The 52,563-nt window shown below is 68.3% G+C and carries 63 protein-coding genes and 1 tRNA gene (2 of these 64 only partly in view); 38 read left to right on the plus strand and 26 right to left on the minus strand.

Going from position 1 to position 52,563, the window contains the following annotated elements; genetic code table 11:
• The 3 genes from KBY86_RS08900 to KBY86_RS08910 form a co-directional block, all read left to right on the plus strand.
• Positions 1–754, plus strand: partial view of a peptidoglycan recognition family protein gene (locus KBY86_RS08900; RefSeq protein ID WP_255140889.1) — the 3' portion only. Its footprint begins 71 nt before the window's first position; only the last 754 of its 825 coding nucleotides appear in the window; its start codon lies beyond the left edge, outside the window; the stop codon is at positions 752–754.
• A 69-nt stretch (positions 755–823) separates the two neighbouring features.
• Positions 824–973: a chlorophyll a/b-binding protein gene (locus KBY86_RS08905; protein WP_094511454.1), complete on the plus strand. Its 150-nt coding sequence runs from the start codon at positions 824–826 to the stop codon at positions 971–973.
• Between the two features lie 121 nt (positions 974–1,094).
• The gene (locus KBY86_RS08910; RefSeq protein WP_255140890.1) at positions 1,095–1,829 is read left to right on the plus strand and encodes a hypothetical protein; all 735 of its coding nucleotides are present in this window, start codon (positions 1,095–1,097) and stop codon (positions 1,827–1,829) included.
• A 126-nt stretch (positions 1,830–1,955) separates the two neighbouring features.
• On the opposite strand, the gene KBY86_RS08915 is transcribed toward KBY86_RS08910, so the two are convergent.
• From KBY86_RS08915 to KBY86_RS08930, 4 genes are all read right to left on the minus strand, one after another.
• Entirely contained in the window at positions 1,956–2,171 is a 216-nt protein-coding gene (locus tag KBY86_RS08915; protein ID WP_094511461.1) for a hypothetical protein, read from the minus strand.
• Between the two features lie 111 nt (positions 2,172–2,282).
• Entirely contained in the window at positions 2,283–2,900 is a 618-nt protein-coding gene (locus KBY86_RS08920) for a hypothetical protein (protein ID WP_255140891.1), read from the minus strand.
• Positions 2,891–3,433: a hypothetical protein gene (locus tag KBY86_RS08925; RefSeq protein WP_255140892.1), complete on the minus strand. Its 543-nt coding sequence runs from the start codon at positions 3,431–3,433 to the stop codon at positions 2,891–2,893. Before KBY86_RS08925 ends, KBY86_RS08920 begins: the two co-directional genes overlap by 10 nt.
• A complete protein-coding gene (locus tag KBY86_RS08930) occupies positions 3,411–4,247 on the minus strand; it encodes a MotA/TolQ/ExbB proton channel family protein (RefSeq protein WP_255140893.1) in 837 nt (278 codons plus the stop codon). The genes KBY86_RS08925 and KBY86_RS08930 overlap by 23 nt, the downstream gene beginning before the upstream one ends.
• Positions 4,248–4,427: 180 nt before the next feature.
• Between KBY86_RS08930 and KBY86_RS08935 the strand changes: the two genes are divergently transcribed.
• The 3 genes from KBY86_RS08935 (at position 4,428) to KBY86_RS08945 (ending at position 5,974) form a co-directional block, all read left to right on the plus strand.
• Complete coding sequence (locus KBY86_RS08935; RefSeq protein ID WP_255140894.1) at positions 4,428–4,826, plus strand: thiol-disulfide oxidoreductase DCC family protein; 399 nt, start codon at positions 4,428–4,430, stop codon at positions 4,824–4,826.
• 70 nt (positions 4,827–4,896) lie between these two features.
• Positions 4,897–5,340, plus strand: coding sequence for a nuclear transport factor 2 family protein (locus KBY86_RS08940; protein WP_255140895.1), 444 nt, complete (start codon positions 4,897–4,899; stop codon positions 5,338–5,340).
• Positions 5,341–5,710: 370 nt separating this feature from the next.
• Positions 5,711–5,974, plus strand: a complete 264-nt coding sequence (locus KBY86_RS08945) for a hypothetical protein (protein ID WP_255140896.1) — start codon at positions 5,711–5,713, stop codon at positions 5,972–5,974.
• Positions 5,975–6,051: 77 nt separating this feature from the next.
• Here KBY86_RS08945 and KBY86_RS08950 read toward each other — a convergent pair whose 3' ends face one another.
• Positions 6,052–6,612, minus strand: coding sequence for a DUF924 family protein (locus tag KBY86_RS08950; RefSeq protein ID WP_094511477.1), 561 nt, complete (start codon positions 6,610–6,612; stop codon positions 6,052–6,054).
• Between the two features lie 130 nt (positions 6,613–6,742).
• Between KBY86_RS08950 and KBY86_RS08955 the strand changes: the two genes are divergently transcribed.
• Positions 6,743–7,540 (plus strand): phosphatase PAP2 family protein, encoded by a 798-nt coding sequence (locus KBY86_RS08955; RefSeq protein ID WP_094511480.1) that lies wholly within the window; start codon positions 6,743–6,745, stop codon positions 7,538–7,540.
• A gap of 14 nt (positions 7,541–7,554) precedes the next feature.
• On the opposite strand, the gene KBY86_RS08960 is transcribed toward KBY86_RS08955, so the two are convergent.
• Both KBY86_RS08960 and KBY86_RS08965 read right to left on the minus strand, forming a co-directional pair.
• Entirely contained in the window at positions 7,555–7,737 is a 183-nt protein-coding gene (locus KBY86_RS08960) for a conjugal transfer protein TrbI (RefSeq protein WP_094511483.1), read from the minus strand.
• Positions 7,738–8,135: 398 nt separating this feature from the next.
• The gene (locus KBY86_RS08965) at positions 8,136–9,656 is read right to left on the minus strand and encodes an MFS transporter (protein WP_255140897.1); all 1,521 of its coding nucleotides are present in this window, start codon (positions 9,654–9,656) and stop codon (positions 8,136–8,138) included.
• Positions 9,657–10,168: 512 nt separating this feature from the next.
• Here KBY86_RS08965 and KBY86_RS08970 point away from each other — a divergent pair.
• Both KBY86_RS08970 and KBY86_RS08975 read left to right on the plus strand, forming a co-directional pair.
• Entirely contained in the window at positions 10,169–11,287 is a 1,119-nt protein-coding gene (locus KBY86_RS08970) for an Acg family FMN-binding oxidoreductase (RefSeq protein ID WP_255140898.1), read from the plus strand.
• Between the two features lie 31 nt (positions 11,288–11,318).
• Positions 11,319–11,741, plus strand: coding sequence for a hypothetical protein (locus KBY86_RS08975; RefSeq protein WP_255140899.1), 423 nt, complete (start codon positions 11,319–11,321; stop codon positions 11,739–11,741).
• A 345-nt stretch (positions 11,742–12,086) separates the two neighbouring features.
• Here the strand turns inward: KBY86_RS08975 and KBY86_RS08980 are convergent, their stop codons facing one another.
• Positions 12,087–12,293 carry a hypothetical protein gene (locus KBY86_RS08980; protein ID WP_255140900.1) on the minus strand — a complete coding sequence of 69 codons (207 nt, stop codon included), beginning with the start codon at positions 12,291–12,293 and terminating at the stop codon, positions 12,087–12,089.
• A gap of 437 nt (positions 12,294–12,730) precedes the next feature.
• Between KBY86_RS08980 and KBY86_RS08985 the strand changes: the two genes are divergently transcribed.
• Positions 12,731–12,940 (plus strand): hypothetical protein, encoded by a 210-nt coding sequence (locus tag KBY86_RS08985; protein WP_255140901.1) that lies wholly within the window; start codon positions 12,731–12,733, stop codon positions 12,938–12,940.
• 121 nt (positions 12,941–13,061) lie between these two features.
• Here KBY86_RS08985 and KBY86_RS08990 read toward each other — a convergent pair.
• Positions 13,062–13,133, minus strand: a tRNA-Val gene (locus KBY86_RS08990).
• A 61-nt stretch (positions 13,134–13,194) separates the two neighbouring features.
• Between KBY86_RS08990 and KBY86_RS08995 the strand changes: the two genes are divergently transcribed.
• Both KBY86_RS08995 and mazG read left to right on the plus strand, forming a co-directional pair.
• Positions 13,195–13,728 carry a metal-binding protein gene (locus KBY86_RS08995; RefSeq protein WP_255140902.1) on the plus strand — a complete coding sequence of 178 codons (534 nt, stop codon included), beginning with the start codon at positions 13,195–13,197 and terminating at the stop codon, positions 13,726–13,728.
• A 35-nt stretch (positions 13,729–13,763) separates the two neighbouring features.
• Positions 13,764–14,678: a nucleoside triphosphate pyrophosphohydrolase gene (mazG, locus tag KBY86_RS09000; RefSeq protein ID WP_255140903.1), complete on the plus strand. Its 915-nt coding sequence runs from the start codon at positions 13,764–13,766 to the stop codon at positions 14,676–14,678.
• A gap of 13 nt (positions 14,679–14,691) precedes the next feature.
• On the opposite strand, the gene arfB is transcribed toward mazG, so the two are convergent.
• Positions 14,692–15,129 (minus strand): alternative ribosome rescue aminoacyl-tRNA hydrolase ArfB, encoded by a 438-nt coding sequence (gene arfB, locus KBY86_RS09005; RefSeq protein ID WP_255140904.1) that lies wholly within the window; start codon positions 15,127–15,129, stop codon positions 14,692–14,694.
• Positions 15,130–15,229: 100 nt separating this feature from the next.
• Here arfB and speE point away from each other — a divergent pair, with 100 nt between their 5' ends.
• Together speE and speB are read left to right on the plus strand one after the other, a co-directional pair.
• Complete coding sequence (speE, locus tag KBY86_RS09010; RefSeq protein WP_094514591.1) at positions 15,230–16,123, plus strand: polyamine aminopropyltransferase; 894 nt, start codon at positions 15,230–15,232, stop codon at positions 16,121–16,123.
• 92 nt (positions 16,124–16,215) lie between these two features.
• A complete protein-coding gene (gene speB / locus KBY86_RS09015; protein ID WP_233133127.1) occupies positions 16,216–17,091 on the plus strand; it encodes an agmatinase in 876 nt (291 codons plus the stop codon).
• Here the strand turns inward: speB and KBY86_RS09020 are convergent.
• Positions 17,085–17,444, minus strand: a complete 360-nt coding sequence (locus KBY86_RS09020; RefSeq protein ID WP_094514594.1) for a Crp/Fnr family transcriptional regulator — start codon at positions 17,442–17,444, stop codon at positions 17,085–17,087. The genes speB and KBY86_RS09020 overlap by 7 nt on opposite strands.
• A gap of 172 nt (positions 17,445–17,616) precedes the next feature.
• Positions 17,617–17,868 carry a hypothetical protein gene (locus KBY86_RS09025; protein ID WP_094514442.1) on the minus strand — a complete coding sequence of 84 codons (252 nt, stop codon included), beginning with the start codon at positions 17,866–17,868 and terminating at the stop codon, positions 17,617–17,619.
• Between the two features lie 143 nt (positions 17,869–18,011).
• On the opposite strand from KBY86_RS09025, the gene gcvT reads away from it, so the two are divergent.
• The 10 genes from gcvT (at position 18,012) to KBY86_RS09075 (ending at position 30,118) form a co-directional block, all read left to right on the plus strand.
• Positions 18,012–19,166, plus strand: coding sequence for a glycine cleavage system aminomethyltransferase GcvT (gcvT, locus tag KBY86_RS09030; RefSeq protein WP_255140905.1), 1,155 nt, complete (start codon positions 18,012–18,014; stop codon positions 19,164–19,166).
• 85 nt (positions 19,167–19,251) lie between these two features.
• On the plus strand, positions 19,252–21,075 hold the full coding sequence (gene aspS / locus KBY86_RS09035) for an aspartate--tRNA ligase (RefSeq protein ID WP_255140906.1): 1,824 nt from the start codon (positions 19,252–19,254) through the stop codon (positions 21,073–21,075).
• A 103-nt stretch (positions 21,076–21,178) separates the two neighbouring features.
• Positions 21,179–21,664: a Dps family protein gene (locus KBY86_RS09040; RefSeq protein ID WP_094514450.1), complete on the plus strand. Its 486-nt coding sequence runs from the start codon at positions 21,179–21,181 to the stop codon at positions 21,662–21,664.
• Between the two features lie 118 nt (positions 21,665–21,782).
• Complete coding sequence (locus tag KBY86_RS09045) at positions 21,783–23,480, plus strand: CTP synthase (RefSeq protein ID WP_255100319.1); 1,698 nt, start codon at positions 21,783–21,785, stop codon at positions 23,478–23,480.
• Between the two features lie 48 nt (positions 23,481–23,528).
• Positions 23,529–24,173, plus strand: coding sequence for a 7-carboxy-7-deazaguanine synthase QueE (locus KBY86_RS09050; RefSeq protein WP_255140935.1), 645 nt, complete (start codon positions 23,529–23,531; stop codon positions 24,171–24,173).
• A 40-nt stretch (positions 24,174–24,213) separates the two neighbouring features.
• Positions 24,214–25,479 (plus strand): histidine--tRNA ligase, encoded by a 1,266-nt coding sequence (gene hisS / locus KBY86_RS09055; protein WP_255140936.1) that lies wholly within the window; start codon positions 24,214–24,216, stop codon positions 25,477–25,479.
• Positions 25,480–25,706: 227 nt separating this feature from the next.
• Positions 25,707–27,083, plus strand: coding sequence for a nucleotide sugar dehydrogenase (locus KBY86_RS09060; protein WP_399221347.1), 1,377 nt, complete (start codon positions 25,707–25,709; stop codon positions 27,081–27,083).
• A 33-nt stretch (positions 27,084–27,116) separates the two neighbouring features.
• Positions 27,117–28,040 carry a UDP-glucuronic acid decarboxylase family protein gene (locus KBY86_RS09065; protein WP_399221329.1) on the plus strand — a complete coding sequence of 308 codons (924 nt, stop codon included), beginning with the start codon at positions 27,117–27,119 and terminating at the stop codon, positions 28,038–28,040.
• Entirely contained in the window at positions 28,037–29,080 is a 1,044-nt protein-coding gene (galE, locus tag KBY86_RS09070; RefSeq protein ID WP_255140908.1) for a UDP-glucose 4-epimerase GalE, read from the plus strand. Before KBY86_RS09065 ends, galE begins: the two co-directional genes overlap by 4 nt.
• A 3-nt stretch (positions 29,081–29,083) precedes the next feature.
• Positions 29,084–30,118 (plus strand): NAD-dependent epimerase, encoded by a 1,035-nt coding sequence (locus KBY86_RS09075; RefSeq protein ID WP_255100315.1) that lies wholly within the window; start codon positions 29,084–29,086, stop codon positions 30,116–30,118.
• 101 nt (positions 30,119–30,219) lie between these two features.
• Here KBY86_RS09075 and KBY86_RS09080 read toward each other — a convergent pair whose 3' ends face one another.
• The 6 genes from KBY86_RS09080 to KBY86_RS09105 all read right to left on the minus strand — a co-directional run bounded on the left by KBY86_RS09080 (position 30,220) and on the right by KBY86_RS09105 (position 32,504).
• Positions 30,220–30,420 (minus strand): photosystem II reaction center protein J, encoded by a 201-nt coding sequence (locus KBY86_RS09080; RefSeq protein WP_094514462.1) that lies wholly within the window; start codon positions 30,418–30,420, stop codon positions 30,220–30,222.
• A gap of 15 nt (positions 30,421–30,435) precedes the next feature.
• On the minus strand, positions 30,436–30,555 hold the full coding sequence (locus KBY86_RS09085) for a photosystem II reaction center protein L (protein ID WP_006173008.1): 120 nt from the start codon (positions 30,553–30,555) through the stop codon (positions 30,436–30,438).
• An 8-nt stretch (positions 30,556–30,563) separates the two neighbouring features.
• Positions 30,564–30,701, minus strand: coding sequence for a cytochrome b559 subunit beta (gene psbF, locus KBY86_RS09090; protein WP_094514464.1), 138 nt, complete (start codon positions 30,699–30,701; stop codon positions 30,564–30,566).
• A 4-nt stretch (positions 30,702–30,705) separates the two neighbouring features.
• A complete protein-coding gene (gene psbE, locus KBY86_RS09095) occupies positions 30,706–30,954 on the minus strand; it encodes a cytochrome b559 subunit alpha (protein ID WP_094514466.1) in 249 nt (82 codons plus the stop codon).
• Positions 30,955–31,056: 102 nt separating this feature from the next.
• Entirely contained in the window at positions 31,057–32,052 is a 996-nt protein-coding gene (locus KBY86_RS09100) for a photosynthesis system II assembly factor Ycf48 (protein WP_094514610.1), read from the minus strand.
• A 5-nt stretch (positions 32,053–32,057) separates the two neighbouring features.
• Positions 32,058–32,504, minus strand: coding sequence for a rubredoxin (locus tag KBY86_RS09105; RefSeq protein ID WP_094514468.1), 447 nt, complete (start codon positions 32,502–32,504; stop codon positions 32,058–32,060).
• A 123-nt stretch (positions 32,505–32,627) separates the two neighbouring features.
• Here KBY86_RS09105 and KBY86_RS09110 point away from each other — a divergent pair, with 123 nt between their 5' ends.
• The 3 genes from KBY86_RS09110 to KBY86_RS09120 are packed head-to-tail and all read left to right on the plus strand — an operon-like array spanning position 32,628 to position 34,345.
• Positions 32,628–32,990 (plus strand): NAD(P)H-quinone oxidoreductase subunit 3, encoded by a 363-nt coding sequence (locus KBY86_RS09110; RefSeq protein ID WP_094514471.1) that lies wholly within the window; start codon positions 32,628–32,630, stop codon positions 32,988–32,990.
• A gap of 13 nt (positions 32,991–33,003) precedes the next feature.
• Positions 33,004–33,777 (plus strand): NADH-quinone oxidoreductase subunit NuoB, encoded by a 774-nt coding sequence (nuoB, locus tag KBY86_RS09115; protein ID WP_255140909.1) that lies wholly within the window; start codon positions 33,004–33,006, stop codon positions 33,775–33,777.
• Positions 33,770–34,345: an NAD(P)H-quinone oxidoreductase subunit J gene (locus KBY86_RS09120; protein ID WP_255140910.1), complete on the plus strand. Its 576-nt coding sequence runs from the start codon at positions 33,770–33,772 to the stop codon at positions 34,343–34,345. Before nuoB ends, KBY86_RS09120 begins: the two co-directional genes overlap by 8 nt.
• 17 nt (positions 34,346–34,362) lie before the next feature.
• On the opposite strand, the gene yvcK is transcribed toward KBY86_RS09120, so the two are convergent.
• Positions 34,363–35,733: a gluconeogenesis factor YvcK family protein gene (gene yvcK, locus KBY86_RS09125; RefSeq protein WP_094514478.1), complete on the minus strand. Its 1,371-nt coding sequence runs from the start codon at positions 35,731–35,733 to the stop codon at positions 34,363–34,365.
• 263 nt (positions 35,734–35,996) lie between these two features.
• Here yvcK and KBY86_RS09130 point away from each other — a divergent pair, with 263 nt between their 5' ends.
• Together KBY86_RS09130 and KBY86_RS09135 are read left to right on the plus strand one after the other, a co-directional pair.
• Positions 35,997–36,740 carry an ABC transporter ATP-binding protein gene (locus KBY86_RS09130; RefSeq protein WP_233133129.1) on the plus strand — a complete coding sequence of 248 codons (744 nt, stop codon included), beginning with the start codon at positions 35,997–35,999 and terminating at the stop codon, positions 36,738–36,740.
• A gap of 6 nt (positions 36,741–36,746) precedes the next feature.
• Entirely contained in the window at positions 36,747–37,808 is a 1,062-nt protein-coding gene (locus KBY86_RS09135; protein ID WP_255140911.1) for an MlaD family protein, read from the plus strand.
• 48 nt (positions 37,809–37,856) lie between these two features.
• Here KBY86_RS09135 and bchD read toward each other — a convergent pair whose 3' ends face one another.
• Positions 37,857–39,971: a magnesium chelatase ATPase subunit D gene (gene bchD, locus KBY86_RS09140; protein ID WP_255140912.1), complete on the minus strand. Its 2,115-nt coding sequence runs from the start codon at positions 39,969–39,971 to the stop codon at positions 37,857–37,859.
• A gap of 178 nt (positions 39,972–40,149) precedes the next feature.
• Between bchD and KBY86_RS09145 the strand changes: the two genes are divergently transcribed.
• The 4 genes from KBY86_RS09145 to KBY86_RS09160 are packed head-to-tail and all read left to right on the plus strand — an operon-like array spanning position 40,150 to position 43,344.
• Complete coding sequence (locus KBY86_RS09145) at positions 40,150–40,590, plus strand: hypothetical protein (protein ID WP_198948321.1); 441 nt, start codon at positions 40,150–40,152, stop codon at positions 40,588–40,590.
• A gap of 8 nt (positions 40,591–40,598) precedes the next feature.
• Positions 40,599–41,285 (plus strand): 2-amino-4-hydroxy-6-hydroxymethyldihydropteridine diphosphokinase, encoded by a 687-nt coding sequence (folK, locus tag KBY86_RS09150; RefSeq protein WP_255140913.1) that lies wholly within the window; start codon positions 40,599–40,601, stop codon positions 41,283–41,285.
• Positions 41,263–41,823, plus strand: coding sequence for an NUDIX domain-containing protein (locus KBY86_RS09155; RefSeq protein ID WP_255100307.1), 561 nt, complete (start codon positions 41,263–41,265; stop codon positions 41,821–41,823). Before folK ends, KBY86_RS09155 begins: the two co-directional genes overlap by 23 nt.
• 21 nt (positions 41,824–41,844) lie before the next feature.
• Complete coding sequence (locus tag KBY86_RS09160) at positions 41,845–43,344, plus strand: FAD-binding domain-containing protein (protein ID WP_255140914.1); 1,500 nt, start codon at positions 41,845–41,847, stop codon at positions 43,342–43,344.
• A gap of 49 nt (positions 43,345–43,393) precedes the next feature.
• Here the strand turns inward: KBY86_RS09160 and KBY86_RS09165 are convergent, their stop codons facing one another.
• Positions 43,394–44,638: a DegT/DnrJ/EryC1/StrS aminotransferase family protein gene (locus tag KBY86_RS09165; RefSeq protein ID WP_255140915.1), complete on the minus strand. Its 1,245-nt coding sequence runs from the start codon at positions 44,636–44,638 to the stop codon at positions 43,394–43,396.
• A 19-nt stretch (positions 44,639–44,657) separates the two neighbouring features.
• Positions 44,658–45,233 carry a thioredoxin family protein gene (locus KBY86_RS09170; protein ID WP_255140937.1) on the minus strand — a complete coding sequence of 192 codons (576 nt, stop codon included), beginning with the start codon at positions 45,231–45,233 and terminating at the stop codon, positions 44,658–44,660.
• 232 nt (positions 45,234–45,465) lie between these two features.
• Between KBY86_RS09170 and KBY86_RS09175 the strand changes: the two genes are divergently transcribed.
• Complete coding sequence (locus tag KBY86_RS09175) at positions 45,466–45,993, plus strand: hypothetical protein (RefSeq protein ID WP_233133121.1); 528 nt, start codon at positions 45,466–45,468, stop codon at positions 45,991–45,993.
• 99 nt (positions 45,994–46,092) lie between these two features.
• Here KBY86_RS09175 and KBY86_RS15240 read toward each other — a convergent pair whose 3' ends face one another.
• On the minus strand, positions 46,093–47,550 hold the full coding sequence (locus tag KBY86_RS15240) for an FAD-binding domain-containing protein (protein ID WP_315855851.1): 1,458 nt from the start codon (positions 47,548–47,550) through the stop codon (positions 46,093–46,095).
• 68 nt (positions 47,551–47,618) lie between these two features.
• Here KBY86_RS15240 and fabI point away from each other — a divergent pair, with 68 nt between their 5' ends.
• Positions 47,619–48,401: an enoyl-ACP reductase FabI gene (fabI, locus tag KBY86_RS09190; protein WP_094514516.1), complete on the plus strand. Its 783-nt coding sequence runs from the start codon at positions 47,619–47,621 to the stop codon at positions 48,399–48,401.
• A gap of 13 nt (positions 48,402–48,414) precedes the next feature.
• Here the strand turns inward: fabI and KBY86_RS09195 are convergent, their stop codons facing one another.
• On the minus strand, positions 48,415–49,035 hold the full coding sequence (locus KBY86_RS09195) for a carbonic anhydrase (protein ID WP_094514519.1): 621 nt from the start codon (positions 49,033–49,035) through the stop codon (positions 48,415–48,417).
• A gap of 85 nt (positions 49,036–49,120) precedes the next feature.
• On the opposite strand from KBY86_RS09195, the gene hisB reads away from it, so the two are divergent.
• The 3 genes from hisB to KBY86_RS09210 are packed head-to-tail and all read left to right on the plus strand — an operon-like array spanning position 49,121 to position 51,992.
• Complete coding sequence (gene hisB / locus KBY86_RS09200) at positions 49,121–49,765, plus strand: imidazoleglycerol-phosphate dehydratase HisB (protein ID WP_255140916.1); 645 nt, start codon at positions 49,121–49,123, stop codon at positions 49,763–49,765.
• 47 nt (positions 49,766–49,812) lie between these two features.
• Entirely contained in the window at positions 49,813–51,435 is a 1,623-nt protein-coding gene (locus KBY86_RS09205) for a carotenoid oxygenase family protein (RefSeq protein WP_255140917.1), read from the plus strand.
• Positions 51,432–51,992 carry a DUF1499 domain-containing protein gene (locus KBY86_RS09210; RefSeq protein ID WP_315855852.1) on the plus strand — a complete coding sequence of 187 codons (561 nt, stop codon included), beginning with the start codon at positions 51,432–51,434 and terminating at the stop codon, positions 51,990–51,992. The genes KBY86_RS09205 and KBY86_RS09210 overlap by 4 nt, the downstream gene beginning before the upstream one ends.
• On the opposite strand, the gene KBY86_RS09215 is transcribed toward KBY86_RS09210, so the two are convergent.
• Together KBY86_RS09215 and KBY86_RS09220 are read right to left on the minus strand one after the other, a co-directional pair.
• Entirely contained in the window at positions 51,970–52,134 is a 165-nt protein-coding gene (locus tag KBY86_RS09215; RefSeq protein WP_094514532.1) for a Nif11-like leader peptide family natural product precursor, read from the minus strand. The genes KBY86_RS09210 and KBY86_RS09215 overlap by 23 nt on opposite strands.
• A 60-nt stretch (positions 52,135–52,194) precedes the next feature.
• A protein-coding gene (locus tag KBY86_RS09220) for a hypothetical protein (protein ID WP_094514535.1) crosses the window boundary here: on the minus strand, positions 52,195–52,563 show its 3' portion. 258 nt of this gene lie beyond the right edge of the window; only the last 369 of its 627 coding nucleotides appear in the window; the start codon falls outside the window, past its right edge — the gene reads right to left on this strand; its stop codon occupies positions 52,195–52,197.

The raw sequence follows: 52,563 nt of genomic DNA on the forward strand, positions 1-52,563 counted from the left end.
GCTCAGCGGCTGCCAGGGGCAAGGGCCCGAGGCGCCCCGATCCGATGGCCCCCGCCCCAGCTGGGAGGTGCAGACCCTCGCGGATCCGGGCCTGCCGCGGCGCTCCGAGCCCGAGCTGGCCCGCTGCGCCGCCGCCATCGGCCTGGCGCCGGAACGCAACCAGCCCGCCGATCCCACCAACTTCGGCGAACGCCAGCCCGCTGATGCCTTCGGTCGTGCGGTGCCGGCCGGGCCGGCCCTGATCGTGCTGCACGAAACCGTGATCGATGAAGCGCAGACCCTGGCCCTGTTCCGCACCCCGCACCCCAACGACAACGACCAGGTCAGTTACCACCTGGTGATCAACCCCGCCGGCGATCGGCTGCGCATCGTTCCCGATGCCAACCGCGCCTATGGCGCCGGCATGTCGGCCTTCGGGGATTTCACGGTGCGGATCCGGCCTACCTCGGTGGGCTCGGTCAACAACGTGGCGCTGCACCTCGCCCTGGTGTCACCCGCCGATGGCCGTGGCGACACCCCCGGCCACTCCGGCTACACCGACGCCCAGTACCGTTCCGCCGCCGCCCAGGTGCTGCTGTGGCAGGCGCGTTTCGGCATCCCGCTCAGCCGCCTCACCACCCACGCCGCCGTCGATCGCAGCCACTCCCGCTACGACCCGCGCAGCTTCCGCTGGGACCAGTTCATGGCCCACTACCGCCTGGCCGCCAAGGCCTGCGGCTTCACCGCCTACGACACCGAGCGGGCCACCTACTGATGGCGGCGGCTTCGTAACGAAGTTCAAAGATTTCTGTTACGCTTTGCGAAGCACCTCGCTACCCACCCCATGACCAACAGCACCACCCCTTCCCGCTTCGGTTTCGTTGCCTTCGCCGAAACCTGGAATGGCCGTCTGGCGATGCTCGGCTTCGTGATCGGCCTCGGCACCGAGCTGCTCACCGGCCAGGGCATCCTCTCCCAGATCGGCCTCGGCTGAACCCAGGCCCACCCACTGCCCACGGCAGGTCGATCGCCTCGGGCGGTCCACCTGCCGTGGGCTTTGCTATTGGGAGCTGAGCCCTGCCTGATCCGGTCGCCCACGCCCCCTTCTCCCTGCCATGGCCCACGCCCTCTGCTTCGTTCTTCACGGCAGCGCCACCGGCGCCTCCAGCGGGCCGCCCCAGTGGTCAGAGCTGCTGACCCAGCAGCACGAGGCGATCACGGAGGCCCAGTCGCTCAGGATTTTTCGCTGCCCCCCCGGCTGGGACGGCTCCCTCGATGAGCTGGTGAGTGCCGGCCGGGCCAACGCCGCCGGCGACGACCCGTTCGTAGCGTTGCCAGACGCTTCCGCCGAAAGCTCGCCGGCCCGGCGGTTGCTCTGCAACGCCACCATTCCTCGCTTCGCGGCGGAGCGTCTCTGGCTCAGCGTCTACGACCTGGAGAGTGAAAACGCCTCGCCGCAGCCGGAACCCCGCCAGCTGCGGCTGCTCGACAGTTTCCCGCTCGCCGCTGCGGCCAACGAAACCTGCTGGTTCTTCCCCACCGACGACGGCCGTTACCTCTCCTGCGCCACCAATGAACAGGTGCGCTGCCTGCCCGGATTCACCCCCGAGCTGCGCTTCAGCGACACCCCCTTCGCCTACGACCGTGCCGGCATCAAGGTGCTGTGGTCGTTGATGGCCGATGAGGAACGCCTGCGCTGCGTTGGCCTCACCTACGAGCGGCGCCGCGTGGATTTCCCGCTGATCGAGCGCCAGCGCTCCGTCGACACCACCTGGATGGCCTTTCAGGTGGACAGCCAGGCCGAACAACCTCTGCAGGTGACCTCCACGATCACCACGTACCAGGGCTGATCCGGGCCCTGCAGTGTTGAGCTCACTGCAGGGTCATGCGCCATCAAAAAACCGGCCGGAGCCGGTTGATGGTTTCAGCTTCGATGCTCTCGATGCGGCGGTTGGGGCCCCGCTCAGCTGGCACGTTCAGCTGGCCTGGTTGTAGAGGCTCTCGAGCCGTTCGCGGCTGAGGTCGACGTACATCACCGAATCGCCTGGTTCCGGGGCTTCGGGATGGGGGCGGGGGGCTGAGGGAGCGGCGCGCCAGTCAGTCTGGCGGAGGTTCTGGCGCATCAACGCAAAGGCGCCGCCAGCGATGGCCGCGAAACAGGCGAAGTAGAAGAAGGCAAACAGTGCGTCCATGGGTACATCCTTTTAACCACTCTAGTGTGACGTTCTGTTAAGCGTGGCTCCATTCAGGCCTTGCTGTGCAGGCCAGCCCTTCTGGCCGCTGGACGCCTTCGCCCTCTGGCCTCACTGCACGCTTTCGCCCTTCCGGCCGCCCTCGCCCACACGCAGCGGACCCCCCTGGTGCTCTAGCCAGCCGGAGCGGAACCCGGCCGCCCGCGCCGCCTCCCGCACCTCCCGGTAGCGCTCGGCGCCATCCGGGCTCACCACCGCCACGATGTGATGGCGGCTGGTGCTGTAGGTGCGGATCCAGTTGCGGAAGGCACCGGCGCTCATCACCGCGGCGGGCCGGGGATCCAGCACCAGCTGGCCCTGCTCCGCTGTCACGAAGAAATAGCGCTGCAGCAGGCCTTCACCACCCAGCCCCAGGGGGCGCAGCCCATCGGCGCTCACGAACACGAACAGCGGCTCGGTGCCTACGTCCCGCACCTGCGGCAGCCGCAACTGCACTGGCGGGCGGCGGGGCGGTTTGGTTGTCTGCGGCAGCGGTGTTGGCAGCGGCGTGGCGGGCGCGGCCGCTGCTGGTTCCCGTTGCTCAGGCGCTGACGAGGGCCCGCCTCGCACTGACAGCGCCATCACCACGGCCGTGAGCATCAGCACCCCCAGCACGTTCATGAACACGTCGATCAGGCTGTCGAACGACAGCTCGGTGTGCCCCTGACGGCCGCTGCGTCTCAGCGCCATGGCGTGCGCGCTCCCTCGCCGATCGGCTCGTAGCCCAGCTGCGCCCCGGTGCTGCGCAGGGCGCCCACCAGCGGTTGCACCGCTGCGAAACAACTGCCGGCGACGGCGAGATAGATGTAATCAGTGCGCACCGCCTCGGCGATCAGCTCCGGCGGCACCAGGTCCAGATCCCAGCGGGCGGTGATGCTGCCGTTGATTGGATCGTGCCGTTCCACCTGGCCGTCGCGGCAGAGCAGGAAGGTGGTGGAGCCGGTGATCGGCACCCCATCGGCGCTGTTGAGCGCCACCAGCGGGGACGACGCGGCGGTGGGCACCTGCATCCACGGATCCGCGATCGGTTTCGCTGCCGCCGCCGCCGGTTTCGCGGTGGGCTTGCTGCGGGGCTCGACCCGGGCCGTGCGGCCGCGGTCCACCCCGAGCGAGAGCGCCAGCTCGGAGATCACCAGCAGCACGATCACCATCACGGCGCTGAGGATGTCGAGGAAGCCGATCAGATCGATCGACGCGTGCCTACGGCGCCGGGCTGGTCTCATCACGGCTCAGGCGGGGGAAGAATCCGTCGTTGAGGGCTGTTTCGATTTCACCGGCCAGCTGGTATTCGCTCCGTTCGCTGATGCTCATGAGCACCATGCACAGCACTGCCGTGATGATGCCCAGCAAGGTGGTGTCGAAGGCGGTGGAGAGCCCGCCGGTCACCGCCGTGAGGCTCGACTTCACCTTGTCGAGATCCTCCACATTGGCCAGCAGACCGGAAAAACCACCGATCGAGATCGAGATGCCCAGCACCGTGCCGAGGAATCCGAGCATCGGCAACACCCAGATCATCGTGCGGGTCACGCCGTAGCCGTCTTCGATGTCGGCCTGGGTGAGGGCGATGTCGTCCTGATGCAGCTCGCGGGTGGCCCCGCGGGAGCGGGAATCCTGGAAGCAGCGCAGCAGCCGGCAGAGGCGATTGGCGATCAGGCTGCGGCGCTGGCCCAGCAGGATCAACATCGTGCGCACATCGGAATCGGCCGGGCGCAGATCCACCAGCCCGCGGGGCACCCAGTCGCGGCCCACCTGGCGCCGCTCCCGGCGGCACACGATCAGGCGCCGCAGGCAGTAATCCACCACCGTGATCGCGATCGCCAGCGTGATCGGCTGGGTCACGCCCCGCTCCAGCAGGAAGGCGCCCACGGCGCTACCGCGGTAGGGGGTGGCGGCGAATACCAGGGCCAGGGTCAGGATCACCCCCACCACGATCGAGAGCAGGGCGGGGCTGCGGATCCAGCGCCGCGGCGGCAGATCCAGCAGGGCAGGCGCGAGATCCTCGAAGTCGCTGGCGGCCGGCCCGGGCGTGTCGATCATCGGCGGGCCATGGGACTCCGAGGCAGCGGCGGGGGCGACGGCGAATGGTGGCGGGCGCTGGTGCCGGCTTCGACGTTAGGGCCGACTCCCCTGGTGGTTGGCAGCGGCAGGCTGCCGCGCACGGGCCCCAAAGCAAGGTCTCGCCCCCGGCCCCTGCACCGGTTTTCTTAGCCTCAGTCCATGACGGCCACCGCTCTCACGCTTCTGTACGACGGAGCCTGCCCGCTCTGCCTGCGCGAGGTGGCGTTACTGCGCCGCCGCGATGCCGGCCGGGGCCGGCTGGCGTTCGTCGATATCGACGCCCCCGGCTACGACCCCGCTGCCTATGCCGGCATCAGTTACCGCGACGCGATGGGCCGCATCCATGGCCTCAGCTCCGATGGCACGGTGCTGCGCGATGTGGCGGTGTTCCGCGAGGCCTACCGGCAGGTGGGTCTGGGCTGGATCTATGCCCCCACCAGCTGGCCTCTGCTGGGCCCGGCCGTCGACGCCATCTACCGGCTTTGGGCCGCTTGGCGGCTGCGCCTCACCGGCCGCCCCGACCTTGACACCCTCTGCGCCCGCCAGGCCGCCCACTGATCTCCGCGCCGGGCCGCCCGCTCAGCGCTGCGATGCTCTGCCTCAGCCCGTACCCCCAACCCGTTGCCCCATGACTGATCCCTCCGTGCCGCCCCTTACCGCCGCCTCGCTGCAGGCCCTGTTCACCAAGCCCTATGGACAGCCGGCCCCCACGCCGGAGCAGTGGCGTGCCGTGTATGCCGAGAACGTGCATTTCAGTGATCCCACGCAGGAGGCCACCGGCATCGATGCTTACCTCGCCGCCCAGGAGGGGCTGATGAAGCGCTGCGACGACGTGATGCTGCGCTCCGAAGCGGTGGTCGTCAGCGACCGGACCGCCTTCGTGGAGTGGGTGATGGGTCTGCGGATCAAGGGCGTGGAGTTTGTCTATCCCGGCACCACCCGCCTGCTGCTGGATGAGGCGGGCAGGATCGTCGACCACCGCGACTACTTCGACTTCGTGGGCCCCACCTTCGCCCCGGTGCCCGTGATCGGCCCCTTCGTGCGCTGGATGTACCGCCGCTTCGTGAGCTGAAGCTGCTCACCGGAGCGGTGCGAGCAGGGGAAGGCGGCACAGACAGGGCTGTGGAGGGGGCCCATTGGTCCTGCCTGATCCTCAGCCTTTCAGCTCACTATGGGCGCTCAGCGGATCTTCAGTTCCTGCCTTGGGATTGGCTGTGTGAGTGATCGAGAGGGCAAAGCAGAATGATCAGGGTCGGAAAAATTGATAGGCAGGCATGAGTGAACTATTAGAGAGAAGTGAGAGGCTCTTGGCTCATTCTGTGCTTGACCCTTATCTACAAATGAGTAAAACTAGCGCTCATATCAAGGTGCTTCAGATTGCAGCCTTGCCTGGCCATTGTTTGTTCTCTCTGATTCCGGTGGACCAGCACCCAGCTTCAGCCATGGGCCAGGGCTTTGGATCCGTCGACCCGGGTTGCGGACCCCTGACCCCACCCCAGGAGAATCCGCAAACAGGCACTGCGGGCATTGATCTTGCGGCCGCCCCTGCGCCTTCTGGGACAAACCCATACATCCCGGCCCATCGCGATCCTGGCTACGAGGCGCTCGTGTATCGCTGCAAACTCGAACTGCAAGCCGAGCGCAAGAAGGCTGATCAGTTCCTTTCGCCAGCCTGTACAGAGATCAGCGGCAACAATCCCGCGTGAACCATCTGCGGGGGTGTGTCGCGCCACTGCCTGCCGGCAACCCCACGGCCTGCCGGCGACCCCACGGCCTGGCCGCCTCAGAACCCTGAGCCGGGGGTCTGCAGGAAGGCGAGTTCTTCGCTGCTGGAAACCCGCGCGAGGGAGTCGTTGCGGTGCGGGAAGCGGCCGAAACGGGCGATCACCTCAAGGTGGCGGCGGGCAAAGGCGGCGGTGCGCGCATCGGTGAACTGCTCGAACAACGGGCCGGCCGCCTCTTGAACGGCCAGGTCTTCCGCATGCATCAGGGGCATCAACCAGAACTGCCGCCGGGCCTGGTCGGTTTCGGCCGCTACCCAGCCGTTCGCCACCGCGCTCTGGCTGAGCGCCAGGGCCGCACCATCGCCGCTGAACGCCATGGCGGAGCCCCGCCAGATCTGGCGGGGAAACTGATCGAGCAGCAGCACCAGCGCCAGGCCGGTGTGCGGCTGCCGGCCCCAGGCCGCCAGCTCTCCGGCCACCGCCTGGCGGGTGAGGCCGATGAACCGCTCCCGCACCTGGTGGTCGAAGGCCGGATCCTTGAGGAACCACTGGCTGGGCGACGCGGCTTCAAACCAGAAGGCCAGTACCTCCGCCCCCAGCTCCTCGGCAGCAGCAGCCATCAGCCTTCAGCAGTTGCCCGCATCCTGATCGGCCGGCTGGGGCTGCAGATCCTGCGGCCCCTCAGATGGTGATAGGTCGTTATTCCCACTCTTTACAGTCGGTTTCCGCGAGCAGCTGAGGATCAAGCTCATGCGCCTTGGACTCTGTCTGTCGGGCCTGTTGCTGCCCTCCTGCCTGGTGCTGCTCAGCGGTGATGCCCTGGCCAGGCCCAGCACCGAGTCCGTCGCCCAGTCTTCGGGCCAGCCGAGCGATCCGGCGGCAGGCCTGCAGCTGGATCCGGCCGCCTTTCGTGCCGTGATCGGCCAGCCGCCCGCTCCCGCCAGCCAGGCGGAACGCGACGATCTGGCGATCCTGCGCTGGAACCAGCGCACCCGCACGGCAGAGGGAGTGTTACTCAGCTGGCACTTCCTCAACCGCAATCTCAGCGTGTTTGATGCCGCCATCGGCACCAACCTGCAGGACGCCTCACCGACGCTTTACCAGGGCCTTCCTGCGTTCCTCAGCCGTGCCGACACCCTCAAGAATCAGCTCAAGAATGCCGTTGCCCGGCCGCGCCCCTTTCTGAGCCACCGGGATCTCAGGCCCTGCCTGCCGCTGGAATCGGGTTGGTCGTTCCCCAGTGGCCATGCCACCTGGTTTGCCACGGCGGCCCTGCTGCTGGCCGATGTCGTGCCGGAACGGCGGGAACGGCTGCTGCTGGTGGGTAGCCAGGGGGGCCATGTCCGTGCCTACTGCGGCGTGCATTACCCCAGTGATGTGCTGGCGAGCCAGCGCCTGGCCAAGGCGATCAGCCAACAGGTGATCGCGTCTCCCCAGTGGCAGGCGTTCCGGCAGCAGGTGGCGCAGGATCGCCAGCGGCTGCTGGTGGCCCCGCCCGCCGGTCTGCCGGTGCTCACCAACGCCTCAACAGATAGCGAGGGGCTCTAGCCCTCCGCCGAGCCTCAGCCGTGACACTCGCAGCCGCAGCCGGCGTGGCAGGGTTCACCGTTGGGGTGGCCACTGGCGCAGGCGTCGCTGCAGAACAGCAGGGCGCCGTTGCGGAAGGGGGTGTCGGCCTTCACGCTGCAGTGGCAGCCGGGGCAGGCGCACTGGGTGGTGGTGGCTTTCTCCAGGGTGGCATTCATAGCCTTTCCGCGAGCAGGTTTCTGCCTCCACTCTGCTGCCGCTGCCGCCCAGCCGCTTCATTCTGAAACCGGATGGAGCGGCGCCATCGCCGTGCAGAGGCTGGCGGCGGGCACACAACTTCATGGACGAGTGTGTCTGTGCTTCTCCGCACCTGGCCATTGCGCGGCCCGCAAGCGGTCGCAGCATGACGAAACCGAAGCACCAGGATGTTCCGACCGTGCTGCATACCATTCCGCTCCTGGCCGCCACCTGTCTGGCGGGATTTGCGATGTTGCAACTGCTATTCAGCGCTGGCAATTGGTAGGGGGTGCTGGATTTTCTGGCAAGAGAACGGACAGATTCAAGCCCAGCCATGAAGGCGTGGTGCGGAAGCTGGAGAGTGCGCTCTGCATCCCCATCACCGGATCCCCTTCCCATCGCTACGGCTGGCGATGGGCCTCTCCGTCACGCGCGTTACCACCGGCACCTCTGCTCCGCGGCCAACGGACACCGCCGCTCCCACCAGCCCGAGTGCTGCCGCCAAACGAAACGCCAACTGCTGCGCCCCCAGAAAGGCCTCCAGCTGGGACCCGCCAAGCCGCGCACCCACCTCCCCCGCCAGTGCTGCTTCTGCCCCTGCTGCGCCGAGGCCGCTGGCGAGCAGTGATGCCGCCAGCGCCGCCCCGATCGCCTGTCCGAAGTTCCGAGCCATCGACAGGAAGCCGTTCGCCACACTGAGGTGCTCGGCAGGAACCGTGTTGAGCGTGGCGCTGTTGTTGGGGGGATGGAAGAGCCCGCCGCCCATGCCCAGCAGCATCAGCGGCCAGATAATGCTGGCGGTGGAGGCGTCGGGACCCAGCCAGGACAGTCCGACCAGGCCTGCACTGATGCAGAGCATCCCTGCTGTGCTGAGGGTTCGCGCACCGATCCGATCGCCCTGGCTGCTGACCGTCAGGCTCGTGGCCGTGAGAACCAAGGAGAGCGGCACGATGAGCACACCCGCCATCACGGGCGAGCGTCCCAGCACAAGTTGCGCATACAACGGCAGCAGGAAATAGCAGGACACCGCGGCAACGAAGTAGAAGGCGGCGGCCACCGAGCCACAGGTGAAGGCACGCCGTCGCAACAGTTCGAGATTCAGCAGCGGTATCGGCAGGCGTCGCTCCACCTGCACGAACAGGGCCAATGCCACCACGCCGCCCAGCAGGATCGCCAGGCTGGCTGGTTTCAGTCCAGCCTCGGAGAGTTGTTCAATCACCAGGAAGGGAGCACTGGTGGCCACGACTGCCAGCACGGCACCCGTCCAGTCCATGGCGGTGCGGTCCAGGCTGCGGGGGCGGGCCTTGAGGATCCGGAGGCTGAGGATCAGTCCGGCCAGGCTCACCGTGAGGATCACCAGAAAGAGGGAGCGCCAGCCGAACTGGCCGATCAGCAGGCCGCCGAGCACCAGCCCCGTGACCTGAGCCAGCGCCAGGATCGAGGCATTGACGGCCATGGCTTTGCGCCGCTCCTGCTTCGGGAAGACGGCGGTGATCTCGGCCATCACGTTGGCCAGCACCAGGCCGCCGCCCACACCCTGGAGAACGCGGAAGGCGATCAGGGTTTCCACCGTGGGGGCCAGCGCACACAGGACCGACGTCACGACGAGGACGCCCATGCCGATCACGACGATGCGGCGGCGTCCCCAGATGTCGGCCAGGCGGCCGGCCGGCAGCAGGGTGACCGTCACGGTAAGCATGTAGGCGACGATCACCCATTTCAGAACCGATAGGCCAACGCCGAACTCACGCGCCATCGCCGGCAGGGCGAGTGTGACGATGAACCCATCCATATAAACAACGAAGTTGCCGCATTCCACGGCGGCCAGGGTCCACCAGCGATCGGGATTAGGCGGGGGCGTCTCTGTTTGTGTGAGGGCAGCTGGGTTGTCTGAGACCATGGCAGTGTGTGCCCTGATAGAGAAGCCTTCGATGCCTGACTCTAAAGGAACGTGCTGGTCGTGGAAGGCAGCGAGCCGCTGCTGAAGCATTCACAGGGATCGATAGCCAGGGCCCGACTGACCCTATGGTCGAACGATCATGCAGGTGGACGGGATTGGCAGGGACCTCTGTCTGCACGTGGTGATGAGAGCCATCGCCCTTTTCTGTCTTGTCGTTGGGTTGGCAGGATGAAGGATTGTGCCGTTGGCGAATGCTTGACCATCACCTTCGCAGGGGTCCATGCGCCCCATTTCCATCCCCATTTCTGCCCTGGCCCATGACCGATACCGGAATCCGCCGGCTGCCACGCTTGCTCACTTCCGTCAGGCGCAGGCGCGGCTGAAGCCTGCGGTAACCGTGCGGCTCCAGTAGACCGTCATCCCAGCAAGCTCTCATTGCGACGGGCTAAGCCTCAGATCTCTTTTTGCCCTCTGAGCTGAACCGTCTGGTTTCATGAGCAGTAGGTTGAATCATGACGACCCGTCGTGAATTTGTGGTCACCGCACTGGCCACCGCAGCCGGCACTGCCACCGCCAGTGCCGGCATCTCTTCATGCTCACCGGAGCCCAGTGCTGACAGCTATGAAGCCTCAGTGGATCGCACCTGGCGTCACAGCAAGGCCGCGTCCGGCGGCATGCCTTCTCTGCTGCATGAGCTTGTGCGCTACGCCACTCTGGCGCCGTCCAGCCATAACACGCAGTGCTGGAAGTTCCGCCTCCTCGATGGCGCCATCTCGCTTGAGCCGGATCTTTCACGACGCTGCCCTGCTGTCGACCCGGAGAACCACCATCTGTTCGTCTCCCTCGGCTGTGCCGCCGAGAACCTGAGCCAGGCGGCTTTGGCCCATGGGTGGATGAGCCACTCCGGCTTTGATGCGGCAGGGGGCACTGTCTTGCGCTTCGCCTTAACGCCGACAACACCCGTCGCGTCAACACTGTTTCAGGCGATTCCCGAGCGCCAGAGCACACGTGGTGAGTATGACGGCCAACCCCTTGCTCGCGATGAACTGGAACTGTTGGTGAAGGCCGGTACGGGCGCCGGTGTTCAGCTGATTGTCCTGACCGAACGCAAGGCCATGGAGACGCTCCTGGAGTCTGTCGTTCAAGGCAACACGATCCAGTTGAATGATGCCGCCTTCGTGGCTGAATTGAAGCAGTGGGTCCGATTCAACGGCCGTGAGGCGGTTCGAACGGGGGATGGACTCTACGCTGCATCGTCTGGCCATCCGTCTGTGCCGACATGGCTGGGACGCCTGCTTTTCAGCCTGCTGCTTTCACCGAAAGGCGAAAACGAGACGTACGCCAAGCATGTGCGCAGTTCTGCCGGTATCGCGATCTTCGCCTCGGAATCCCCAACGCCGCAGCAGTGGGTGGAAGTGGGGCGTTGCTATGAGCGCTTTGCCCTGCAATCGGCAGCCTTGGGTATTCGCACTGCGATGCTCAATCAGCCCGTAGAGGTGTCCACGCTGCGCCCGCAGCTTGCTGATGATCTGGCTCTCGGAGGGTGGCGGCCCGATCTTGTCGTCAGGTTCGGCCGAGGTCCCAAGCTGCCGTCTTCACTGCGACGGCCACTGCAGGAGGTCTTGATTTGATTCGCACGGCTGCGCTACCACTGATGGATTGATGGATCGTCTCCCCTTTCGAGCCATCAAGGCTGGAATCACCTACTTCGTATTGGTGTTCGGTGTGGGCTTTGTGCTGGGTGTGATTCGTGTGACACTGCTTGTGCCGCGCCTTGGTGAACGGACGGCGGAGCTCATTGAAATGCCGTTCATGTTCGTGGCCATTGTGGTGTCGGCCCGTCTGATCATCTGGCGTTTTCGTCTTCCCGCCAGTGCCATGGTGCGCCTAGGGGCTGGATGTCTTGCGCTGGGTCTGTTGGTTGGCGCCGAGGTCTTGGTTGCAGTTGCCATTCAGGAGCGCACGCTTGGCGAGTATGTAGCCAGCCGGGATCCAGTTTCTGGTGGTGTCTATCTGGCCATGCTGGTGCTGTTTGCTGTGATGCCGCTTGTTCTGGCGCGCCTCCCATCGGCTTCCCGTGTGTGAGGCTTCTCCATCATCCAGCCACCTATTGCCTGATGATGCCGCGCCTTGTCGTTGGTTCCCAGCGCCGCACAGACAAGTTGCGAGGAGTGCCCCATCACATCGGCAGCATCGGCAGACAGTGCGCCTTGATTCCATGCACAGAATCTATACACAACATGCATGCACGGATTCCATACACAGCTTCCCTGCATCAGAGCCTTGCCGCTGAACTCAATGTGTGGGGGCCTCCGGTCTTCCGGCATTGTGAGTTGTCGGCACATCAACCCCACGAGCCCAGGCTTTCGCTCAGATCTGTCAATGCCTGTAAGCTACGTTCACCAGCCTCCAATCTGATCAGTGATGGCATCAGCCCGGTTGCTTGCTCTCGCGGCCATCAGCTGCGGCACCCTTGCCTGCTTCCCCTGCGGCGCCCATGCGCAGAATATGGAAGATGATCTGATCATGCACTACTGCACCAATGCCGTCAACGCTGAAGTTGCCCTTTCGGGCAAGCCAGCGCCCGCCGGTCTGGCTACGTACACGTGCACCTGTGTCGTTGATCAGGTGCACCAACGTGTGAGCATCAGCAATGCCAAGACAATCTGCAAGCAGCAGGCTGCCACCAAGTTTGGTCTCTGACTTTATGCTGGGATAGAGAAACAGTGGCGTTGATCATTGTGTAGACACGCTGGCTTTTCCAGTGGACAGCCCTCAAGCGGTTGGTCTTGGGTTTGTTGAGGAACAACGACCCCTCCCCTGTCTCACACCGGGGAAGACTGACTCACCTCCGAGCGATCCTCAGGCTGCAGCTGTTTGATTGCTCGGGGGTCGATACTCGACTCTTCTGATGGCTTCATCGGCATCACCAGCTGCGCCAAGAAGCCAACGCGGATAGAGAGTCACCCTGCCAGCTTGTCATTGTTCCTCACCAGTGCAGACAATCAAACTGTTGATTGTTTTGTGACAGCTAGTTGCTTGTGAATCAGTCCCCATTCAGCCCGCTGCTTCTCTTGTGCGACGTTGTCGCTGACAGCATGATCCCCAAGCTGATCATCAAGAGATTGCCCCTTTTCTTCTTCGACATCCTTGGGATCACTCCTGGGCCGATCAAGTCGAGCTCCACCCATGCGATTGCGATGATGCTGCCAGAGCGTACGGTTGGCTCGAGTCCGATGAATCCTGTCGGCATCGATCAGCAGGCAGGCCTCAGGCACCACTGACAGCTCCCGGCAGTGTGGCCAGGTTGACAGCTCGCCGGTTTGCCACCGACCTGCCAGGGGGCGCCCACGTGCGGCCATGTCTTCGCTGGCTCTTTCCTCTCTGGGATTGGCTTTTCTGGGATGGGCGATGCCGGTTTCGAACCAGCGACATCCTGCTTGTAAGGCAGGCGCTCTACCGCTGAGCTAATCGCCCCAGGTGCGCATTCTGGCCGTGTCACCCCCCATGCTGGCAACCATCCGGCGCCCGCACCTCGATGGCCAGTGGCCGCAGCCACGACCGCGCCATCTGTTGGCTATGCGTGCCCTTCGGGCTGCTGTGGTGGCCGTGGCTCGGTCTGGCCGGGGTGGTGAGCGGCTGCAGCAGCTTCCTGGTGGGGGGCTTGTGGCTGTCCCCCGACCTCGACACTGTCTCGCGGCCGCTGCGCCGCTGGGGGCCGCTGGCGGTGCTCTGGTATCCCTATCGCCGCTGCCTGCGGCACCGCTCGATCGCCTCCCACGGTCCGCTGCTGGGCACCGCCCTGCGCCTGGCCTACTTGGCGGTGTGGCTGCTGGTGCTCAGCCTGCTGCTGCAGCCCTTTGGCGCCCCCTCCCCGCGCACACTCGCCGCTGGACTGCAGACGTTGTGGAGCGTCCACGGCCCGCTGGTGCTGGTGGGCCTGGCCGGGCTGGAAGCCAGCAGCTGGCTGCATCTGCTCCAGGACGGCGACCCCGATGTGCGGCTACCGCGCCGCTGGCGCCCCCGGCGCCGGCGCCCGCGCGGCGTCAGCGCCCGGTCCGTGAGACGGTGAGGGGCAAGGGCGCTGCGCCCCCCTCATGCCTCGCCATGCCAGCTGAATCCGATCCCAGCGCATCGCGTGAAGTCGCGGCTCTGATCGCCGTGGTGGAGCGCCTGCGCGATCCCGTGCAGGGCTGCCCCTGGGACCTGGAGCAGACCCACAGCTCCTTGATCCCCTACGTGCTGGAGGAGGCCCACGAGGTGGCCGACGCCATCCGCCATGGCGACGACGCCCACCTGCAGGAGGAACTGGGCGACCTGCTGCTGCAGGTGCTGCTGCATGCGCAGATCGCCAGCGAGGCCGGGCGCTTCGATCTGGCCGCGATCGCTCGCGACCTGCGCCACAAGCTGGTGCGCCGCCATCCCCATGTGTTCGCCGCCGCGGCTGAGGCCAACCGGGGCCTGGCCGGCGACAGTGCCGCCGTGCGCCGCAGCTGGGAGGCGATCAAGGCCGAGGAGCAGGAACAGGAGCACCACCGGCAACAAGAGCAGGTCGCTGCCGTCAGCAGTGAGCCCAACACTGGTGAGCCGTTCACCGGCCAGCCCGGCTCGGCGCCGCTCAGTGCCCGCCTGGCCCGCAAGCTGCGTGGTCAGCCGGCGCTGGCGGGCGCCATGACCCTCTCGCGCAAGGCCGCCGCCGCCGGCTTCGAGTGGGAAAGCATGGCGGGCGTGTGGGCCAAGGTGGAAGAGGAACTGGCCGAGTTGCGCGAGGCGGTGGCCAGCGGCGATCGCGCCCATGCCGAATCGGAGCTGGGCGATGTGATCTTCACGCTGGTGAATGTGGCCCGCTGGTGCGGGCTCGATCCCGACGAGGGCCTGGCGGGCACCAACCGCCGCTTCCTCGACCGTTTCTCCCGCGTGGAAGCGGCCCTGGGCGGGGACCTCAGTGGCCAGAGCATCGAACGGCTGGAGGGGCTGTGGCAGCAGGCCAAGGCGCAGATCCGCGCCGCCCAGGACAGCTGAAGCCGCTGGCGTCTCAGTCGTCGCTGAGCCCCTGGCGGGAACGGCGCTGGCCCTTGATGGCGCTGCGCAGCCGCTTGGCCGTGAGCCGTCGCTCCACGGCCCCGCGGCCCGGCCGGGTGGGGCGACGGGGCTGCGGCGGTGGGGCGATCGCCTCCGCCAGCAGCCTCACCAGCCGGCGTTCGGCGGCCTGGCGGTTCAGCCACTGCGAGCGGTGTTCGGAGGCGGCAATCACCAGCACCCCATCCACCAGGCGCCCCTCCAGCCGGCGCAGGGCCCGCTGGCGCAGCACGGGCGTCAGCGCGCTCGACGCGGCCAGGGCGAACACCAGCTCCACCCGCGAATCGGTGGTGTTCACGCTCTGCCCCCCCGGGCCGCCCGAGCGCGAGAAGCGCCAGCTCAGTTCAGCGGCCGGAATCCGCACCGACGCTGTCACGGTCAGATCAGAAGCCATGGCCCCAGGCTGCCAGAACCCGGCAGGGGGCGCCGCGCGGCCAGGTGCGCCGCGACACCGCCACGGAACGCTTAGCTGGGAAGCAATGCTCCGCTGTGCGATGCCCGATCCCGTCGTCTTCGATCCCACGCCCAGTTCCAGCGCGGCTGCCGGCCCCGGCTGGGTGGATGAGATCCACCAGGGCGTTCGCTACGGCCTGGAGGCCGAGGTGCTGGTGGAGCGCTCCAGTGCGTTTCAGCGCATCACCGTGATCGACAGCCGCACCTACGGCAAGGCCCTGCTGCTCGACGGCTGCTGGATGACGGCCGAGCGGCAGGAACGGCACTACCACGAACCGCTTGTGCACCCCGCCCTCTGCGCCGCTGAGCGGATCGAGCGGGTGCTGGTGATCGGTGGCGGCGATGGCGGCACGGCCCGCGAATGCCTGCGCCACCCGGGCGTGGTGCAGCTCGACATGGTCGAGATCGACGGGGAGGTGGTGGAGCTCTGCCGGCAGCATCTGCCTGGGTTGGGGGGCGGCGCCTGGAGCGACCCCCGCTTCCGGCTCACCATCGGCGACGGCATCGCCTGGGTGGCCGCCGCCGCCACTGCCAGCTACGACGTGGTGATCGTGGATGGCTCCGACCCGGCCGGCCCTGCCGAGGGTCTGTTCAACCGCGCCTTCTTCGAGCACTGCCGCCGCCTGCTGCGGCCCGGTGGCGTGTTCGCCACCCAGAGCGAATCGCCCGAGGCCTTCCGCGCCGTGCACGTGGCCACGGTGCGGCTGCTGCGGGAGGTGTTCGGCCATGCCGATCCTCTCTATGGCTGGGTGCCCATGTACCCCAGCGGCTGGTGGAGCTGGACCTTCGCTGCCACCGACGGGCCCCGCTACCGCCGGGCCCTGCCGGAGCGCGCCGCGTCCGTGGCCGAGGGCTGCTCGATCTGGAGCCCCCGCTGGCAGGCCGGTGCCTTCGAGGCGGTACCCGCCGCGATCGAACGGGAGCTGCAGGCATGAGCAACGCCTCTCCCATCGAGCTGTCCGCCGCCGACCCTTCCAGCGGCGAGCCTTCCGCTGCCGAGCTCTTCGCCACCGAGGGGGCGATCTTCATGGCGGCCCGGCGGGATCCGGCCGGCTGCCGCGTCGGCCTGTTCGGCGTGCCCTACGACGGCACCACCTCCTTCCGCCCCGGCACCCGCTTCGGGCCGGCGGCGATCCGGGAGGTGAGCAGCGGGCTGGAAACCTATGACCCGCAGCTGGATCTGGATCTGGAGGATCTGGCCTTCGCCGATCTCGGCGCCGTGGACATTCCCTTCGGAGCGCCCGAGCCGGTGGTGGCGGCCGTGCGCCAGGCCACCGAGGCGGTGCTGGCGCACGGACTGCGCCCGCTGATGCTGGGCGGCGAGCATTCGATCAGCAGCGGCGCGGTGGCGGCGGTGGCCAGCCGCCATCCGGATCTGGTGATGGTGCAGCTCGATGCCCACGCCGATCTGCGTGACAGCTGGCTGGGCACGCGCCACAGCCATGCCTGCGCCATGCGCCGCTGTCTGGAGGTGCTTCCCAGCGGCGTGCTGCGCCAGATCGCCATCCGCAGCGGCACACGCGAGGAGTTCAGCGAGCTGCGCCGCACAGGCCGCCTGGTGGGCCGCGCCGGCGGTTGCGGCCTGGCACCGGAGCTGTTGCAAGCGGATCTGGCCGCGGCGCTGCAGCCGCTGCGCGGCCGGCCGCTTTATCTCACCGTCGACCTTGACTGGTTCGATCCGGCCGTGATGGCGGGCACCGGCACACCGGAACCGGGCGGCTTCCTCTGGGGCCACTTCGCCGCCCTGCTGGAGGAGCTGCGCCACCACGATCTGGTGGCGGCCGATGTGGTGGAACTGGCGCCGATGCTTGACCCCAGCGGCTGCAGCGCCGTGCTGGCCGCCAAGGTGACCCGCAGCCTGCTGCTGCTGCTGGGGCGCGAACGCCCCAGTGCGGGTCAGTAGCAATAGGAGCCGCTGGTGCGTTGCTCGCGCAATCGCTCGTGCTGCTGACCGATCAACACCACCGCCAGGGTGGGGTGGTTGTGGAGCAGGTTGAGGAAGCGAAGGCGACCGAGCCGCACCAGCTCCACCGGGGTGCGTGCCAGGGCCTCGTTGCGGAAGAAGCCACCCCGCCAGACGATGTCCTGGTAACTGAACAGTTCGCCGGGGCGGTAACAGAGCCGCTCGCCGCTGGGATCGATCAACTCAACGATCCCTTTGCGGACGGCGTAGATGGCACTGGCGGTGTCACCGCGTTTGAAAATCGAAGATCCGGTGGGGAGCGTGAGGATGTCTCCGTCCACCTGTCGGGCCATCAGGTCAACCGGGGTCGTGCTGGCAAGAGTGAGCAATCATCTACCTCCTGAAATCGGGGGAAAGAGCCACCCTTTCAGCAGCGGCGCAGGCCGTTGCTGGCAGGAGTGACAGCCCAAGATCGTAACGTCAACTCACACGCAATCAAGCTTGAAGCGGCCGGAATGTGCTCGGCTACACCGAAGCGGGGAGCAGGTCGGTGAGGGCCAGTTGGCGGATGGTCGGTGCCGCCCCGGGGTGTGGATGGCTGTAGGGAAGAATTTCTGACACGGGCAGCCGCGGGCTGCGTGCCGTCCAGTGGTGGCACCAGAGATCAGAGGCCAGCTCCTGATGGATCTCCAGGCGGCGCAGATGGCACCAGCCCATGGCCTCAGCGCTGGGGGGGCTGCAGTGACGACAGCTGCGGCAGGAGGAACGCTGGCCCATTGCTGGCCGATTTTTGGTTCCTCAAGGTAATGACTGCTGCAGCGCATTAACAGAGAAAGAACCGAACCAGCGGGAAGTCTTCGGATTTGCAGACGCGTCTCCATAGGATCGCGCCACTTCTTTCCCTGGCGAGGCGACAGCCCATGGCCGATCCCTCCGTGCCCGCCGCTCCCCTCAGGCACACGCCCCTGGCCGACGCCTGCCGCGGGGCCGGTGGGCGCATGGTGCCCTTCGCCGGCTGGGAGATGGCGGTGCAGTTCTCGGGGCTGGTGGCGGAGCACCAGGCCGTGCGCCAGCACTGTGGTGTCTTCGACATCTCCCACATGGGGGTGCTGACCCTGCGGGGGGACGGCGTCAAGGACGCCCTCCAGGCGCTGGTGCCCAGCGACCTGCACCGCATCGGCCCTGGCGAGGCCTGCTACACGGTGCTGCTCAATGCGGCCGGCGGCATCCGCGACGACCTGATCGTCTACGACTGCGGGCGCCAGCCCGGGCCGGAGGGCGACGCCGATGTCCTGGTGCTGGTGATCAACGCCGCCTGCGCCGAGGCAGACACCGCCTGGCTGCGTTCCCAGCTGGAACCACACGGGATCGTCGTGGCCGACCGCAAGGGGGAGGGGGTGCTGCTGGCCCTGCAGGGCCCGGAGGCCGAGGCCCGGCTGGCCGCCCTCAGCGGCGCCGATCTGACCGGCCTGCCCCGTTTCGGTCACCGCACGTTGCCGTTGGCGGGCAGTGCGGCGGGTGCAGCACGTGGCGCCATGGCGTTCGTGGGCCGCACCGGCTACACCGGCGAAGACGGCTTCGAGCTGCTGCTGGCGGCCGGCCCCGGCCAGGCCCTGTGGCAGCAACTGCTGGCCGAAGGGGTGACCCCCTGCGGGCTCGGTGCCCGTGACACCCTGCGCCTGGAGGCGGCCATGCACCTCTACGGCAACGACATGGACGCCACCACCTCCCCCCTGGAGGCCTCGCTGGGCTGGCTGGTGCACCTGGAGATGCCGGCGGCGTTCATCGGCCGCGATGTGCTCGAACGCCAGACCGCCACAGGGGTGAGCCGCCGCCTGGTGGGCCTGAAGTTGCAGGGCCGGGCGATCGCCCGCCATGGCTACCCGGTGCTGCGCGACGGCCAAGTGGTGGGCGAGGTCACCAGCGGCACCTGGTCGCCCACGCTCGCCGAAGCGATCGCCCTTGCCTATGTACCCGCCGACGCGGCCCGGCCCGGCACGGCGCTGACGGTGGAGATCCGCGGCCGCCAGGAGCCGGCGGTGGTGGTGCGACGTCCGTTCTACCGGCGTTCCTGAGCCGCCCGGGCCCTGGCGCGCGAGCCGCTGGGGGCCTGGCGCCTGAGGCCCTGTGGGAAACTCGCCCTTCCCCTCGATTTCCCCCATGCGCAGCCACGGATGCGGCGACCTGCGCAGCGATGCCACGGGCCAGGCCGTGTCGCTGTGCGGTTGGGTGGACCGGCGGCGTGATCACGGCGGTGTGATCTTCATCGATCTGCGCGACCGCAGCGGCACCGTGCAGATCACGGTGGATCCCGATCTTTCCCCCGCCGCGTTCGCCGTGGCCGAGCGGCTGCGCAACGAAACCGTGCTGAAGGTGTCGGGCACAGTGCGCGATCGTCCCGCCGACTCCCGCAACGAGCGGCTCGCCACCGGCGCCGTCGAGGTGCTGGCCAGCGCGATCGAGGTGCTCAACGAGGTGCGGGGCAATCTGCCCTTCCCGGTGTCGGTGCACGACGACACGCCGGTGCGGGAGGAACTGCGCCTGCGCCACCGCTATCTGGATCTGCGCCGCGAGCGCATGAACGGCAACCTGCGCCTGCGCGCCCAGACCATCCAGGCGGCCCGCCGCTTCCTCGAGGCCGAGGGCTTCATCGAGGTGGAAACGCCCGTGCTCACACGCTCCACCCCTGAGGGTGCCCGTGACTACCTGGTGCCGAGCCGGGTGTGCGGCGGGGAGTGGTTCGCCCTGCCCCAGTCGCCCCAGCTGTTCAAGCAGCTGCTGATGGTGGGTGGCATCGAGCGCTACTACCAGGTGGCCCGCTGCTTCCGCGACGAAGACCTGCGCGCCGACCGCCAGCCGGAGTTCACCCAGCTGGACATGGAGATGAGCTTCATGGAGCAGGAGCAGATCCTGCAGCTCAACGAACGGCTGATCGCCACGATCTGGCGCGCCGTCAAGGGCATCGAGCTGCCCAGCCCCTTCCCCCGGCTCACCTGGCAGGAGGCGATGGACCGCTACGGCACCGACCGGCCCGACACCCGCTATGGCCTGGAGCTCACCAACGTGAGCGACATCGTGGCCACCAGCGGCTTCAAGGTGTTCTCCGGCGCCGTGGCCGCCGGTGGAGCGGTGAAATGCATCGCGATCCCCGGCGGCAACGACGCGATCAGCAACGTGCGCATCAAGCCCGGCGGCGACGTGTTCTCTGAAGCCACCACCGCCGGCGCCGGGGGCCTGGCCTTCATCCGCGTGCGGGAGGGGGGCGAGATCGACAGCATCGGCGCCATCAAGGACAACCTGAGCGCCGAGGGCAAGGCCGAGCTGCTGCGCCGCACCGGCGCGGAGCCCGGCACCCTGCTGCTGTTCGGTGCCGGCGACACCGCCACAGTGAACAAGGCGCTCGATCGGGTGCGCCAGTTCCTGGCCCGTGAGCTGGGTCTGGTGCCCGCCAGCGGCGCCGGCGGCGCCTGGAACTTCCTCTGGGTGGTGGATTTCCCGATGTTCGAGTTCAACGCCGAGGAGAACCGGCTTGAGGCTCTGCACCATCCCTTCTGCGCGCCCAATGCCACCGATCTCGGCGCCGATCCGGCCGGCTGGCCCACGGCCCTGCCCACCGCCCGCGCCCAGGCCTACGACCTGGTGCTCAACGGCCTGGAACTGGGGGGTGGTTCGCTGCGCATCCACGACGCCGCCCTGCAGAAACAGGTGCTGCAGACGATCGGCCTGCCGCTGGAAGAGGCCGAGCGGCAGTTCGGCTTCCTGATCGAAGCGCTCGACATGGGCGCCCCGCCCCACGGCGGCATCGCCTTCGGTCTCGATCGCATGGTGATGCTGCTGGCGGGTGAGGAGTCGATCCGCGACACGATCGCCTTCCCCAAGACGCAGCAGGCCCGTTGCCTGCTTACCCAGGCCCCGGCCGACGTGTCCATGAAGCAGCTGGACGAGCTGCATGTGGCCAGCACCTGGGTGGCGGAGGAGGGCTGAGCCCGCAGCGGCCGCCAATGTTTCCCACGGGCTGTGGCGTTGTTGCCGCAGGCCGTATCCCCGCGGCTAGAACGAGATTCCCACCTCTCCCCCGAACGCCCCCATGGCCGTCACCGCTCCTCCGATCGACATCGGCATTCCTGAGAGCCAGCGGCTGCAGATCGCCGCTGGCCTCGGCAACGTGCTGGCCGATTCCTACGTGCTCTACGCCAAGACCCACGGCTTCCACTGGAACGTCACCGGGCCGATGTTCAACACGCTCCACCTGATGTTCATGGACCAGTACACGGAGTTGTGGACGGCCCTCGACCTGATCGCCGAGCGGATCCGTGCCCTCGGTTGCCCGGCCCCCTACGGCGGCGCTACCTATGCGGGCCTCTCATCGATCCCCGAAACCGAAGGTGTGCCCACCGCCCTCGCCATGGTGCGCGAGCTGGTGGAGGGCCACGAAGCGGTGGCTCGCACGATCCGCTCGGTGTTCACCGTGGCTGATGAGGCCAACGACCAACCCACCGCCGACCTGCTGACCCAGCGCCTGCAGATCCACGAGAAAACCGCGTGGATGCTGCGCAGCCTGCTGGAGGGCTGAGTCTCGCGGTGGTGGCGCAGGCCGTGTTGCCCGCGCAGCGGGCCTGGTGGCGGCGGCTTCAGTGCGGGCGGAGGACGCTCGATAGATTGATGTGTCCGCCAGTGCCTGCTCCACCCCCATGGCGAAGTTCGTGTTCGTGACCGGCGGGGTGGTGTCGAGCATCGGCAAGGGCATCGTGGCGGCCAGCCTCGGGCGACTGCTCAAATCCCGTGGCTACAGCGTTTCGATCCTCAAGCTCGACCCCTACCTGAACGTGGATCCGGGCACGATGAGCCCGTACCAGCACGGCGAAGTGTTCGTCACCCAGGACGGCGCTGAGACCGACCTTGACCTGGGCCACTACGAGCGCTTCACCGACACCGCCATGTCACGCCTCAACAGCGTGACCACCGGCTCCATCTACCAGGCGGTGATCAACAAGGAGCGCCGCGGCGACTACGAAGGCGGCACCGTCCAGGTGATTCCGCACATCACCCGGGAGATCCGCGAACGCATCCACCGGCTGGCCGCCGACAGCGGCGTGGATGTGGTGATCACAGAGATCGGCGGCACCGTGGGCGACATCGAATCGCTGCCCTTCCTGGAGGCCATCCGTGAGTTCCGCGGGGATGTGGGCCGCCACGACCTGGCCTACGTGCACGTCACCCTGCTGCCCTACATCGGTACCTCCGGCGAACTCAAGACCAAGCCCACCCAGCACTCGGTGAAGGAGCTGCGCTCGATCGGCATCCAGCCCGATCTGCTGGTGTGCCGCAGCGACCGGCCGATCACCGAGGAGCTCAAGGCCAAGATCGGCGGCTTCTGCGGTGTGTCCACCCACGCGGTGATCGAAGCCCTTGATGCCGACAGCATCTACGCGGTGCCGCTGGCGATGGAGCGAGAGGGGCTCTGCCGCGAAGTGCTCGATGTGCTCGGCCTCGACGACCACAGCAGCGACATGGCCCGCTGGGAGGAGCTGGTGCGCAAGCTGCGCAACCCCGGCCCGCCGGTGAAGGTGGCCCTGGTGGGCAAGTATGTGCAGCTCAACGATGCCTACCTCTCGGTGGTGGAGGCGCTGCGTCACGCCTGCCTGGAGCAGGACGCCTCCCTCGATCTGCACTGGGTGAGCGCCGAGCAGATCGAAACCGAAGGGGCCGATGCGCTGCTGCAGGGCATGGATGCGGTGGTGGTGCCCGGCGGCTTCGGTAACCGCGGCGTCGATGGCAAGGTGGCGGCGATCCGCTGGGCGCGGGAGCAGCGCGTGCCGTTCCTCGGGCTGTGCCTGGGCATGCAGTGCGCCGTGATCGAGTGGGCGCGCCACCTGGCGGGCCTGGAAGGGGCCACCAGCGCCGAGATCGATGCCGATGCAGCCCATCCCGTCATCCACCTGCTGCCCGAACAGCAGGACGTGGTCGACCTGGGCGGCACCATGCGCCTCGGCGTCTATCCATGCCGCCTGCAGCCCGGCACCATGGCCGAACGGCTCTATGGCGAAGCGGTGGTGTACGAGCGGCACCGCCACCGCTACGAGTTCAACAACGCCTACCGCAACCTGTTCCTCGACTCCAACTTCCGCATCAGCGGCACCTCGCCTGATGGCCGCCTCGTGGAGCTGATCGAGCTGGAAGGCCACCCGTTCTTCACCGCCTGCCAGTTCCACCCCGAGTTCCTCTCCCGGCCCGGCCGCCCCCATCCGCTCTTCCGTGGCCTCGTGGAAGCGGCCCAGTTGCGCCATGCCGCCGGCAGCGCCAGTGAGGCCGCGGCCAGCGAGGCGGCTCTTGCCGCCCTGGAGCGTTCCCAGCCCGACCCAGTTGCCGGTCTGCCCGTTTCCCCTTGAGTCTTTTCTCCTGAGCCTTTCCCGTTGAGCCTTGCCCTGCCCGTGGCCATGACTCCGCCGGCGTCCGCTGCCCTGCCGGTGGTGGAAACCTTCCACTCGATCCAGGGGGAAGGAAGCCACGCTGGTCGCAGTGCGTTCTTCCTGCGGCTGGCGGGCTGCACGGTGGGTTGTTCCTGGTGTGACACCAAGGGCTCCTGGCCGCAGCAGGCCCATCCGCTGCGCCCCCTGGCGGCACTGGCCGCGGAGCTGACGGCGGCGGCGGCAGCCGGGGCGGCCTTTGTGGTGATCACCGGCGGAGAACCGCTGCACCACGACCTCACGGCCCTGTGCGCCCAGCTGCGCGGCGCCGTGGATCCGCCGCTGCCCCTGCATCTGGAAACCAGCGGTGTCGATCGCCTCAGCGGCCGTTTCGACTGGATCACCCTCTCGCCCAAACGCCACCGGCCGCCGCTGCAGGAGCTGCTCAGCTGCTGCGACGAGCTCAAGGTTGTGGTGCACGAGCCCGCCGACCTCGCCTTCGCCACCGCCATGGCCGCGGCGGCCCGGCAGGAGCGGCACACGGCTCCGCCCCAGCTGCTGCTGCAACCCGGTTGGCAGAGCAGCCAGGGGCGGGCGCTGGCCTTGGAGTTCGTGCGCGCCAGTCCCGACTGGCGGCTCAGCCTGCAGAGCCACAAGTGGCTGGGGGTGCGCTGAGCGGCGATCCCGCAAACTGTCCCCAGACCTGGACATGGGCGTGGAGAAACTGCAGAGCCTGCGCGGCATGGTGGATCTGCTGCCGGCGCAGCTGCCGGTCTGGCAGCACGTGGAGGCGGTGGCCCGCGATCACTTCCGCCGTGCCGGGCTGAGTGAGATCCGCACGCCGCTGCTGGAGGTCACCGAGCTGTTTGCCCGGGGCATCGGCGAGGCCACCGATGTGGTGGGCAAGGAGATGTACAGCTTCGAAGACCGGGGTCAGCGCCGCTGCACGCTGCGGCCGGAAGGCACCGCCTCGGTGGTGCGGGCGGTGCTGGAGCACGGCCTGCTCAGCCAGGGCCCGCAGCGGCTCTGGTACGGCGGCCCGATGTTCCGCTACGAACGGCCCCAGGCCGGGCGTCAGCGCCAGTTCCACCAGATCGGCCTGGAGTTTCTCGGTGCTGCCGATCCCCGTAGCGATGCCGAAGCGATCGCGATCGCCTGGGATCTGCTCACCGCCCTGGGCGTCAACGGCCTGGCGCTGGAGCTCAACTCCCTGGGCGATGCCAGCGACCGGGCGGCGTACCGGCAGGCGCTGGTGGGCTGGCTGGAGCAGCGGCGCGAGCAGCTCGACCCGGAGGCGTGCGAGCGCATCGCCACCAACCCGCTGCGCATCCTCGACAGCAAGAACCCGGCCACCCAGGCCGTCCTGGCGGACGCGCCGCTGCTGATCGACCACCTCAGCGCGGCGAGCCGCCAGCGCTTCGAGCAGGTGCGCGAGCTGCTCGATCGCCTCGCGATTCCTTACCAGCTCAACCCCCGCCTGGTGCGCGGGCTCGACTACTACGCCCACACGGCGTTCGAGATCACCAGCGATCAGCTGGGTGCCCAGGCCACCGTCTGTGGCGGCGGCCGCTACGACGGGCTGGTGGAGCAGCTGGGCGGGCCGGCCACAGCGGCGATCGGCTGGGCGATCGGCATGGAGCGGCTGGTCGTGCTGCTGGAGCGTGCCGGTGCGACCGGCGCCGCGGCGCCGGTGCCGGCGGTGTACGTGGTGAGCCGCGGGCCCCTGGCGGAAGCGATGGCGCTCGATCTCGCCACGCAGCTGCGGCGCCGGGGCCAGGCGGCGGAGCTGGATCTCTCCGGTGCCGCCTTCGCGCGCCAGCTCAAGCGCGCCGACCGCTCCGGCGCCCCCTGGGCGGTGGTGATCGGCGAGAGCGAAGCGGAACAGGGCCTGGTGCTGCTCAAGAATCTGCTGGGCGGCGGCGCCGAGCAGCGGCTCAGCCCGTCGGCCGTTCTTGCCCAGCTCGCCGGATCCGCCGGCTGACTGGATCAGCCGGTTCACCAGTGCCCGCCGGCCCGGATCACCCCGTCGACCTGAACACCAGAGCGACCGGATCAGCAAGTTGACTCCGCAACGGCAAGAGGCCCGGCCAGCGGGGATAATTTCCGGAACAGGATGAATGGATTCAGGGTGAGCCGTTGGACGTAGTGCATCCGCCCGAGGTTCGCTCCATCTGCTGCATCGGTGCCGGCTATGTCGGCGGGCCGACGATGGCGGTGATTGCCGATCGCTGCCCGCACCTCCAGGTCACCCTGGTGGACCTCAACGCCGCCAGGATCGCCGCCTGGAACGACCCGGATCTCGCCAACCTGCCGGTCTATGAGCCGGGACTGGCGGAGGTGGTGGGCCGCTGCCGCGGTCGCAATCTGCACTTCACCACCGAGGTGGATGACGCCATCGCCAGCGCCGACATGGTGTTCCTCTCGGTGAACACCCCCACCAAGACCCGCGGTCTGGGAGCGGGGCAGGCCTCCGACCTGCGCTGGATCGAAGCTTCGGCCCGCCAGGTGGCGGCGCAGGCCACGGGCCACACGATCGTGGTGGAGAAAAGCACCCTGCCGGTGCGCACGGCCGAAACGATCAAGCAGATCCTGATGGGATCCCAGAGCCTGGCCGGCGGTGCCAGTCCGGGCGGCGAGTCCGGCGTGGAGGCGAAAACCTTCTCGGTGCTCTCCAATCCGGAATTCCTGGCAGAGGGCACCGCCATTCGCGATCTTGAGCATCCCGACCGGGTGCTGATCGGTGGCGAAGACCCTGCGGCGATCGCCGCGCTGTCGGCCATCTATGGCCATTGGGTGGACCCGGAGCGCATCCTGCACACCAACCTGTGGAGCAGCGAGCTCTCCAAGCTCACCGCCAACGCCTTCCTGGCCCAGCGCATCTCTTCGATCAACGCCGTGGGTGCGCTGTGCGAGGCCACTGGCGCTGACATCACCGAAGTGGCGCGGGCAATCGGCAGCGACTCGCGCATCGGCATGAAGTTTCTCGCCGCGGGCCCCGGCTTCGGCGGCAGTTGCTTCCAGAAGGACATTCTCAACCTCGTCTACCTCTGCCGCCATTACGGCCTCGACGACGCTGCCAGCTACTGGGAGCAGGTGGTGGTTTTCAACAGCTGGCAGCAGCAGCGCATTGCCCGACTTGTGGTGAGCCGGCTGTTCGGCACCGTGAGCGGCAAGCGCCTGGCGGTGCTGGGTTTCGCCTTCAAGGCCGACACCAACGACACCCGCGAGTCACCGGCCATTGCGATCTGCCGTGGTCTGCTTGAGGAAGGGGCTCACCTGGTGATTCACGACCCCAAGGTGGCCACCACCCAGATCAGCGCCGATCTGGGCCGCCCACCCGATGCCTGCGAGCGTGGCTTTGCCGATGACGGCAAGTGGCAGCGGGGGGAAACCCCACTCGAGGCCGTGACGGGCGCCGATGCGGTGATCGTGCTCACCGAATGGGGCGCTTACCGCACGCTTGACTGGCCGGCGATCGCCGCCGCAATGCGACGGCCGGCCTGGCTGTTCGACGTGCGTGACATCACCGACACCGCAGCGGCACGACAGGCTGGTCTGCAAGTGTGGTCCGTGGGCAAGGGCTGAGTGACGGCACCTGTGGCTTCAAGGCGCAACCTGGTGACCGGTGGCGCCGGCTTTCTCGGTTCCACCCTGGTGGACCGGTTGATGGAAGCTGGCGAGGAGGTGATCTGCCTCGACAACTACTTCACTGGCACCAAGGTCAACGTCGCCCGCTGGATCGGGCATCCCAGCTTCGAGCTGATTCGCCATGACGTGACCGAGCCGATCCTGCTGGAGGTCGACCGGATCTGGCACCTGGCTTGCCCCGCTTCGCCGCGGTACTACCAGGCCAACCCGATCAAGACCGCCAAGACGAGTTTTCTCGGCACCTACAACATGCTGGGTCTGGCCCGCCGGGTCGGAGCCCGCTTGCTGATGGCCAGCACCAGCGAGGTGTATGGCGATCCGGAAGTGCATCCACAGCCCGAGAGTTATCGCGGTTGCGTGAACACCACCGGCATTCGCTCCTGTTACGACGAAGGCAAGCGCATTGCCGAGGCGCTCTGCTTCGATTACCACCGAATGCATGGCACGGAGATTCGCGTGGCGCGCATCTTCAACACCTACGGACCGCGCATGTTTTCTGATGATGGCCGTGTGGTGAGTAACTTCGTGGTCCAGGCCTTGCGCGGTCAACCCCTTACCCTGTACGGCGACGGAAGCCAGACCCGCAGCTTCTGCTATGTCGATGATCTTGTGGAAGGATTGATTCGCTTAATGAACGCGAACCATAATGGACCGATCAACATCGGCAATCCAGGTGAATTCACCATCCGCCAGCTGGCTGATCTGGTGCGCGCTCGCATCAACCCATCGCTGCCCTTTGTCTATCTGCCGCTGCCGCAGGATGACCCGCTCCAACGCCAACCGGTGATCGACCTGGCCCGCCGCGAACTGGGCTGGGAACCCAAGGTGTCCTTGGAAGAGGGGTTGGACCCCACGATCGCCTACTTTCGCCGCAGCCTGGGGCTCGATTCATGACCCTGCTTGTGACTGGAGGGGCTGGCTACATCGGCAGCCATACGGTGCGTGCCCTGCAGCAGGCGGGCCACCGGCCTGTGGTGCTCGACAACCTCGTGTATGGGCACCGTTCCATCGTGGAAGAGGTGCTGCGAGTGCCGCTGGTGCAGGGCCAGGTGGGTGATCGTGCCTTGATTGAGGCTTTGCTCAGCGGCCGCCATCCCGCCTGCGGCGGTGTGCCAGTGCGTGCTGTGCTGCATTTCGCCGCCTATGCCTATGTGGGCGAATCGGTTCTGGATCCTGCCAAGTACTACCGCAACAATCTCGGCGACACCCTCACCTTGCTCGAAGCGCTCGTGGAGCCGGTGCGCACCGGCCAAGGGCCCGCCATTCCGATCGTGTTCTCCTCCACCTGCGCAACGTATGGCAGCCCGGAGACGGTGCCGATCACGGAGGACACCCCCCAGCGGCCGATCAATTCCTATGGACGCAGCAAGTGGATGGTGGAGCAGATGCTGGCAGATTTCGCGGCCGCCTATGGGCTGCCCAGCGTGATCTTCCGCTATTTCAATGCGGCCGGCGCTGATCCGCACGGTGACCTCGGCGAAGACCACGACCCCGAAACCCACCTGATCCCGCTGGTGCTCGATGCGATTTCCGGCCGGCGCGAGAGCATCAAGATCTTCGGCACCGATTACCCCACCCCCGATGGCACCTGCCTGCGGGATTACATCCACGTCAGTGATCTGGCCGACGCCCATGTGCTGGGCCTTGAGCATCTTCTGGCCGGCGGGGCGCACCAGCCGGTTGAGCCGTTGATCTTCAACCTCGGCACGGGCACGGCCTTTTCGGTCCAGGAGGTGCTTACCGCGGCCCAGGAGGTCACGCAACGCCCGCTCACCGCCGTGGTGGCGCCGCGCCGGCCTGGCGATCCGCCGACCCTGGTGGCCAGCGCGCAGAAGGCCCGGCAGGTGCTGGGCTGGGAGCCCCGTTACCCGGACCTGCGCGAGATCATCGCCCACGCCTGGGCGTGGCACCAGCGCACCGGAACCACCCCCTGAACCATGGCGTCACCCGTGTTGCCTCCAGCTGGACCCATCCTCGTGACTGGCGCTGCCGGGTTCATCGGGGCGGCGCTCTGCGAGCGCCTGCTGGCCCGTGGCGAACGGGTGATCGGCCTCGACAACCTCAACAGCTACTACGACCCGGCCCTCAAGCAGGCACGGCTGGCCCGGCTTGAGCGCAGCGATGGCTTCCGGTTTCACCGCCTGGATCTGGAGAATGGGGAGGCCATGGCGGCGCTGTTCGCGGCCGAGCGCCCCGCACGGGTGGTGCATCTGGCCGCCCAGGCGGGGGTGCGCTACTCGCTGGAGAACCCCGCCGCCTACATCCAGAGCAACCTCGTGGGGTTCGGCCACATCCTGGAGGGGTGCCGCCATCACGGCGCCGGCCACCTTGTGTATGCCTCCAGCAGCTCCGTGTATGGCGGCAACCGCCGCATGCCCTTCGGCGAGCAGGACGCGGTCAACCATCCGGTGAGCCTGTACGCGGCCACCAAGAAGGCCAACGAGCTCATGGCGCACACCTACAGCCACCTCTATGGGCTGCCCGCCACTGGTCTGCGCTTTTTCACCGTCTACGGCCCCTGGGGCCGGCCGGACATGGCCCCGATGCTGTTCGCCCGCGCCATCCTGGCCGGCGAGCCGATCCGGGTGTTCAACCACGGCCGCATGCAGCGGGATTTCACCTACATCGACGACATCGTTGAGGGGGTGGTGCGCTGCCTCGATAAACCGGCCACCGCCGATCCGCTCTTCGACCCACTGGCCCCCAATCCCGCCACCGCGGCGGTGCCCCACCGGGTGTTCAACATCGGCAACAGCCAGCCCACGCCTCTGCTCGAGTTCATCGGGGTGATGGAGGCGGCACTCGGCACCCCGGCGATCCAGAGCCTGGAGCCGATGCAGCCTGGAGACGTGGAGGCCACCGCTGCTGACACCGCCGCCCTCGAGGCTTGGGTGGGCTTTGCGCCCCACACCCCGATCACAGAGGGTGTGGCCCGCTTCGCCCACTGGTACCGCAGCTACTACCAGGCCTGAGCGGTTCCGCTGGAGCCGCCCAAAGAAAGGCGCAGGAAGGAAAAGCAGAACAAAAAAAGCGGGCCCTCGGGCCCGCGAAGCTTGAAGCCGAGCAGGGGGAATCAGGCCGAACCCACACCCACATAGGAGCCGTAGAAGAACAGGCCGACCACGAAGATCACGGCGATACCGCCGGCGGTGGCCACCAACCAGAGGGGAAGAACCCCTTCGGTCCAGCGGCTCTTCCAGGCCACGGCCGGTCGGCCGTCAGGCAGGCGATCGGGAATGCGACCGTCAGGTAGTGCGGATTTCTTGCCGCTCATGGCTGAATCTCCCGATCAGTTGAAGAAGTAGCTGGTGAACAGAACGCCGATGACGAACACAAACAGCAGGCCCAGATAAAGGCTGGTGCGGTTGAGTTCGACCGGCAGATTGTTCGGGTTGGGATTGCGCTGCATGGCGGAAATCAGCGGCGGACGAATTGCATGGCCGCCAGGGCTCCCAGGAAGAAAACCGTGGGGATGCCCAGCGCATGAACCGACAACCACCGCACCGTGAAGATGGGGTAGTTGCGTGGCGTGGTGGAGACAGAAGACTGGGTCATGGCGTTACTTGAGGCGCAGGTCAAGCTGGCTCTTGCCCTCGTAACGCTGGCTCACCACCGGTGCCTTGGCTTCCTGGGGTTGGAAGTAGGCATCGGGGCGAGGCGTTCCGAAGGCGTCGTACGCCAAGCCAGTGGAGACGAAGAGGAATCCGGCCAGGAAGATCGCCGGCAAGGTGACGGCGTGGATGACCCAGTAGCGGATGCTCGTAATGATCTCGAAGAACGGGCGTTCCCCGGTGGAGCCGGCAGCCATAGCAGCGGGCAAATCAGCTACGGAATCTTAAGGGTCGGGCTGTGACCGGCGAGAGGCGGAGCGGCGGTTGGTTACACAGGGATGCAGTTGGGCCGGCTGGCCCTAGCCCACCCAGCGCAGCAGGTTGCCCCGTTCGCCCAGCACGAAGCCCTTGCCGTCGCTGGTGAAGCTGATCCGGGTGAAGTTCGTGGGCTGGACGGCGCCCACCGGATCGCGCTCCCAGTGGCTGCCGCCGTCGTGGCTTACCAGCAGGGTGCCGCTGCCGCCGCCGGTCCACACGTCACCATTCGGCCCCCAGGCCATGTCGAGGTAGCCGAAGCCGTTCGTGATCGGGATCACCGGCTTGCTCCAGGCCTCCGGATCGGTGGCATCGTCGTTGAAGCGCAGCTGGGCGCCCCGGGTGACCATCCAGAGGTGGCCGTCGGGTTGGAAGCCCATGCTCTGAAGGCGCTGGCTGCTCACCCGCTGGTGGGGCTGCCAGACCGCCTGGCCCGGCTCCCAGGTGGCGAAGAAGTTGCCGAGGCTGGACACGCTCACGTAGCGGCCGTCGGAGGAGCGGCGCAGGTCGCGCACGGCGCCGGCCGCATCGCTCACTTCCGCCTGCCAGGTGACGCCCGCATCGCCGGTGCTGTAGATCGCCCCCACGGTGGTGGCCAGCTCCGCACTGCCCCGACCGGTGGCGGTGACGGTATAGGGATCGCCAGGCAGCTTGGTGTCGAGCAGCAGGCGTTCCCAGCTCCTGCCGGCATCAGCGGTATGCAACAGCAGGCCCGGTTGGCCCACGATCCAGCCCTCGGCTCCGCTGAAGTCGATGCTGATCAGACGGAAGTTCTCCCCATCGGGCAGATCAAGGGAGCGCTCCTCCCAGCTGGCCCCGCCGTTGTCGGTTTCGAGGATCAGGCGGTTGCTGCCCACCAGGAAGCCGTGCTTGGCATCGGTGAAGGCCACATCGAGAGGGTTGGCGCTGGTGGACAGCGCCACGGGCTGCCAGGGGCTGGTGGCGGCCACGGGCAGGCCGGTGGTGACGCAGCCGCCGAGGCCGAAGCTGAGGCCGAGCGTGATCAGCACGGCCAGCAGGGGAGAGAACAGGCGCTTCACGGGGGTCAACGCAGGGAATAGAGGGACAGGAAGAAGGCGAAGGCCAGGGCGAAGCCGCCGAAGATGAGCACGTTTTTCTGGCCGGGGGTGAGGGTGTTCACCCCGAAGCCGTAGCTGAGGTTCTCCTCGAAGCCGCTCGGCTTGTTGCGGGGGCCGATGTCCTTGAAGGCCCCCACCCGGCTGCGGCAGACCGGACAGCGGAAGCCCACCGGATCAAGGCTGCTGAAGGGCGTGCCGGCGGGAATCGCCAGCTTGCGCACCCCCTCGCCCGGGTCGTAGACGAATCCGCAGCTGCGGCACTCGAACCGGTGGGTGTCGGGATCGGTGCCGGCGCTCTCGGGCGCCGCCTCGCCCACCGGCTGGTCGCCGGCTGGCGGCGCGTCCTGCGCAGCGGCTGGTCCAACGTCCTGATCTGGTCCAACGTCCTGATCAGTGTCCTGGCCATTGACCATGGCGTTGGGCCCCGCTGCCGTGAAAAGAAACTCTATCCAGGCCCTTGTCGCGGCAGCACCTTTGGCGGCAGCGACCGTTTGACGGGCGCGGATGCCAGACTCTGCGCCGGGTTCAGCCTCGCGATGTTCGTCTTACCTGGCTACGACGCCTTCCTGGGCTTTCTGCTGATCTCAGCAGCGGTTCCGGTCCTGGCCCTGGTCACCAACAAACTGGTGTCGCCGAAATCGCGTGACGGCGAACGCCGACTCACCTATGAATCCGGCATGGAGCCGATCGGCGGTGCCTGGATTCAGTTCAACATCCGTTATTACATGTTCGCGTTGGTCTTCGTGATCTTCGACGTGGAAACGGTGTTTCTGTACCCCTGGGCCGTGGCGTTCAGCCGGCTCGGCCTGCTCGCCTTCATCGAGGCCCTGATCTTCATCACCATCCTGGTGGTTGCCCTCGCCTACGCCTGGCGCAAGGGCGCCCTCGAGTGGAGCTGACGCCCTTTCCACCATGACCCTCACTCCCACCTCCGCCTCCAGCACCCCTTCGATCGACGCCCTGCGCGATCTGCGGGCGTCCAGTTGCAACCCGGTCGGTGCTCCGCAGATCACCTCGGACCTTTCCGAGAACGTGATCCTCACCAGCCTCGACGACCTGCACAACTGGGCACGGCTCAGCAGCCTCTGGCCCCTGCTCTACGGCACGGCCTGCTGCTTCATCGAGTTCGCGGCACTGCTCGGCTCCCGCTTCGACTTCGACCGCTTCGGTCTGGTGCCCCGCTCCAGCCCCCGCCAGGCTGATCTGCTGATCACGGCCGGCACCGTGACCATGAAGATGGCCCCGGCCCTGGTGCGGCTCTATGAGCAGATGCCCGAGCCCAAGTACGTGATCGCCATGGGCGCCTGCACGATCACCGGCGGCATGTTCAGCGCCGACTCCACCACGGCAGTGCGCGGCGTCGACAAGCTGATTCCGGTGGACCTCTACATCCCCGGCTGCCCGCCCCGGCCCGAGGCGATCTTCGATGCCGTGATCAAGCTGCGCAAGAAGGTGGGCAACGAAGCTCTGGCCGAGCGGGGCAACAACCTCCCCACCCACCGCTACCTCACCATCGGCCACGCCATGAAAGCGGTGGCGCCGATCGTCACCGGGGCCTATCTCAAGGCCGAAACCCAGGTGGCCGCTCTCGCCGATCCCACCGCTCTCCCCCTCGACACCTCCACTCCATCCGAGGCTGTTGCGGCCGAACCGATCCCCACAGCCAGCGCCTCCAGCGATGCCTGATCCCACCCCCGCCCCCGCTGGCGCCCCATCCGGCGCCAGCGACTCCGCCACCACCCTCGCCGCACCGGTGATCGGCCCGGTGAGCCAGTGGCTCAGCCAGCAGGGCTTCGACCACCAGCCGCTGGAGTCTGATCACTGCGGCATTGAAATGCTGGCCGTGGAGCCCCTGTTCCTGCCGGCGGTGGCCGCGGCGCTCAAGGCCTATGGCTTCGATTACCTCCAGTGCCAGGGCGGCTATGACGAAGGTCCGGGCGCCCGGCTGGTGAGCTTCTATCACCTGGTGAAACTCGGCGCTGGCGCCGATCCCTGCCCCGCCCCTGACAGCAAGCCGCAGGAAGTGCGGGTCAAGGTGTTCCTCGCCCGCGACGGCGACCTCACCATTCCCAGCCTCTACCGCCTCTTCCGCGGTGCCGACTGGCAGGAGCGCGAAACCTACGACATGTACGGCATCGTGTTCGAAGGCCATCCCCATCCCAAGCGGCTGCTGATGCCCGAAGACTGGAAGGGCTTCCCGCTGCGCAAGGACTACGTGCAGCCGGACTTCTACGAGATGCAGGACGCTTACTGAATCCGGCAGGCCCGCTCTCAGACTGTTTCCAGCACCGGTCGGCCGCCTTTGTGCCGGCGGTAGAAGCGCATCACCGCCAGGGCGAGGCTGCGTGGGTCATGGCGCAGGGTGCCGGTGGGACGGGCCCCCTGCAGCGCCGTGACCATCACCTCGTAACCCTTGGCGCGCAGGCTGCGCACATCACACTGCACGGGCTCGGCCCCGCGGGCGCGGTAGTGATCCACTAGGGCCACATCGTGGATCGGTTCCTGGGCCAGCACGGCGGTGAACAGGCGCCGGGTCACCCCCAGGCTGGCCAGCTGGGCCTCGATCGCCCGCACGTGGCCCTCCACATCCAGCCGGTCGGTTTCGCCGGGCTGGGTCATCAGGTTGCAGATGTAGAGGCGTGGCGCCTTGCTGCGGCTGATCGCCTGCACCAGCTCCGGCACCAGCAGATTCGGCAGCAGCGAGGTGTAGAGGCTGCCGGGCCCAAGCACGATCAGCTCAGCGTTGGCGATCGCCTCCAGGGCGCGCGGCAGCGCAGGTGGCCGCTCGGGGGTGCAGCCCAGCCGCACGATCGGGCTGGGGGAATGGCCGATGCGGGATTCTCCCTCGATGCGGTCGCCGTTCTCGAGCTCCGCCCAGAGGCGCACATCGGCGTTGGTGGCCGGCACCACCTGGCCCTGCACCGCCAGCACGCGGCTGCTGGCGGTGATCGCCGATTCGAGGCTGCCGGTGATGGCCGTGAGCGCCGTGAGAAAGAGGTTGCCGAAGCTGTGCCCCTCCAGCCCACTGCCCGATCGGAAGCGGTACTGGAACAGACGGGTCAGCAGCGGTTCCTCGCGGGCCAGGGCCGCCAGGCAGTTGCGGATGTCGCCGGGGGGTTGCACGCCGAACTCACGGCGCAGCACCCCGCTGCTGCCGCCGTCATCGGCCACCGTGACGATCGCGGTGATGTTGCTGCTGTAGCGCTTCAGGCCGCTCAGCAGGGTGGCCAGGCCCGTGCCACCGCCGATCGCCACCACGTTTGGGCCGCGGTTCAGCCGGCGCTGGGCCAGCAGCGCCTCCACCAGCAAGGTGTCTTTTTCAGGGGCGAGCGCCTGCTGGATCGAGCCGAAGCTGCGGCTCTGGCCCCACACCACCAAGGCGGCGCCACCCAGCAGCACGAGCGGGCCGGTCACGCCGCGCGGCAGCACCCGCGTCATGTTCGAGAGCACCCAGTTGAGCGACTCCAGTGACCAGTAGATCGGCTTGAGATCGGCCAGGATCGCGGCTCCCAGCAGGGCCAGCAGCAGCCCCAGGCCGGAGGTGAGCATCCAGCGCTTCACCACCAGCCCCGGCTGCAGCCAGCGCACCGCCCGCCGCGAGCGGCTCATCAGGTCTTTCTGGCGCAGATCCCCGCGACCCATCCAGCCAGGGCGCCGGGCTGACCGTGTGCTGAGGCGTCGTGGCGGGAGAGGGCGCTGGGAAGTCAAGCCGAAGGGGCGTTACGCCACAGCACGGAGCTGTAGGAACTGTAAGGATGAAAGGTGTCGGCGAACCAGAACCCAGCGAGGCTCCTCCTCACGCCTGCAGGCCCTCACCACCGTCGTCCGTGTCGTCAACCCTTTCGTCCACCACCACTGGCCTTCTGCCGTCGGCTGTGCCGGTGGTGGAACTTCACGACATTTCCATGCGCTGGGGTTCGCGCACCGTGCTGGAGGGCATCCACCTCACCCTGCTGGAGGGGGAACGGCTGGCGGTGGTGGGGCCTTCAGGCACCGGCAAATCCACCGTGCTGCGCATTCTGGCGGGCCTGTTGTTGCCCACCAGCGGAACCTTCCGCCTGCATGGCGTTCCACAGCGTTACCTGCGCCTGGATCAGCGCCGCCCCGCTGATGTGCGCCTGGTCTTCCAGAACCCTGCCTTGCTGGCCTCGCTCACGGTGGCGGAGAACGTGGGCTTTCTGCTCTACCGCCACAGCAAATTGCCGGAGCCAGAAATCCGTCAGCGGGTGCAGCGGGCACTGGAGGCGGTGGGCCTCTACGGCATCGAAGACCAGCTGCCCGGTGAACTCAGCGGCGGCATGCAGAAACGAGTGAGCTTTGCGCGCGCCCTGATCGATGATCCCAGCAAGGCCTCCGGCCAGCATCCCTTGCTCCTGTTTGATGAGCCCACCGCGGGGCTGGATCCGGTGGCCTGCACCCGCATCGAGGATTTGATCGTGAAGGCGAATCAGGTGGCGGCCGGTTGTTCGGTGGTGGTGAGCCACGTGATGAGCACGATCGTGCGCTCGGCCCAGCGGGTGGCCATGCTCTACGACGGGCAGATCCAATGGTGCGGATCCACCGAAGACTTCGGCCGCACCGACAATCCTTATGTCGTGCAGTTCCGTACCGGTAGCCTGAACGGCCCGATGCAGCCGGCGGAGCTTTGACACCCTATGCGTCGTAGCGTCCGCGAGGCCTTGGTGGGTTTCACCCTGCTGGGAGCTGTGATCGGTGGGCTCAGCCTTTGGTTCTGGCTGCGGGGTGTTTCGCTGGGCCGCAGCAATTGGACGCTGACGGTGCGTTTCGCCGATGCCGGCGGCCTGGCCGACCGCTCCGCGGTTGTGTTCCGTGGGGTGCAGGTGGGCAATGTGCGGCGGATCTCGCCCACCTCATCGGCCGTGGTAGCCGAACTGGAGATCACTGATCCAAGTCTGCAGCTGGCGCGGCCGGTGGTGGCCCAGGTGCAGTCGGCCTCGCTGCTGGGCGGTGACGCCCAGGTGGCGTTGATCAGCTCCGGGCCGCCGCTGCCCGCCTCGGCTCCGCGGCCAGGCGACAAGGTCTGCAATAACACCCGCATGGTCTGCAACGGCTCCTCGCTCGAAGGGGTCAGCTCCGCCAGCTTGAGCAGCGTCACCGAGTTGATGCAGAGCCTGCTGCTCGAGGCCGAAAAGCAGAACCTGGTGCCCGAGATCGCCAGCACTACCAAGAGCTTTGATGCCACCTCCAAGGAGGCGACCCGCTTCCTCAAAGAATCCCAGAAGATCGCCGTTCAATTGGACGTGCTGATCCGCCAGCTCAACGTGGTGGCCGGAAAGGCCGACCCCATGCTTGCGTCGCTCACCACGGCCAGCGCCGATGCCGCGGCCGCCAGCCGCCATGTGCGCAACCTCACGGCCGCCCTCGACAACCCCCGCACTCTGGCCGAGCTCAAGGCCACGGTGAGCAACGCCGAGAGGCTCACAGCACGGATCGATGCGGTGGGCGGCGATGTGAGCAAGCTCACCGGTGACCCCCGCTTCATGGATGGGGTACGCAGTCTGGCCATCGGCCTGGGCCAGTTGTTCGATGAGCTTTATCCCGCCCAGACGGGCCTGGCCAAAGACAAAGCAGCCAAGGACAAGCCAGAGAAGGTCAGCACGGAGAAGCCAGGCAGCGGCTCGATCGGTGGTGGCAGGCAGGGCGCCGCGGGTGGCACCCGGCTACCGGCAGAGGCTCCCCGCCGGCTCGATCCCTGAGCCGTTGGCCTTCAGCCGTTGCTGGCGAGCAGCGGCGCCGCCCCGCACTCAGGGGGCGTTCAGTGCCTCCAGGGCGATGGCCGCAATCGCCTGGTCGCTGGCCTTGGGCAGTTGCACGTAGCGGCCGCCGGCCGCCTCCGCCAGCTCCTTGCCCATGCCGCTGCCGATGAACTTGCGCTCGGTGTCGATCACCAGCAGCTTGATGCCGAGGGCGCGGTAGCGGGACGCCACCCCCTTCACTTCCTCGCGCAGGTCCACCGGCTCCTCCCCTTCCAGCTGGGGCTGGCCCAGGGAGCGGCTCAGCGGTACGTTGCCGCGGCCGTCGGTGATCGCCACCACCACCACCTGGCCCAGATCGCCCTTGGACAGTGCATTGGCGCCCACCCGCGCCGCCTGGGACAGGCCATGGGCGAGCGGTGAGCCGCCGCCGCAGGGCATCTGCTCCAGCCGACGGCGTGCGGCGGTGATGGAGCGGGTGGGCGGCAGCAGCACCTCCGCCTGCTCGCCACGGAATGGGATCAGAGCCACTTCGTCGCGGTTTTCGTAGGCCTCGGTGAGCAGCCGGATCACGGCGCCCTTGGCGCTCTGCATGCGGTTGAGCGCCATCGAGCCGCTGGCGTCCACCAGAAAAATCACCAGGGCGCCCGCCTTGCGCTGCAGTTGCTTGGCGCGCAGGTCGCCGTCTTCGACGATCACGCGGCGGTGCGGTTCCCGCTCACGGCGGCTCTTCTGATGCGGTGCCGCCGCCCGCAGGGTGGCATCCACGGCAATACGTCGCACGGGCCCGCGCGGCAGCATCGGCTTCACGTAGCGGCCGCGCGACTCGCTCTGCACCAGGGAGCGCTTGCCGCTGCCGCCCCCACGGGAGCGGGCGGCGGCGAACAGCAGCAGGTCGGGGTCGATGGCGGTGGCCTCCGGATCGAGCAGGAATTCCTCCGGAATCGACGGCGGCGCCTGGTCGTCGGGGCTGTCGTCGTCGTCTTCGGGCGGGTCCTCTTCCGGGGCGTCGTCGTCGCTGGCCTCGGGGGGTTCAGGCGGTTCCGGCTCCTGGGGCTGCTGCTCCGCCTGGGGCGGCGGCGGCGGCTCCAGCGGCTGGTCGGGATCGGGCGGCGGCAGCTGCAGGGCCCGCGGGGCGATCACCAGACGCACCGCCACCTGCAGGTCGTCGGCCTCCACCCGGTCGCGGCCGCTCAGCGCCGCATGGGCCCGGGCGACCCGCACCGCGTACAACTCGGCCCGGTGCCCCTCCACACCGCCACGGATCGCCTCGGTGACCAGATAGCGGACCTGCTCGCGCTCGATCACCACATCCTTCAACCACTGGCGGGCCAGCAGCAGCTGGGTGGCCAGGGCGTCGGTCTCCTCCTGCCAGCGGGAGCGGAACGCCTCGCTGGATTCGCCGTGGTCGAGGGCTGAGCGGGTGATCGTCACCCGTTCCTCCGTGCTCACCAGCTGATTGGCCGACAGGGCGATGGCGAAGCGGTCGAGCAGGTGATCGCGCACCGCCCCCTCCTCGGGGTTGTAGGTGGCGATCAGCAGGGTGCGGCAGGGGTGCACAAGGCTCAACCCCTCGCGCTCGATCCGGTTGATGCCGGAGCCCACCGCCGCCAGCAGCAGGTTGGTGATGCCGTCATCGAGCAGGTTCAGTTCGTCGATGTAAAGCACGCCGCGGTGGGCCTCCGCCAGCAGCCCCGGCTGGAACACCGGCGTGCCACTGCTCAGGGAGGCGGCCACGTCCACCGCCCCCAGCAGCCGGTCTTCGGTGACGCCGAGGGGGACCTGCACGAAGGGGGCGGGAATCACCCGGGTGGGAAGCAGGGTGGTGGGATCGGCGCCGCTGGGATCGCCCCCGCGCGCTGTAATGCGCTGATGGATAGCGGTATCCCAGTCGTCGGGCCGCTGGGGATCCACGTTGCGGCTGCTCACCCCCTCGCCCAGATCGAGCACGTCGATCGGCGGCAGGAGCGCATGCAGCCCGCGGGCCAGCACCGACTTGCCGGTGCCGCGGCCCCCGGCGATCACCACCCCACCGAGCCCCGGGTCCACCGCCGCCAGCAGCAGGGCCAGCTTCAAGGTGCCATGCCCGGTGATCGCGGCGAGCGGAAAGGCGCGTGCGGCGGCGCCGGCGGCGGCCGGAGTGGCAGCGGACCCGCTGACGACCATGGGGCAGAGGCTGGAGAAGGGGGTTCAGTCTCGCTGACGGTGCTGCGCCACCCATGGCTGCGGCTGGGGGTGCTGGGGCGAACAGCCTTGTGGCCGGCAGAACCTACACTTTTGCAACGAGGCCGGGCGATGTTTCCGCACGCCTGGCATTTCTTTCTGCTATCGCTGCGGCCCCGTCATGGTGTTGTTTTCCCGGGTCGATCGTCCTGGCCGCACCAGTGAATCCAAGGCGTCGCGCCGGAACGCCGCCGAAGCGGGCGCCGCTGCGGCGCGCGGCTTCGGTGGTGGCACCGGCGCTGGTGCCACCACCAAGGCTTCCCGCAGCAGCAACAAGCGGCGCAAGGGGCTCAGCCGCGCCGACTGGGGGCCGCTCGGCAAGCACCCGGATGTGGACGCGATCGTGGCCCGCCAGCGTCTGCATCTGCCCCTGTCCGGCCGCCTCAGCGTGGAGGAGGTGAACCGGGCCTGGAAGCTGGCTGCAGCCGAGCACCACCCCGATCGCGGCGGCGCCCACGACACCATGCAGCTGGTGAACGGCGCCCGGGATCTGCTGCTCGGCCGCGACGGCGACACCCCGCTGGAGCGGCCGGAGGAGCGCCGCCGCTCGGACTTCTACTGATCCCCCGCGTGCCGTGCGGCCCGTTCGAGCGCACGCTCGCGATCGCGCTCGGGGCCAATCTCGACGACCCCGGCGCCACCCTGGCGGCGGTGCGACCCCTGCTGGCCGCCGAACTGGTGGCCTGGGCCGGTACCTCCCCGCTGAGGGCGCCGGAGGCCGGGCTGCAACTGCACTGGTCGCCGCTCTTTCGCACTGCGCCGGTGGGGGGACCGCCTGGTCAGCCGCCCTATCTCAATGCTGTGCTGCTGGTTCACCACAGCCCTCTGCCCGCCACAGCGCCCGCCGCTCACGCAACCTGGCCCGCTGCCGAGGAGCTGTTGCGGCGGTTGCAGCGTCTGGAAGCCGCCTTCGGCCGTGAGCGCTCGGTGCACTGGGGGCCGCGCACCCTCGACCTCGACCTGCTCTGGTGCGGCCGCCAGGTCTGCTGCACCGCCACACTCACCTTGCCCCACCCGCGCCTACGCGAGCGGGCCTTCGTGCTGGCCCCGCTGGCGGCCCTCGATCCGCTGCTGATCCCGCCTGGCGGGGCGGTCACGGCGGCGGAGCTGCTGGCTGCTGCCCTGCTCTGTGGCGCCGAGCCCCCGCCGCTGGCGCTGGCGGGGGTACCGGGCTGGCCCGACACCGCGCCCGTGGCGGCAGACGGTCACACTGGAAGCCCGAAGCGCGCCGTGCATGGCCCCCTTGCCGCCCCCTGAGCCCTCCACTCATCTGGCCACGGTGGGGGCTCTCGATGCCCGCAAGATCCGCTTTGAGCTCAACCGCGTGGTGCTGCCCAAAGGCGTGGAAGGCACCTACGGGATCATCCGCCACCCTGGCGCGTCCCTGGCGGTGCCCGTGCTTGACGACGGCCGGGTGGTGATCCTGCGCCAGTACCGCTTCGCGGTGGAACGGCGCATCCTTGAATTCCCCGCCGGCACTCTGGAAGATGGCGAGGACCCGTTGGCTTCGATGCAGCGGGAACTGGCGGAGGAAGCGGGCTACAGCGCCAGCCGCTGGGATTCGCTGGGCCTGATGTTGCCCTGCCCCGGCTATTCCGATGAGGTGATCCACCTGTTCCTGGCCCGCGCCCTCACGCTCCTACAGCAGCAGCCCGCTGGCGATGACGACGAAGACATGGAGGTGCTGCTGATGGAGCCGCAGGCCCTCGATGCGGCCCTGGCCAGCGGCGATGAGGCCCTGGATGGCAAGAGCGTGACCGCCTGGTTCCGCGCCCGTCAGCTGCTGGGTTGCTGAAGCGGTGCAGGAACGGTTGCGATGACCCCGCCCCGCTGGCTGTTCTGGCACCGCCGTGACCTGCGGCTGGCCGACAATCTCGGCCTGGCGGCCGCCGCTCGCGCCACGCCCGCCGTGACCGGCGTGTTCGTGCTCGATCCGGCCCTGCTGGAGGCGAGCGACCTGGCCCCGGCGCGGCTGTGGTTTCTGCTGGCAAGCCTGCGGGAGCTGGAGCAGCGCTGGCGTGAGGCCGGCAGCCAGCTGCTGCTGCTTCGGGGGGATCCAGCCGAGCTGCTGCCCCAGCTGGCGCTAGCGATCGGCGCGGCGGTGGTCGCCTGGAACCGCGATGTGGAACCCTTCGGCCGCGAGCGCGACCGCCGCGTCGCCACCGCGCTGCAGCAGGACGGGCTGAAGGTGCTGGCGGGCTGGGATCAGCTGCTGGTTCCCCCCGACAGCCTCTTCACCGGCGGTGGCGCTCCCTATCGGGTGTACGGGCCGTTCTTCCGTGCCTGGCGGCGCCGGCTGGAGCCGGCCGGGCCGACGGCCGCCGGTGCTGGCGGGCTGGAGCTGGCGCCGGTAGCGGCTCCCAGCGGCCTGCTGGCTCTTGATCCCACCGCCCTGCCCGCCCGCGGCCAGGCCCTCTGGGCGCGCCTGCCGCTCCTGGACGCCGTGCCTGCGACCGGCGACAGCGCCGCTGCCCTTGGCCATGCCGGCTTCGCCGGCGCCGATCTCTGCCCCTGCCGCCCGGGAGAAGCCGCTGCCGCCGATCGGCTGGCCCTTTTCGCCGATGGCGCCCTGCTGCGGTACGAACCCGGCCGCAACCTGCCAGGCGAAGCGGGCACCTCCTGCCTGAGTGCGGCCCTCAAGTTCGGCACGCTCAGCCCGCGGCAGGCCTGGGCGGCGGCCCAGCAGCAGCGGCCCCGCGCCCGCAGCGACGAGGACCTGCAGGCGATCACGGTGTGGGAGCAGGAACTGGCCTGGCGCGAGTTCTACCAACAGGCCCTGTTTCACTTTCCCGAGCTGGCTGACGGGCCCTATCGCCCCCAGTGGCGCCGCTTTCCCTGGGAGAACGACACGGGCCGTTTCGAGGCCTGGTGCGCGGGCCTCACCGGCGTGCCGATCGTGGATGCGGCGATGCGGCAGCTGAACACCTGCGGCTGGATGCACAACCGCTGCCGCATGATCGTGGCCTCCTTTCTGGTGAAGGATCTGATCTGCGACTGGCGCTGGGGCGAACACCAGTTCATGCGCCTGCTGGTGGATGGGGATCTGGCTGCCAACAACGGGGGCTGGCAGTGGAGCGCCAGCAGCGGCATGGATCCCAAACCCCTGCGCATCTTCAATCCCTTCACCCAGGCGGCCCGCTTCGATCCCGAGGCTCAGTACATCCGCCGTTGGCTGCCGGAACTGGCGCATGTGGCCACTGCCGATCTGATCAGCGGGGCGATCGCGCCCCTGGAACGGCGGGGTTACCCCGCACCGATCGTGGACCACAAGCAGCAGCAGGCGCGCTTCAAGGGGCTCTACGCAGGGCTGGCCTGAGCCGGCCGAGCCTGGCGTCGGTGGGGAGGATCTGGCCGGCGGCCCTGGCTCAGACCCGCACCTGGGCGCGGGACTCCGCAGGGGCAGAGGCGGGCGCTGCAGCCGCTGAGCTGCTTGCGAGCTGGCGCAAGGCAGTGATCACAGCTTGTTGCTGCTCGGAAGTCAGTTCGGGGAAGATCGGCAGGCTGAGCACCTGGGAGGTGAGCCGCTCGGTGGCCGGCAGGCTGCCGGGGCCATAGCCCAGCTGGGCGTAGGCCGGCTGGCGGTGAATCGGAATCGGGTAGTAGATGATCGTGTTGACGCCGGCGGCGGCCAGCTCCTGCTTGAGCCAGTCGCGGCAGCAGCTTTCGGGCAGGCCGTAAGTGGCGCTGGTGCTGGAGGGGGCGCAGCTGCCGCCGCAGGTGTTCGCGCCCGCTGGGCAGAACGGGACGCGCACCACGAACTGGTTCCAGCTGTGGCCGTCGGGCCCCGCCTCGGGCAGGGCGATTCCAGCAAGGCCCGCCAGCTCACGCTGGTAGGTGGCGGCGAGCTGGCGGCGTCGGTCGATCCAGCGCTCCAGATGGGGGAGCTTCACGGCCAGCACCGTGGCCTGGAGAGCATCGAGGCGGCTGTTGTAGCCCAGCGACGTGTGCAGATAGCGCTCCGGCATGCCATGCACGGCCAGCTCGCGGATGCGCTGGGCCAGCTCTGGGTCGCTGCAGAGCACAGCGCCGCCATCGCCGGCACCGCCGAGGTTCTTGGTGGGGAAGAAGCTGAAGCAGCCCGCATCCCCCCAGCTGCCCACCGGCTGCCCCGCCCAGCTGGCGCCGGTGGCCTGGGCGCAGTCTTCGATCACCTTCAGGCCATGCACTGAGGCGATCGCGGTGATCCGCTCCATGTCGACTGGACGGCCGAACAGGTGCACCGGCATCAGGGCGCGGGTGGCGGGCGTGATCGCCGCCTCGATCCGATCGAGATCGATCAGATAGGAGCTTTCCTCCACATCCACGAACACCGGCGTGGCCCCCACGCTGCTGATCGCTTCGGCCGTGGCGAAGAAGCTGAACGAACTGGTGATGACCTCATCACCCGGACCGATCCCCAGGCCTCTCAGGGCCAGCACCAAGGCGTCGGTGCCGCTGTTGCAGCCGATGGCATGGGGGCTGGCGCAGACAGCGGCGAACTGTTGCTCGAAGGCCGCAATCCGGGCCCCCCCGATGTACTGGCCGCTGCGCAACACCTGCAGAACGGCGTCTTCGAGGCCTTCACCAAGCTGATGAAGTTGCTCGGTGAGATCGAAGGGGGGCACCTGCATGCGGGCAACCTTAATCCCCTCAGCCTTCGGTTCCAGGGGCCGCTTGGCCAGGGTGCCACTTGATGTTGCAGCCGATGGCGGGCCGCTGATCGGGGTCCGGGGCCTGGCCACTGAGCACCGCATCGAGCGCCTCTCGCAGGGCGCTGCCATCTGCGGCCTGGCCCGTTCCGGGGCGGCTGGCATCGAGCTGGCCGCGGTAGGCAAGCCGGTGGTCTGCACCGTAGAGATAGAGGTCTGGAGTGCAGGCGGCGTGGAAGGCCCGGGCCACGTTCTGGTCGCTGTCCAGCAGGTAGGGGAAGCGCCAGCCGTGCCGCCGGCGTTGGTCGTTCAGCCCCTCAGGGCCGTCCCCGGGGTGGGTGCGGACGCTGTTGCTGGCGATCGCCAGGATCACCACTCGGTCGTGGTAGTCGTGCTCAAGCCGCGTGAGCTCCGGTTCGATGTGCTTCACGAACGGGCAGTGGGCGCAGAGGAACAGCACCAGCAGCGGCTGGGGCGGCAGGGCGGTGCTGTCATGGAGGCGGCCATCGAGATCGGCGAGCCGAAACGGGGGCAGGGCCGTGCCCAGCGGCAGCATGGTGGAGGCGGTGAGGGCCATGGCGCCAGGCTCCGCGGCGGGACTTCCGCTGTGATTGTGGCGTCCGCGCCGGCGCCGCCACTGGGGCAGGATCGGCGCCCCCCGGTTCGCCTGCGAGAGCCCCTTGAAGTCTTCCTGGCGTTTGTCTTCATGGCGCCGCCTTGTGGCGTTGCCGGCGCGGCTGCGAACGGCGCGCTGGTCGCTAAGGCGGCCCTTGCTGCGGCCGTTGGCGCTGGTGGTGGTGACGCTGCTGGTGACGTCTTCCCTGCTGGCGAGTTGTGTTCCCGCCACCAACAGGGCCAGCTGGCGAATCTTCCCCCTGCAGCGCCGTCAGCCCCACGACGGCCTGGCGGTGGTCAACCAGCCCGACGGCTTCGGTGTGCACCTGTGGCTCGAAACCGACACCCGCCAGCGGGGGGTCTGCCGGCCGCGCTGGTTGCCGGATCCGCCCCGTCTGTTCAACGGCAACGGCAGTGCGCCGTTCAGCTCTGGCCTGGCGACCCGCCAGGAGTTTTTTGAGGTGGTGGCCCGCGGCGATGTGCGCCGGGCGCTGCAGCGCGAACTGGAGGCGCTCTGCCAGGCGCGCGCCCCGCGCAGCCGCTGGGAGTGGACCGATCCGCCCCGCCGTGCGGATCAGGTGAAGCAGGAGAGCTTCCCGATGCTGCAGGAGGAGGATCTGCTGCCCGATCCCAACGAGGTGCGGGCCCGTGAGGAGGCGCTGGAGCAGGGAGCTGGAGCTGAGGCCCCGGCACCGTCTGCAGCACCGGAGGCTGCGCCCTAGTCCCTGGCTCCCGGCGCGCTCAGCCCTTTCCCTCGTCGGCCTTGAAGCGGGACAGGGCCAGACCCCCCGCCGACCAGGCCTGCAGTGGTGCAGGCGTGCTCAAGCGGCGGTGAGGCGTGGCCCCTCGAAACCGGCCCAGACCGCCCGCTCGGCCCGCTTCCAATAGCGGCTGAAGCGCCGCAGATCCACGGGGCCCTCCAGCTGCACGAACGGCTCGGGCTCCAGCACCACCAGCGGCAGGGCGGCGCCGATCGTCGCGGAAAGGTCTGCAAAGCGGGGATCCACCGCCCGGCTGGTCACCACCCCGTCGGCGCCATGGCGAGCGGCGAAAGCGAGCAACTCCTCCGCCACAGCTCCGGCCCGTAGCACCACCGGCAGATCCAGCAGGCATTCGTAGAGGAAGCCGAGCCGCTTGAGGCTGATCGCCGGGCCCTGGCCGGCGCTTCCCTCGATCAGGGCCCGGTCGAACACGAACAGGGCCGGTCGACCGGGATGGGCGCGCCAGGCGGGGTTGGCCTGCCCCAACGCCTCGCCGTGGATCCAGAGCACCGGCCGCTGCAAGGGGCCGGTTGGAGCGACGGTGGCCTGCTCGGGTGGGCCAGCGGCTGACCTGCCGGCGGTAGGGGCTGGCGGCAGGGTCTGGTCCTGCAGCGGCGGCTCCGGCAGGCTGAGCGGCGCCTCGCTGCGGAACAGCCGCTCGCCCAGCCGTTCGTAGCTGGCCTCGAACGGGCAGCCACCCGGCCGGCCGGCGCCGCCGGCTTGCGCCTTCGGGCAGGCGCGGCAGAAGCGGCCGCCGCTGAAGCGCTCCAGGTTGGCGCGGTTGAACAGGTAGGGCTTGGCACTGAAGGTGCCGGCCACCCATTGCCAGCTGAGGTTGTTGCTGGCCGGATCGCCGTCGAGCAGGTGGCGCAGGAACCAGCGGGAGCCGGTCTGCCAGCGCACCCGCCGCCAGTGCACCAGGTAGGCCGCCAGCCACATCCGGGCATGGTTGTGCAGCCAGCCCTCGTGCACCAGCTGGTGGCGAAAGGCATCGATGCAGGCCAGGCCGGTGCTGCCGCCGGCGATGTCGTCGGGCAGGTCTGCGCGGTAGGCCGTGGGCGGCAGGCCGCTGGCGCCCTGCTCGCGGTCGTCCCAGATGCCCTCGCCCAGCTGCTGCCAGACGCGCTGCCAGTAGTCACGCCAGCCGAGCTCGTTGATCAGCTTCTCCCCGGCGCTGCGGCCCAGCCCCCGGGTGGCCAGGGCCGCGAACACCGCCTGCCGCACCTCCGCCAGGGTGAGCACCCCGTGGCGGATGTAGGGGGAGAGGCGGGTCACGGCGCCATCGAGATGGTTGCGGCTGGTGGCGTAGGCCACCGGGTCGAGCGCTGCCAGCGCAGCCAGCGCCGCTGCCCGGCCACCGCGCATCGGGCTCAGCGGTGGGGCGTCTTCGGCATCCGGGGCGCCCGGTTGCTGGCCGAAACGGGCCTGCAGCTCGGCGGCCAGCTCGTGCCGATCGGCGAAGGTGCGGGGCAGATCGCCGGCGGCAGGCGGCCAGGCGAGGGGGACAGCGGGCTCCATGGCACCGATCGTGGCGCGGGCAGGGCGCCAGCGCTGCGGGAGAATCGCTGCCAGCTCGCTCCCCGGACATGCTTCTCGATCTGCGCGGCAAGAAGGCCCTGGTCACCGGCATCGCCAACAACCGCTCGATCGCCTGGGGCATCGCTCAGCAGCTGGCCGCGGCGGGCTGCGAGCTGGCGGTCACCTACCTGCCCGACGACAAGGGCCGCTTCGAGGGCAAGGTGCGTGAGCTCACGGCCCCGCTGGCCCCCAGCCTGGTGCTGCCGCTCAACGTGCAGATCCCCGCGCAGATCGAGGCCGCCTTCGCCGCGATCCAGGAGCAGTGGGGCAGCCTCGATGTGCTGATCCACTGCCTGGCCTTCGCCGGCAAGGAGGAGCTGGTGGGTGACTACAGCGCCATCACCCCCGAAGGGTTCGGCCGGGCGCTGGAGGTGAGCGCCTATTCGCTCGCGCCGCTCTGCCGCTATGCCAAGCCCCTGTTCAATCCTGGCGCCAGCGTGATCACGCTCAGCTACCTGGGCGCCGAACGGGCGATTCCCAACTACAACGTGATGGGGGTGGCCAAGGCGGCCCTTGAGGCCTCGGTGCGCTACCTGGCCGCCGAACTGGGCCCCGACAACCAGGTGCGGGTGAACGCCATCAGCGCCGGCCCGATCCGCACCCTGGCCAGCTCCGCCATCGGCGGCATCCTCGACATGATCCACAACGTGGAGGAGAAGGCCCCGCTGCGGCGCACCGTTACCCAGGACGAAGTGGGCGCCACCGCTGCCTTTCTGGCCAGCCCGCTGGCCTCGGGCATCACCGGCCAGGTGATCTATGTGGACGGCGGCTACTGCATCACGGGGATGTGAGCGCCCTCTCGCTTCACGGTGCACCCATCAGCTCGTCCGAGCGCATCGGCATCACCGATCCCATCCAGTCGATCGTGGTGGTGTGCAGGTTGTAGAAGGCGGCTTCCACCTGCAGGCGGCCGCTGCGCATCAGATCGGTGAGCAGCACGCTGGAGTCGACCAGGTTGCGGGCCGCGTTGAGGGTGTGGTGGCGGGCGGCCTGATCCAGGTCGTCATGGCCGCCGAGGTGGAGCAGCTCCATGCGCAGCTGCCCCACCACCTGGGCCAGGCTCGGGGTGAGGATCAGCGCCGGGTTGAAGGCCGCTTCCATGGCGCCACAGCGCTCATGGCCCAGCACCACGATCACGGGCACGCCCAGGTGGGCCACGGCGTACTCCAGCGAGGCGATGGCCGCAGTGGTGGAGAGGGTGCCGGCGTTGCGCACCACGAACAGGTCGCCGAAGCCCGTGTCGAACAGCAGCTCCACCGGCACCCGGGAATCGGCGCAGCCCAGCACCGCCGCAGCCGGATGCTGGCCTGATTCCACTTCGAGCATGCGCTCGCGGCTGCTGTGGGGATGGAGCGATTCACCGTCAAGGAAGCGCCGGTGGCCCTCTCGCAGTTCGGCGAGCACCGTCAGGGGACAGTTTTTCACGCGGGGGCCGGATCGGTGCTGGCGATTGTGGACCGAGTCAGGCCTTCGGGTTCGGCATGATTGGTACTGTCCCGCCCCACAGCCCGTGTCCCTCCATCCGGACCTCGATCCCGGCAGTCCGGGAGGCCGTAGCGGCCGTGTCCACCGGGTCACCGGGGAAACCGATGTGCGGGTGCGCCTGGATCTCGATGGCAGCGGCGCCTGCCAGGTGAGCACCGGGGTGCCGTTCCTGGATCACATGCTGCATCAGCTGGCCAGCCATGGCCTGCTCGACCTGGAGATCAGCGCCCACGGCGACACCCACATCGACGACCACCACACCAACGAGGACGTGGGCATCGCCGTGGGCCAGGCCTTGGCGCAGGCCCTGGGCTCCCGCCGCGGCATCCATCGCTTCGGCCATTTCGTGGCGCCGCTCGATGAAGCGCTGGTTCAGGTGGCGCTTGATTGCTCCGGTCGCCCCCACCTCAGCTACGGGCTCACGATTCCGGCCCAGCGGATCGGCACCTACGAGACCGAGCTGGTGCGGGAGTTCTTCGTGGCGGTGGTGAACAACTCGGGCCTCACCCTGCACATCCGCCAGCTCGATGGCCTGAACTCCCATCACATCGTGGAGGCCTGCTTCAAGGCGTTTGCCCGGGCGCTGCGGCTGGCGGTGGAGATCGACCCGCGTCGGGCCGGTGCCGTACCCAGCAGCAAGGGGGTGCTGGAGCAGGCGGGCGCCGCTTAACACTCCTTTACGTGATGATGGGAGGAACGCCGTCCGCTCGCCCGTTCATGACCCTGGCCGCCAGCCGCCCCGACCATCCGGACGCACCGGAGTCCGCCGCGAGCCCCACCACCTACGCCCGCGCCGATTGGGCCAGTGCGTTCCGCAACGTGGGCAGCGAACTCACGGCGGCGCCGCTCACCGCCAGCAAGGGCTCCATCCCCAGTGAGCTCAGCGGCACCCTCTACCGCAACGGGCCGGGTCGGCTGGAGCGCGGCGGCCAGTGGGTGCACCACCCCTTTGATGGCGACGGCATGATCACCGCCGTGCGCTTCGACGGTGGCGGCGCCAGCGTCACCAACCGTTTCGTGCGCACCGAGGGCTGGCTGGCGGAGGAGGAGAAGGGCAGCTTCGTGTACCGCGGCGTGTTCGGTACCCAGAAGCCCGGCGGTCCCCTCGCCAATGCCTTCGATCTGCGGCTCAAGAACATCGCCAACACCCACGTGGTGCGGCTGGGCGACCGCCTGCTTGCGCTCTGGGAGGCGAGCCTGCCCCACGGCCTCGATCCCGACACGCTGGAGACCACCGGCCTCGAGCGGCTGGATGGCGTGCTTGCCGCCGGGGAGGCCTTCAGCGCCCACCCCCGCTTCGATCCCGGTCACCGGGGCGGCCCGCGCATGGTCACCTTCGGGGTGAAGGCGGGGCCCCGCAGCACGATCCGGCTGATGGAGTTCGACGCCTCCAGCAGCCAGGCCAGCAACGGCGAGGCCATCACCAGCCAGGACCCAAGCAGCCACGGCATCAGCGGCGATCACAGCAGCGGTCACCAGGGCAGCGTCACGCGCGGCAGTGGCCGCCTGCTGGCCGATCAGACCCGCAGCTTCAAGGGGTTCGCCTTTCTGCACGATTTCGCGATCACCCCCAACTGGGCCGTGTTCCTGCAGAACGCCATGGCCTTCAACCCGCTGGGCTTTGTGTTCGGCCTGAAGGGGGCCGCCCAGTGCCTGGCCTCCAAGCCCGGCGAGCAGGGTCAGTTCTGGCTGATTCCCCGCTCCGGAGAAGGCGAGCCCCTGCAGGTGCAGGCGCCGGCCGGCTTCGTGTTCCACCACCTCAACGCCTTCGAAGACCCCGGTGCCGGCGCCGCCGGCCAGGTGGTGGTGGATTCGATCTACTACGACGACTTCCCCACGATCGGCCCGGACACCGACTTCCGCGCCGTGGACTTCAGCACCCTGCCGGTGGGCCAGCTGCACCGCTGCCGCATCGATCTGGCCACCGGCACGGTGAGCAGCGAGCGGCTGGAGGAGCGCTGCTGCGAATTCGCGATGGTGAACCCTGCCCGCGTGGGGCTGGATGCCCGCTACGCCTGGATGGCGGTCACCCATCGGGAGCGGGGCAACGACCCGCTGCAGGCGATCGAGAAGCTTGACCTCCACTCCGGCGAACGCTGGGTATGGAGTGCGGCGCCGCGCGGCTTCGTCAGCGAGCCGCTGATGGTGCCCCGGCCGGCCGTTGGCGCCGGGTCCGCTCCGGCGGAAGACGACGGCTGGATCCTCTGCGTGGTCTGGAACGGTGCCCGCTCGGCCAGTGACCTGGTGATCCTGCGGGCCGACGACCTCACCGAGCAGGCGGTGATTCCCCTGCCCCTGGCCATCCCCCACGGGCTGCATGGCAGCTGGAGTGCGGCATGAACGCGCACCCGCACGCCACTGGCTCCGCCTCCAGCGCCGCTTCAGGCCTGGCGCCACAGCTCTTTTTGCGTCTGGGCCGGGTGCTGGTGACGGCCGGCCTGTGGCTGCTGGCAGTCGCAGCTCCGCTCGCTTTTCAGCCGGCGGCCGCTGCTGCTGCGCTGTTCCACCTGGTGGGGCCGGTGCCTGAGGAGCTCGGCCTGCACGACGAGCGCCTTTCCACCTGCACGGCGCCAAGCCATTGCGTTCGCCAGGACTGGCCCCTCGCCGATCCGCTGGACGGTCTGCGCCAGCTGCTGCCGGTGCTGAAGGCCACGCCGGGGATCACGGTGGAGCGCTTCGAGGAGGAGCCGGAGGCGGCCTATCTCCACGCCACCGCAGAAAGCCGCCTGTTCGGCTTCATCGACGACCTCGAACTGGCGGCCGATGCCCGCAGTGGCGTGCTGCAGGTGCGCTCGGCCTCACGCCTCGGGGATTCAGACCTGGGGGTGAACCGAGCGCGGCTGGAGAGCCTGAAGCAGGCCCTCGATGCCGGGCTCAGCCCCGCTGCTGCCGGCTGAGGGTGGCGGCGGAGAACACATGACCCAGCTCGGCGGCAATCAGCACCACCGCAGCGGGATCGGCGGCCCCGTCCACCCTGGCCTTGAGCGCGGGATCGCCTTCCACCTGCAGCAGGAACGCGTTCAGTTGGGCTTTGGACATGGTCGTTGACGGCGGAGGCCTGACTCCGTCCTACTCGGGGGCGCTGAGCGCCCCCGGGCCTCAGACGTTGCCGAAGGCCACCTGGCAGGCGGCATTAAGCAGTTCCGCCTCCGCGGCGGACTGGGGCTGGCGGCCATCCAGCAGGCCGGCGTTGCAGTCGGCCGTGAGCTGGTAGGTGCCGCCGTCGGCGGTAACGGCGAAACTCACCACCGAGCTGCTGGTTGGCACCACCGAAGCGAAGATCAGCTGGTAGCTGCTGTTCGGCACCAGGATGTAGGTCTGGTTGGCGCTGATGGCTGAATTGACGGCGTTGTTGATGATTGAAGCAGTGGCGAGGGTGGCGATGCCCCAGGTGGCGGCGCGGGCGCCCCACCAGCCCCATGTTGGGGTGCTCCAACCGCCATACCAGCCGTAGTTCCACGGCCGCGC

The organism is Synechococcus sp. Lug-A, from assembly GCF_024345655.1.
Taxonomy (GTDB): Bacteria; Cyanobacteriota; Cyanobacteriia; order PCC-6307; family Cyanobiaceae; genus MW101C3.

What these genes read in the sequence shown, in the direction of transcription:
- KBY86_RS08905 (WP_094511454.1), top strand. Translation starts at nt 824, where the DNA reads ATGACCAACAGCACCACCCCTTCCCGCTTCGGTTTCGTTGCCTTCGCC.
- KBY86_RS08910 (WP_255140890.1), top strand. Translation starts at nt 1,095, where the DNA reads ATGGCCCACGCCCTCTGCTTCGTTCTTCACGGCAGCGCCACCGGCGCC.
- KBY86_RS08915 (WP_094511461.1), bottom strand. Translation starts at nt 2,171, where the DNA reads ATGGACGCACTGTTTGCCTTCTTCTACTTCGCCTGTTTCGCGGCCATC.
- KBY86_RS08920 (WP_255140891.1), bottom strand. Translation starts at nt 2,900, where the DNA reads ATGGCGCTGAGACGCAGCGGCCGTCAGGGGCACACCGAGCTGTCGTTC.
- KBY86_RS08925 (WP_255140892.1), bottom strand. Translation starts at nt 3,433, where the DNA reads ATGAGACCAGCCCGGCGCCGTAGGCACGCGTCGATCGATCTGATCGGC.
- KBY86_RS08930 (WP_255140893.1), bottom strand. Translation starts at nt 4,247, where the DNA reads ATGATCGACACGCCCGGGCCGGCCGCCAGCGACTTCGAGGATCTCGCG.
- KBY86_RS08935 (WP_255140894.1), top strand. Translation starts at nt 4,428, where the DNA reads ATGACGGCCACCGCTCTCACGCTTCTGTACGACGGAGCCTGCCCGCTC.
- KBY86_RS08940 (WP_255140895.1), top strand. Translation starts at nt 4,897, where the DNA reads ATGACTGATCCCTCCGTGCCGCCCCTTACCGCCGCCTCGCTGCAGGCC.
- KBY86_RS08945 (WP_255140896.1), top strand. Translation starts at nt 5,711, where the DNA reads ATGGGCCAGGGCTTTGGATCCGTCGACCCGGGTTGCGGACCCCTGACC.
- KBY86_RS08950 (WP_094511477.1), bottom strand. Translation starts at nt 6,612, where the DNA reads ATGGCTGCTGCTGCCGAGGAGCTGGGGGCGGAGGTACTGGCCTTCTGG.
- KBY86_RS08955 (WP_094511480.1), top strand. Translation starts at nt 6,743, where the DNA reads ATGCGCCTTGGACTCTGTCTGTCGGGCCTGTTGCTGCCCTCCTGCCTG.
- KBY86_RS08960 (WP_094511483.1), bottom strand. Translation starts at nt 7,737, where the DNA reads ATGAATGCCACCCTGGAGAAAGCCACCACCACCCAGTGCGCCTGCCCC.
- KBY86_RS08965 (WP_255140897.1), bottom strand. Translation starts at nt 9,656, where the DNA reads ATGGTCTCAGACAACCCAGCTGCCCTCACACAAACAGAGACGCCCCCG.
- KBY86_RS08970 (WP_255140898.1), top strand. Translation starts at nt 10,169, where the DNA reads ATGACGACCCGTCGTGAATTTGTGGTCACCGCACTGGCCACCGCAGCC.
- KBY86_RS08975 (WP_255140899.1), top strand. Translation starts at nt 11,319, where the DNA reads ATGGATCGTCTCCCCTTTCGAGCCATCAAGGCTGGAATCACCTACTTC.
- KBY86_RS08995 (WP_255140902.1), top strand. Translation starts at nt 13,195, where the DNA reads ATGGCCAGTGGCCGCAGCCACGACCGCGCCATCTGTTGGCTATGCGTG.
- mazG (WP_255140903.1), top strand. Translation starts at nt 13,764, where the DNA reads ATGCCAGCTGAATCCGATCCCAGCGCATCGCGTGAAGTCGCGGCTCTG.
- arfB (WP_255140904.1), bottom strand. Translation starts at nt 15,129, where the DNA reads ATGGCTTCTGATCTGACCGTGACAGCGTCGGTGCGGATTCCGGCCGCT.
- speE (WP_094514591.1), top strand. Translation starts at nt 15,230, where the DNA reads ATGCCCGATCCCGTCGTCTTCGATCCCACGCCCAGTTCCAGCGCGGCT.
- speB (WP_233133127.1), top strand. Translation starts at nt 16,216, where the DNA reads ATGGCGGCCCGGCGGGATCCGGCCGGCTGCCGCGTCGGCCTGTTCGGC.
- KBY86_RS09020 (WP_094514594.1), bottom strand. Translation starts at nt 17,444, where the DNA reads ATGGCCCGACAGGTGGACGGAGACATCCTCACGCTCCCCACCGGATCT.
- KBY86_RS09025 (WP_094514442.1), bottom strand. Translation starts at nt 17,868, where the DNA reads ATGGGCCAGCGTTCCTCCTGCCGCAGCTGTCGTCACTGCAGCCCCCCC.
- gcvT (WP_255140905.1), top strand. Translation starts at nt 18,012, where the DNA reads ATGGCCGATCCCTCCGTGCCCGCCGCTCCCCTCAGGCACACGCCCCTG.
- aspS (WP_255140906.1), top strand. Translation starts at nt 19,252, where the DNA reads ATGCGCAGCCACGGATGCGGCGACCTGCGCAGCGATGCCACGGGCCAG.
- KBY86_RS09040 (WP_094514450.1), top strand. Translation starts at nt 21,179, where the DNA reads ATGGCCGTCACCGCTCCTCCGATCGACATCGGCATTCCTGAGAGCCAG.
- KBY86_RS09045 (WP_255100319.1), top strand. Translation starts at nt 21,783, where the DNA reads ATGGCGAAGTTCGTGTTCGTGACCGGCGGGGTGGTGTCGAGCATCGGC.
- KBY86_RS09050 (WP_255140935.1), top strand. Translation starts at nt 23,529, where the DNA reads ATGACTCCGCCGGCGTCCGCTGCCCTGCCGGTGGTGGAAACCTTCCAC.
- KBY86_RS09060 (WP_399221347.1), top strand. Translation starts at nt 25,707, where the DNA reads ATGGCGGTGATTGCCGATCGCTGCCCGCACCTCCAGGTCACCCTGGTG.
- galE (WP_255140908.1), top strand. Translation starts at nt 28,037, where the DNA reads ATGACCCTGCTTGTGACTGGAGGGGCTGGCTACATCGGCAGCCATACG.
- KBY86_RS09075 (WP_255100315.1), top strand. Translation starts at nt 29,084, where the DNA reads ATGGCGTCACCCGTGTTGCCTCCAGCTGGACCCATCCTCGTGACTGGC.
- KBY86_RS09080 (WP_094514462.1), bottom strand. Translation starts at nt 30,420, where the DNA reads ATGAGCGGCAAGAAATCCGCACTACCTGACGGTCGCATTCCCGATCGC.
- KBY86_RS09085 (WP_006173008.1), bottom strand. Translation starts at nt 30,555, where the DNA reads ATGCAGCGCAATCCCAACCCGAACAATCTGCCGGTCGAACTCAACCGC.
- psbF (WP_094514464.1), bottom strand. Translation starts at nt 30,701, where the DNA reads ATGACCCAGTCTTCTGTCTCCACCACGCCACGCAACTACCCCATCTTC.
- psbE (WP_094514466.1), bottom strand. Translation starts at nt 30,954, where the DNA reads ATGGCTGCCGGCTCCACCGGGGAACGCCCGTTCTTCGAGATCATTACG.
- KBY86_RS09105 (WP_094514468.1), bottom strand. Translation starts at nt 32,504, where the DNA reads ATGGTCAATGGCCAGGACACTGATCAGGACGTTGGACCAGATCAGGAC.
- KBY86_RS09110 (WP_094514471.1), top strand. Translation starts at nt 32,628, where the DNA reads ATGTTCGTCTTACCTGGCTACGACGCCTTCCTGGGCTTTCTGCTGATC.
- nuoB (WP_255140909.1), top strand. Translation starts at nt 33,004, where the DNA reads ATGACCCTCACTCCCACCTCCGCCTCCAGCACCCCTTCGATCGACGCC.
- KBY86_RS09120 (WP_255140910.1), top strand. Translation starts at nt 33,770, where the DNA reads ATGCCTGATCCCACCCCCGCCCCCGCTGGCGCCCCATCCGGCGCCAGC.
- yvcK (WP_094514478.1), bottom strand. Translation starts at nt 35,733, where the DNA reads ATGGGTCGCGGGGATCTGCGCCAGAAAGACCTGATGAGCCGCTCGCGG.
- KBY86_RS09130 (WP_233133129.1), top strand. Translation starts at nt 35,997, where the DNA reads ATGCGCTGGGGTTCGCGCACCGTGCTGGAGGGCATCCACCTCACCCTG.
- KBY86_RS09135 (WP_255140911.1), top strand. Translation starts at nt 36,747, where the DNA reads ATGCGTCGTAGCGTCCGCGAGGCCTTGGTGGGTTTCACCCTGCTGGGA.
- bchD (WP_255140912.1), bottom strand. Translation starts at nt 39,971, where the DNA reads ATGGTCGTCAGCGGGTCCGCTGCCACTCCGGCCGCCGCCGGCGCCGCC.
- KBY86_RS09145 (WP_198948321.1), top strand. Translation starts at nt 40,150, where the DNA reads ATGGTGTTGTTTTCCCGGGTCGATCGTCCTGGCCGCACCAGTGAATCC.
- KBY86_RS09155 (WP_255100307.1), top strand. Translation starts at nt 41,263, where the DNA reads ATGGCCCCCTTGCCGCCCCCTGAGCCCTCCACTCATCTGGCCACGGTG.
- KBY86_RS09160 (WP_255140914.1), top strand. Translation starts at nt 41,845, where the DNA reads ATGACCCCGCCCCGCTGGCTGTTCTGGCACCGCCGTGACCTGCGGCTG.
- KBY86_RS09165 (WP_255140915.1), bottom strand. Translation starts at nt 44,638, where the DNA reads ATGCAGGTGCCCCCCTTCGATCTCACCGAGCAACTTCATCAGCTTGGT.
- KBY86_RS09170 (WP_255140937.1), bottom strand. Translation starts at nt 45,233, where the DNA reads ATGGCCCTCACCGCCTCCACCATGCTGCCGCTGGGCACGGCCCTGCCC.
- KBY86_RS15240 (WP_315855851.1), bottom strand. Translation starts at nt 47,550, where the DNA reads ATGGAGCCCGCTGTCCCCCTCGCCTGGCCGCCTGCCGCCGGCGATCTG.
- fabI (WP_094514516.1), top strand. Translation starts at nt 47,619, where the DNA reads ATGCTTCTCGATCTGCGCGGCAAGAAGGCCCTGGTCACCGGCATCGCC.
- KBY86_RS09205 (WP_255140917.1), top strand. Translation starts at nt 49,813, where the DNA reads ATGACCCTGGCCGCCAGCCGCCCCGACCATCCGGACGCACCGGAGTCC.
- KBY86_RS09210 (WP_315855852.1), top strand. Translation starts at nt 51,432, where the DNA reads ATGAACGCGCACCCGCACGCCACTGGCTCCGCCTCCAGCGCCGCTTCA.
- KBY86_RS09215 (WP_094514532.1), bottom strand. Translation starts at nt 52,134, where the DNA reads ATGTCCAAAGCCCAACTGAACGCGTTCCTGCTGCAGGTGGAAGGCGAT.